Origin of the sequence: Marinobacter caseinilyticus (assembly GCF_011074955.1) — a bacterium.
Lineage (GTDB): Bacteria > Pseudomonadota > Gammaproteobacteria > Pseudomonadales > Oleiphilaceae > Marinobacter > Marinobacter caseinilyticus.
This window is the reverse complement of the sequence record NZ_WUQJ01000009.1, coordinates 1-48,855: the sequence shown is the minus strand read 5'-3', so window position 1 is coordinate 48,855 and position 48,855 is coordinate 1. Positions and strand designations below refer to the sequence as shown.

Here is a 48,855-nt window from a genome sequence, read left to right as displayed (position 1 = left end):
TAACACTTTTTTATCAACTGACTCGAAGAATGAAGAGATATCTACTTTCACTAAATGGAAAGGCGATTTTTCCTCCAGCAGGACCTTTATTTGATTTACTAGTAATCGCCTGTCGGAACTCGCAACGCCAAATATTCTTTTAACATTCCCATTGGCTTTTTTGATTGCAAAGTGATCGGTTTTATTCTTTGCTTTATAAACAGGCTTTCCATTTCTTTTAAAGCATTTGAATTCAGATAATTCAAAGTCGTCGTCATTGATTTTTCTAGCCATTTCCTCAAATTGATGTATTTGTTCATCAGTTTTTCCGCCCAAGCCAAATTCAACGACTTCGGAAACTGAACATAGTCTATGCAATGTTCTGGCAGAAAACGTTTGGTCAAGCATAAGATCAACTTCATCCTTTAAGTTTAGTCGGTCTGTAGTCTACATATGGATATTGGTTCCGTACAGTTATTGACAGAACTCCAAGGGTAGACAAATCTCAGCATTCCGCTTCTCCCAGGTATAGGCGGTGTCATCAGGCAGTGCGGCAATTTCCGCTTCTGTCGCTTCGCGGACATTTGTTAACCGCGCGAGATTATTCAACCACTCAACACCAGTCGTTACTGAGCTGTTCTCTTTTTTAGGCCGCTTCACTTCCCACCGAAATACCCGTGTTAGCCAGTAACGGCCCTGTGCGAATAATCCAAACAGCTTGCCTTTAGAGGGCTCGCCGTACTGGTTAACAGGGCAGTCAAGGTACTCTCCGGTTTCTTCGTCCACTTCCAGCCATTTAGCCGTCTTGATGGGCTGGTCTGTTCGTTTGGCACAGGGGCCGCTCATGATTTCGATGAATTCGGCCCAGTCGCCTTTGTCCGCGGCAATTCGGGCACTCTCTACAAGTTCATCATCCGCGTGTGCCAATCGGCGCAACTCCCGCCAGACGGTCACAGGCGGCCCGCCGATCTGCTGAAACTGACGGATATTGTGAATACTCGCCCAGGCCCGAACACGAGTCGCAACGTCTTTGGTCAGGTTGCCGTACCAGTCTTCAGCGTCCTGGCCATCTTCCTGAAACTCGCCATCGATGTTCTTGCAGATGTACTTGACTATATAGCCGGTGGCGGAGCCCCTTTGCTAGAAATATATTTGTGGGGGGCAGGAATATATCCCTGGGGACTGGGACTACTAAACCAATATTTGTGGTGATCCTGTTTCGGGCAAGCTGTATGAATTTGAGTTTTCACCTTTCAACTTATCCACTGTATGCTCGAAGGTCCCGCATCAGGGATTTGACTGAATCTAGCGAAAATGGAGGTGCAAATGGGACGGAATTCAAGTGAAGGTTATGAGGGCGGCAACTGGCCCAGCACAACTGGTAATCCTTCTGGCGGAGGCCGCGGTAATGCAGATTCGTCAGACGATTGGGATGATGACGATAACGTTAACCCGCTGTATACAGCGGGACTGATCGGTGGCCCAAGCATTGATGAAGTATTTGGCCAAGCTTTTGCTGAAACATCGAGGTCAATGCCACCACTTCCTTTTGGAGCAATCAAATACCGAGGTTCGATAACTTGTTTCGAGCCCCATAGAAATCAAGTTAGGTATTGGATTGATACAGAGCCCAAAGAGTTTCCATTTCAGTTAGCTGAACAACTGGTTGACTACTGGAATTCTAAGAGTTCTGAATGTTTTCGTACCCATAATCTGATTGGGGATCGAGTGGAATTTATCGGTTCAGATAAGCCGCGCTTCGATAACCCTTGGATAAGGGTAAACCGCTTTGAAAATCTCGACTGGTCCGAAGAAAGGTTCGACCATCATCCCGGCATTTTTGAGTTAGAAAACAAGTTGAGAACGGGCAATCTTGGTAACAAGTCGATCATTCAAGATCAAACGAAAAAAGGTAATAGAAAGCGCTGGTTTTTAATGTCCGGCAATTATATCTGCCACGGCTTTGGCTTCGTAACGAAGGAACAGGCCGAGAAGTGGATGGACTCGCTTGGAAGCTACATCAAATTGCGCGAAGGCCCGACATTTAAGCTCGATTTAAACTGGTTTGAATGCAAAATTGTTGATGCCAATGGAGATCTTCCAAAACGATGGCCCTACTAGCCAACTTTTTGAAGTTTGAATTCAGAGAAATGCCAGGCTAGAGCCAAATAGTTGCAGTTCAATAAACTGCAATAAAGCGGGACATATCTATTTTCGCCCATTGCCAAAGGAAACAAAATTGAAACAAACCACGGCAGTGCCGTTTTTTGTAGCGCTACTTTTAGGGTTGGAGTCCGCATGGGCTGGAACAAAATTGGCGGACGATCCTCCCGAGTTCTACCGCTTCAGCTACCAAACCGCGAATAACGGAAGAATCGTAGAAAATAGTGTTTGTAAAAAGTATAGCGGGCTCGACTGGAAAGGCTGCCGTCGATACGCCCAGTGGCACTTTGCAGTCCAATGCTGGGATTTAGGCTACGACATCAAGCATCAAACTGGCTCTGTTCGCCAAAAAATGAAGAAAGAAAAAGAGTTTTTCTGCGACGCGAAAAGGCGTGTTACTCCCTTGAGGTAAATAAATGATGAGTTTTGTCCTCATCCAATAAACCGGGACAGATTTATTTTATGCCTCTTTTGACTCAATGCCGGGTACGGCACAGCATGCACAGTCCGGGACTTCGGAAGAACCATTAACACCGGTGACCCTGATGGAAACAAGGTCGGAAATCAGGATAAATCCGGCTTTGTGCTGCAGATCACTGCTCAGACAGCGTGATCAGCCGACGGCGGTTGAAAAACAGAGTCCAGTCAATCGGTGATTAATATGAAGCGGGCGCAGAATCGTCTTTCACTCCCGGTTGAAGCCCCGTCGTTGTCGTCTGCTTTTAACTGAACGCTATGCTCGCTCAGCTAGTCTGGGCTGGCTCAAAGCACCTACCCGAAAAGAACGGGCCCAGGAGTAGCGAGACGGCTGTCCGGAGTATTGCCCGGTCTACATATTCGTCGTGCACGTTGGCGGTCCGCTGTTATCGAAAACGCACGTTTGGGCTATATAATGGAGTTGGCATAAAGGCTTTTGGGCATTGAGTAAGAGGTGCCTCTAAGGTGAGCATTCGACTGAACCATACAATCGTTTGGTGTAAGGACAAACAACAGTCGGCGGGGTTTCTAACGGACATCCTGGGTTTGCCTGAACCGACCACGTTTGGACCCTTCCTCGTTGTGCAGGTTGAAAACGACGTCTCGCTCGATTTTCTCGACACTGAGGGCGAAATATCGTCACAACACTACGCATTCCTGGTAACCGAAGCAGAATTCGATGAGGTATTTGCCCGTATCTCTACCAAAGGGCTGCAGTATTGGGCCGATCCCGGTCAACGCCGGCCCGGGAAAATTAATCGCAATGATGGTGGACGCGGAGTGTATTTCGAAGACCCTGATGGACACTTGCTTGAGATCATTACCCGGCCTTATGGCAGCGGCGGATAGTACCTGGCGACCGCAGGCCAGCTGTGCAGGATCGGTCACAGCGACGCCAGGTCGTGTAAACAAGGAGAGGTGACACGATGAAGCATGCGAAGAACACGATTTGTCTTTGGTATGATGGCGGCGCTGAGGAGGCGGCGCGTTTTTACGCCAGGACTTTCCCCGATTCATCGGTTGGCGCAATACATCATGCCCCGGGAGACTTTCCATCCGGGAAGCAGGGGGATGTTTTGACCGTCGAGTTTACTGTGTTGGGCATTCCCTGCCTCGGGCTGAATGGCGGGCCTGCCTTCAAGCACAGTGAAGCCTTCTCGTTTCAGGTTGCCACGTCTGATCAGGAAGAAACGGACCGTTACTGGGACGCGATTGTCGGCAATGGTGGCGAAGAGAGTGAGTGCGGCTGGTGCAAAGACAAATGGGGCCTCTCCTGGCAGATTACCCCGTTGGCTTTGAGCGCTGCGATAGCCGATCCCGATCGCGCTGCAGCCAAGCGCGCATTCGATGCCATGATGGAGATGAGAAAGATCGACATTGCTGCAATCGAAGCGGCCCACCGCGGTTAAAGCGTGTAGACGGGCCGCGGGGGTTTTGACCGTAGTTGGGACTATGGTGAATGGATTTATGGTCTTCCTAGAGAAGCGATGGGGCGGAGCTATATCGGAGCTAATTTGGAACTATAGAGGCCGGAAACCATAGGGATTGGATCGGGTTATTTTTGACCAAAATGATTTAGTTTAAATCAGCCTGGCCCCTGCGGATTTGTTACGGGGTGTTGAAAAGTCATCGGTTGAGGAGGCGCTGCGGTAGCGCGGGGGCTGTCCTGAGGCGAGATCAGGCCCGATTGCGCGCTCAGGCGCGGATGCTAGAATGCCCACCTGCATTGGCCATCACTGGAGAAAAAGTAATATGAACAAGGCTCCCGCACTCTATCCAATCGGCAGGCCGGGCGCTCCCTGGGGTGAAGCAGAACGCGCCGAGTGGTTGTCACGACAGACCCGTCAACGCAGCTACGAGTCCGAGGTGGTCACAGTGATCGAGCGCCTGCGCTCGCGCTTCGACGTGGAAGAGTATGGTCGTCTGGATTATGGCCCCGATAGTTATCCGCTGATGGCGATCCGTAGCCGCGACTGGCGTAACGATCTGCCGGTCGTGCTGGTAACGGGCGGAGTGCATGGCTATGAAACCAGCGGTGTACACGGCGCGCTGCAGTTCGTCGATCAGCATGCGGCGGCATACGCGGGCCGTGTCAACCTGCTGGTCGCGCCCTGTGTCAGTCCCTGGGCTTACGAGCGCATCCATCGCTGGAACGCCAACGCGGTCGACCCGAATCGCTCGTTCCGCGAGGGCAGTCTGGCTCAGGAGTCGGCGGCACTCATGCGACTGGTGGCGCCCGTCTGCGACCGTGCAGTGATGCACATCGACCTGCACGAGACCACCGATACCGACGAAACCGAGTTTCGCCCCGCGCTGGCTGCCCGTGATGGCAAGCCGTTCGAGCCGGGCGGGATTCCTGATGGTTTCTATCTGGTCGATGACAGCGAGAACCCGCAGCCTGAATTCCAGCAGGCGATGATTGAGGCGGTGGAGCGGGTCACTCATATCGCTCCGGCCGATGACAGCGGCGAGATTTTCGGCTCACCGGTGGTCGCTCGGGGTGTCATCCAGTACCCGCTCAAGCAGTTGGGGCTGTGCGCCAGTGTTACCAACGCCCCCTACAAAACCACCACCGAGGTCTATCCCGACAGCCCCCGTGCGACGCCCGAGCAATGCAATACCGCGCAGGCCACTGCGGTGTGTGGAGCAATCGACTACGCGCTGGCGCACCAGTAGGGAAGGGCAAATGGGTCAGGTCCTGGCTTTTGCCCCTTGGCCTTGATCTGACGCCTGGTTAACAAACCCCTGGACCTGACCTCTGGTACTGCGATTCATTTTCTGAACAACCTGGCGCAGTCAGTCTATCCAGTAATTGATCACCTCAAACTCCTGGTCACCCAGCCTTTTCAGATAGGAAAAGAGGCCAAACTGGTAACCCTCGTCAGCGTAATTGGACGAAGACAGACTGCCGACAGTGCCGGAAAACAACGACGCATCACCGTGTGAAACGGTCAGCTCCCGGCGCGCGGAGGCACCGACGGACATTGACCAGGCTCCGCCGAACAGTGATTCCGCTTCGAATTCAAATCCCAGTTCCAACGCGTTGGCCTCACCCAACGTCTCGGAGTACTCAAGCCCCAGCTCGGTTGCGCCGTTGCCCTCGCCAACAGAAACAGGGCCAATCGATAACCCACCGAGTGCTACAACCGGATCAAACCGGTCGTCGCCTACCGCATCGATTCGTCGTGCATCGTTGATAATGGATTGTTCGCGGGCAAGTATTTCGTCTTTTTCCTGCTCCGTCGGGTAAGTGCTCAAATCGCCCGCTACGTGCTGAAACACCTCCTCGTCGATACGCAGCGGTTCATTCTCGCCATTGTCCGTCAGGCTGGCGTTATAGAAGCGCCGGGTGACCATCCGCATATCAATGTCTCGGGGAAGATTGACGTAGAGTGTTTCGCCAAGAAATCCGTCGTCCGGGATTTTAGCGACGGTTTTTTGATACACGTAGCGGTCAAGCGGCACCGAGGTGAATATAACGCCATCCTCGAAAGGGCCCGTGCTGAATGTGCGTGACTTGGTCAGCTCGTAGGATTCGCTGATCTGTCTCGTCGCCTCAACATTCAGCTTGGCCAGAAACTTGAAGCTACCGCCGCCGCCCGCGGCTCCGACGCCATAGCCTATGGAGCCCGATACCGACACGGCGAAATTCCGCCCGGCTGCTCCGGTTTGCGCGCTGCCCCAGCTAGTGGAACAGGCACCGGTGTTCTGGCCAATATCTCGCTTGCAGGGAGCGGCTGCCAGGGCCGCCAGAATGACGGGTTCGGTGAAATCGAGAAAATGCTCGCCGGTGAACTGGTACACGGCGACATTGTCATTATCCACGTCCCCGGCAACCAGAATGGGATTTTTAAGACCACTGACCAGCGTGTCACCATCGAACAAGGGAACCCGTGACACGCGTTCCGCCCTCATAAGGTCAGGGTTCCATCCGTAAACCTGCAGGCCTGAACTGACGTCGTTATCTGCCAGCAGGTTCATATGAATGATGTCATCGATGCCGTCACCCGTCTGGTCACTAACGGTCATGACCGTGTTACTGCGATCAAACCGGGTTGCCTGACCGTCAACCGTCATGAAATTGCGATCGGCGACACCCGTCACGAGCAGGGGAAGCTGGTTGGCGTTGGGCTGTTCAAACGATTCGAATACGTATTGATTGGCGTGAATGTCGGTATCCCCATCCCCGTCAAAATCCAGCAGGTTGGTGTGGACGAACCGATAATTGATGCCTTGAGCGAAATCACAGCCGTCCGGTACGCTGAAATACCGGCTGGCGCCGATCTGCTCGAAGTCATTGAAACGATTGCCCAGACCCACCAGCAGATGCTTCAGGCCCGCTCCATTGGTTTGCTCACTTGAACAGTTCTGGATCACTTCCTCAAGGCCCGCGAAAACAAGCTCATCAACGCCGTCGCCATCAAGATCGCCCCCAGTAACGTCGGCGACAACGAGTGGGTGGGTGGTTACGCTGCCGTCGTCATTGATTATACGGGCGACAATCGGCCCACCGGCAATCTGCGAGAGCGACGTCGATATCACCTCGAATGCAAAGTATTGTGAGGCAAAGGTGTTGGAGGCGAGGTTTTCATTGGCCACAAGCACCAGTTCAGCAATGCCATCGTGATCCAGTTTCACGCTTTTGAATACCAGCGTTACGAATGGCCCGGTGAGCGCGTTGGTAAAGGGCAGGTGGTGTTCATGGGTGATTGCGTAGCCACCGGTCTGGTCTTCCAGTATGTAGATGCCCACCGGGGTTGCGACATCGCCCGGCAGGGGTTGTCGGCTGATTGCGAATGCCACTTCTTCGACACCATCGTTATCGAAATCAATACTGGCGGCTCGAAGATCATAGACCGGCAGATAGCGCGGATCGACGGGAATACTGACATCAACAGGAGACGCTCCCGGTGTTGTTGCGTCGAGAACTCGGAGCCTGACATTTCCCGGGGCGTTATTGCCCTCGACATACACGATTGCCATTTCCTGAAAACCGTTACCATTGCTGTCAAATGCCGTCGCGTCCCGTCTTGTCCCGCGCACAATGAAATCGTCTACGGCACCTGCCTGATCGTTGTAATCTTCCGCTGGCCACTGCGGCTCGGGCAGCACCTCTTCATACAGAAAGATTGGGACCGTGGCACCAGCGATGACATTGCCTTCGGCAATGTCGTCTATCCAGGTCAGGTAGGCGCCTGTATTGTTCTCAGTGCGGACGCCCCCCAGAAACAATTCCGGTGCCCGACCTACAACATAGTCTTTAACCGTTTCACCGGTATCTGACGATTCGACCGGCACGTCTATCTCACGCACCACGGCCACCGGTCCCAGAGGGCTATAGCTAACGGGATATGGGACTCCCTGGTCATCCAGCCGAGCCGTGTCACTGGTGTCAACGCCGAGCGATTTCAGCGAGCCTTCAAGGTCTGGCGGGGGTTCGGCAGGAAGTGGGGGGTCTGTTTGTGGATTAGCGGAGTCATCATGAATTACCTGCGTCACCCGGGTGACGTCGTCATTACACCCGGTGAAGAAAATGACGCCAACAAGAAAGAAACGGCAGTTGAATACCATAACGTATTCCTCCATCCCTCCCTTTAACACGAGGAATGTAAGCCGCGTCACTGCGCATTTCGGCCCGGCGATGACTTTGTGGGGTTTACACCCCGCGTGTAATCCGGTGTAGCCTCAGGCGACAGTATATTAATATTTAAACAATGTCGATTAGCAAATCATTGCTATAGTCAACTAAAATTCTAGCGCTCGTTTATAAACTTCTGCTCAAACTGAAAATCGGAGCGGATTTATTTTGCGCGTGTGGCTTGGCTAGCACTCAAACTCATGCCCGTAAACGCAGTAACCGTGGCGGCCGTTTTTCTGGTGCACGAGTCTCATTGGTATACGTGGTAAACTATCCGTCGCTGGGCGCTGTTGATGCTTAAACAGTTGCAGTTCGTCCCGGGCCTGACGGCCCTGCATCGGGCGCCCGTTTGGCTGCGCAGTAAGGGCACCGCCTGACAAAAGCGTAAATGACCGCGTTAGTTTCAAGAAGTATTTGCGTCATAGTGATGATGGTGAGAATTGTATTTCATTGATCACTGCCACACTCGTTTGCCTATTTAAGATATTAAATATTATCGACGTGGGCGAATAAGCCAATCGTTAACTGGGAGAACAGAATGAGCAAGACACCCGCAAAAGATGCAGTCACGACTGCCACAATTGAAGAACAAACCGCTGCTTTTTTAAAATCTGGCGGGGCCATTGAGTATGTAGGTAAAGGTAAAAGTGGACAAACCGTCCCTACAGGTTCGAAGCAGATTAACCTGAAAAGTCGCTGATGATTTTGATGTCTGGTATCGAAACACCTTACCAATGCATCAACATGACAGCGTGTGCTTCGCTGCGTTTTGGGGTGGTTTTGTCACGGTGCCCCAAAACTCCGCGACACAAACAATGCCTTTAACAGAGGCGTTGACAGTACGCGCCACGCCAAGAGGCGAACACCCGTCCAGTCAGTACCTTTTCAGAGAGACCCTGCGGGTGAACGCGAAAGATATGGCTTCGGGCTGAGCCTGATTCACGGGGTGGGATGGCCGCGTACCAAGCGACATGAGCGCTCGAGGCAACGACGCTGACGAGACCTGGTGCAACCGCCAACGATTGGCGACTACTTTCTATTCTTTGGCATGGCTATTTCGCCGGTCTGATTTTGGCCCTGGTTTCTGGCCTGCGTCCGTCAAAACGTAACTCATCTTTTGGGCGTCCTCGCCTGGTTCTACGACAACCCTTTCAACGGCGCATCCTTCGCAGTGATAGTGAGCTTTCTGCTCGGCGTTGCCGTTTACCTTGGTCGTATTCCGCACCCACCGGGCGCATCCCATGCTCGACACTCTCGATTGTGATCGGGTTTACCCTGTTACTCGGCGGATTACGATTACGGTCGAGGTGTTTGGTGCTGACCATGGCAGGACTCTTCACGGCGCTTTTGGCGTTGGGTGGCCTGGGATAAAGTTTGACGGTGTGAAAATTAACGGGGAGCTGAATCTCGGCGGATTAGCGACTGCGCAGGCGGCATTCTCGCCTCAACGGATGGAAAATAATCGTACAACAGACCGTTAACACACCCGCCAGGCAACATGGCCAACAGACTCAGTTGTCATCGCTCCTTTTTTGGTATAAAGCTGAGAGCATGCGCAGCTTTTCATGGCCTCTGCGCGAATTAAGTATTCAGACCATCCCAGTGCCAGAAGTGGGGTCTATTCATGCAGCCAAAAGACATCGTGGCGCAGTTCATCGCGGATATCCAGGCCCAGTGTCTGGATGAAGCAAAGACCTTGCTGGCGACTGAGGGGTTTGAATATGTGGGGCCGAATATGCGCTTCCTCAGTCGGGACGACATGCTGACCTACCAGTTCGGTATGGTTGCCATTCAGAAAGACCTGATTGTCCGTCAGCTCAGTGCCGACGGGGAGCACGTGTTTGCGATTCTGGATTACCGGACCAACTTCGAACCGATCGGGGATGTGCGGCTTGCGGTCTGGTTTCGTGTCCGAGACGACAAAATCCAGACGGTTGAAGCCTTCTACAACGCGGCCGTGGTTGAAAACATGCTGGGAGGCAACCTGCCGTCAGCCGGCTAAAAAATGGGGAATACCCAATCTTCGATCGGTCCTGGTCAGGTTCCGCCACGAACAGGACGGGTGCGAAACCCGTGACCGCTTCGAACGGATTTTTCTGCTCATCGTTTCTCTGATTAAACCTACAGGCCCACCCATTTAATAAAGCCGCGCCCTCAGCGAGGTAATGTCTCGCCTGTGCGCTCAGCATTGCATGACCTGATTCGAGGGTGAGCATCGCTGAGACCTGACGCAGGTCAATCAGGCGATCGATTGATCCCTAAAGGCTGTGTTGATGCCACTCAGGTGCGGTTAAATGGAGACTGGGTAAGACTGCAGACGTACAAGGAGATCAACGATGAATCGTTTTGGAAAGCTGGTGGTTTGTTCCGTTCTGGCGACGTCTCCGGCCTTGATGATGGCCGACCAAAAAAATACCGAACGTGGCGAATACCGGGATCGGGGAGGGCAGGAATACGGACCGGGTATGATGATGGATGAAGAGCAGGTAGAGCGCATGCATCAAAATATGTCGCAAATGCAGGGCATGATGCAGCAGATGCCCAATGCAGGCTCGAGGGCGGAGCGCCAGCGTTTACTGGATCAGCACATGGAGGCCATGGAAGAACACATGGAACTCATGCACCGCGGCATGATGGGACCGGGCTCTTATGGGTACGGCATGGGTGGCCCAGGCATGATGGACAATGACCGGGGCATGATGGGTGGTCCGCCGGGTGGCAAAGCAGACGATAAACAAAGCCGCAATCCGGGGAAGAGTCGGCCTCAGGGTCGCGATGAAGAGTGGGGTGAGGACCAACGGCTGCGGATGATGGAAAACCGATTGAATGCAATGCAGTTAATGATGGAGCAGATGCTGCAACATCAACGAGAGTGGCAACAACAACAGTAATCGGAAAAACCAGACACGGACCGGCGGAGTTGGCGTTGCCTTCTCCGGCGGTGGGTTTTGGGTGTTATTCTGGCGAGCACAGCGGTCAGCACAGTCTTAAGTGCGGTCTTAATCAAAACCGGTAACTCAAATAGTAAGTCGGGCGCAGGTTGCAATCCACACTTCAAATTCAGCGCGCAGTCTTTGGTTTGTCCTGACATCAGTCTATGATCGGGTTACTGCGGGAAAAACGTTCGCCTCACCTCTTGGTGTTTCACTCCGGATACCAGCCGAGCCTGAAAGGAATTAGCTGTTCCGGCCACCGGGTTATTCAGCGGCGAATTGTTTGACTGCCCCTTCATAGAGTCAACAGGAGCGCCTGATGCCCATCGATCTTCGAAGCGACACGGTAACACGTCCCACTCCGGCCATGCGCGAAGCCATGCATAAGGCGCCGGTGGGCGACGATGTGTTCGGCGATGATCCCAGCATCAACGCTTTTCAGGAGGCGGTTGCGGCCCGCGCCGGGTATCCGGCGGCGTTGTTTTTCCCGACCGGGACCCAGAGCAATCTGGCGGCGCTGATGTCGCACTGTCAGCGCGGTGATGAATTCATTGCCGGACAGAACGCTCATCTCTACAAATACGAAGCGGGTGGCGCAGCGGTGCTCGGAAGCATTCAGCCCCAGCCCATTCAGCATGAGGAAGATGGCACCCTGTCACTGGACAGGATCGCCGCCGCCATCAAACAGGACGACTTTCATTACGCTTGCACCCGCCTGGTTGCGCTGGAGAACACCTTCCACGGTCGGGTGATCCCCCAGAAGTATCTTAATGAGGTGACGGCGTTTGCGGCCGATCGGGGCCTGGCGACCCATCTGGATGGAGCTCGTCTGTTCAATGCGTCGGTTGCCACCGGTCTGCCACTGTCCTCGCTTTGCAACGGGTTTGAGTCGGTCTCACTGTGTTTCTCAAAAGGCCTTGGGGCGCCGGTGGGCTCGGTGTTGGTAGGGAGTGACGAATTCATTGCCACGGCCAAACGCATTCGCAAGATGCTTGGCGGTGGCATGCGTCAGGCGGGTATTCTGGCGGCAGGTTGCCACTATGCTCTGGACCATCACGTGCAGCGGCTTGCAGACGACCATTGTCACGCACGATTGCTGGCCGATGGCCTGAGGGACGGCCTGGCTGAGGTGAAGGGTGCCGAGGTACTGTCCTGCGATACCAACATGGTGTTTGTAAGGTTTCCGGAGCAATATTGTGCTGATTTACAGACACACATGGCTGCGCATGATGTGTTGATGGCGCCGTCTCAAAAAACCAGGCTGGTTACCCACTTGGACGTATCCCGCGAGGATGTCCAAAAAATACTCGACGTGATGGCGGCCTTCTTCAGGGCTTAGCCGTTGCCGGCGTTTTGCGCCGATCCCTTTTGCGCCCATCCCCCGGTTGTCAGGGCCGCTTTCCCACATGTCGGGAACGTTAAAAAGACGGTTGTTCAGGTGGGTGCCCATCGTCCCCTGACGTTTCTTGAGCCGACGCGTCACGAATGGGTGTGTCATCAATAGGCTCCAGCTCCATGATGCGCCAGCGTGCCGCCAGCTTCTGCGCTTCTATTCGCGCAATCAGCGGTGCGAGGGCATCGCCGTCCGCCGCCTCTTTCTGAAGGCTGGTCAATAAGGTCTGTTGCATGCAGTGGTCCTGAAACTCACCCATTAAGGTTTGTCGGTGCCTCAATGCCTTGAGAAACGAGGCAGGCAGGGTGGGGTCCAGGTCACACAGGTATCGAATCCGTTTCAGGCATTTCCTCAGGCGATGAACGTCGTCGTCCGGCGACGTCTCGGTCAATGCGCCTAGTCGGGCATTGTGGTCCGCGATGCGCTCCAACAATGCCTGGCCGCTTAGCGGTCCGCACAATGCTTTCAGTTTGGTGTTGAATTTGGACTTCTGAATCAGGGTTTGCCAGCGATCAAACTGGTCACGGTAGTTCTTGCTGTCGAGGAGGTCGACAAGCCGACGATGGGCTTCCCGATGACGCTGCCGGCACACGGTAATGATATTGGCTCGGACGAGGGCGTCATGATTTTCAGGGTTGTTTTGCCACTCGATCAGTTTGCCCAGGAAAACATCCAGATCCCGTAATTCACTGGTAGCCCGGGCGCAATCCCGCAAGCTCCGGGTGGGCTTTTTCAGGGTGCGATCGTTGGTGAGCCGGTAAAGGGTTTCCAGCACGCCTCGAATCTTGCGAATCGCGATGCGGTATTGATGCAGGAATTCGGGGTCGAAGCCCAGCCGGATGCCTGGCTCCAGTGCCTTCAGACGCTCCAGACTGTGGACCAATGCCCGAGTCATTGCCCGCCACTGGTCGAGGCCACTGTTTTTAACCGGATCGGCCGGCTGCTTCTTCTGAAACTCCCGGTAACTCACCCGGGTGGGGACCATAAGGTTGACGAGTGCCGCCGAATCCGGCACCAGTTCACGCCAGGACCGAATCGGCAACAGCACGTGGATGCAACTGCCGGTTGGCAAGGCATCAATGGGTTGGCGCAGCAGTGTGTTGGCCAGGTCAAGCAACGCCGGGTTGTGTCCGACCAGGGTAATAGACCCTCTGTCTCGTCGTTTACGCAGCCATTTGAATAAGACGTCGCCCTCAAAGGTGTAGAGTTTGGGCTTGAAGATCACCCGGGCCGGCACGCCGTTGTCTCCCTGCAGGTTGATCATGCCATTAATGGTCTGCCGTGCGCGTTCGGCGTCGCTTGAGTAAATTGCTCCGGAAAAAGCACCGGCTTTGGCCAGTGGTCCGGCCATGATGCCCAGCTGACGTTTGCCACGTTTTTTTAACGGGCGATCCCAATCGGAAAGGTGTGAGTCAGACCAACTGGATTTTCCGTGTCGAATCAGAAACAAATGTTTCATCGGTCTGGCATTGGTTGAGTGTTTGTGGCCAATAAAGGCCGCTGAATTGAGGGTACAGGTGCCTCGTATTTGGTGCCGAATCAGTATAACTTCGATTGCAAGGGCTTGAGTAAGTTCCAGCAGTTGTGGTGTCGGTGGCGCAGCTTTTCATCTGTTCTGTGCTCAGAGTTCCTGTCAGAGTCTTCGTCAGAAACGTAACCGCAACTGATCAATCACCAACGATATAGGAGGGCTGTTTATGACGGCCACAGACACTTTGGTTCTTCAGCACTCAGCTGACGGCATCACCACCGTCACTCTTAACCAGCCCGAGCGCCGGAACAGTCTGTCCATGGCGATGCTGGAAGCTTTGTCTCGTGTACTGACCGACATCGCGTCGGACGATCACTCTCGTGTTGTGGTGCTCGCGGCCAGTGGTCCGGTGTTTTGTGCCGGGCATGATTTGAAAGAGATTCGGGGCCAGTTCGATCAACGGGATGCGCAGCATCGTCTGTTTGCACTGTGCAGCAAAGTCATGCAGCAAATTGTCGGGCTGCCCAAGCCGGTGATCGCAAAGGTGAACGGCGTGGCGACGGCTGCAGGCTGTCAGTTGGTTGCCAGCTGTGACCTTGCGGTGGCGTCGGAGCCTTCCCGGTTTGCAACACCCGGGGTCAATATTGGCCTGTTCTGCTCCACGCCCATGGTGGCGGTCTCCCGTAACGTGTCTCCCAAACACGCAATGGAGATGTTGTTAACCGGCAATATGATCGGCGCCGGAAGGGCAGAGCAGATGGGGCTTGTGAATCAGGTCGTGCCCGCAGACGGCCTTGATGAGGCAGTCCATCAACTTGCGGCGACCATTGCCGGCAAATCCAGTCATACCCTCAAAATCGGCAAGGAAGCGTTTTATAAGCAGGCGGAGATGGGGCTGACCGAAGCCTATGACTACACCTCAAGGGTGATGACCGACAATCTTGAGGCATTGGACGGCCAGGAGGGCATCTGTGCTTTTCTGGATAAACGTCAGCCGGAATGGCAAGACCGTTAGGCCGGTTCAGGCACCCGGCGCTTACGCCGGTATGCGGGCGCTGGTGCCGGATTTATGGGCGGCCGGGCACGTTCGGTAGATTCTGGAGCGTTACCTCGGCTTCCGCCAGCCAGTTCAGGTTGGCTTCCGCAGACAGAATTCCCCGCCGCAGGGCCAGGTACTGCAACCGGTAGTGACGGCTCAAAGTCCCCGGGTTTGGGAAGTAAGTCTGCTCAATGACCCGGTAGTACTCCAACTGCGCCAACGACTCCTTTTTTAGCGCCTCCAGCTCATTGTGTAGCACGGCCAGATCCAGCAAATCACCCGCGAACAGTTTTACCAGCAATGGGTCACGGGTAGCAGGGCGGGGCTGAATTTGCCCGAGCCAGTGCTCTAACGCAGAGCGACCGGCGAGGGTGGTGTGATAGCGCTTCTTGTCAGGCTTGTTCGGTTGCTCTATGGCTTCAACCAGCAACAGTTTTTCCTGCTGCAGTTTGGCAAGCTCCCGGTATACCTGCTGGTGGCTCGCGTTCCAGACATTCGCCAACCGCGTCTTGAATCGTTGGGTAAGCTCATACCCGGTTGCCGGCTGTTCGTGCAATGCGCAGAGCAGTGCGTATCGGAGGGCCATAGGATCAGATCACGTAAATGGGAAAGGGAATGCACATTATGCACCTTGTTGCATAATAATGCGCAAGTCAATCGTTATGCAACTATATGCATAATCACCATGATCAGCTGGGAGTGTCTATTGGGTGATTGGCCAACTCGGGTGCCCGGTCGTCGGCGCCCAGACCTTCACCCATCGGCGTTGGCGGGCTTAAGTTGCGACTGGGTTGACTGGAATAACGCTCATTTCCCCGTATTGCGCACTCTTGTGTATAGTAAGTTCTATGAACACATGGACTGGTCTGTCTATGGCCCACTTTGCCATACAGAACTCATGGGACGACCCAATGAATTCCAGAAGCTTTCTGAATACGCTGCTTGTTGTCGGTCTTATTGGCGCCATTCCACAGACATACGCCAAAGGCAAAGTGTTTGCACTGGTGAGTAAGAGCGTGGCAGACCAGAATTTTATTGATGCCTTTGAAGGCTGCCAGAGTGAAGCGGTGCAATACGACGACCGTTGCGTTCATATTGGCCCCAACTTCGGTTCCCATTTTATGGAACAGAACCGGGCCCTTGAGAGCGCCCTCGAAGACCCGTTGGACGGTATCGCCATTTCGGTAACAAAAGGCGACTACCTCGCCCAGAACGCCGTCGCCAAGGCCCGCGCCCGTAACATTCCCATTGTGACCTTTGATTCAGACTTTCCTGCCGGATTAACCCAGATGCGAAGTGGCTATGTCGGACCCGACAACCGCGAGATTGGCCGTCGCATGGGGGCGATGGTGAAAAAGTTGGGGCGGGACCGAGGTGAGTTTTGCCTGATGACCGCAGATGAAAATGACAGCAATCTCAACGAGCGGATTCTGGGCATACGAGAGCAGTTGTCAGGGAGTTCAGAGGTCAGCCTGTCTGCTCGACTGAACGGCCAGAATGGCTGGGTGGAGTCCGATAAGAGCCCCTGGCTCAACGGGGACTCGACCTCGCAAGCACTGGGTCAGGTTGAGGCAACCCTGAACGACGCCAGCATTCAGGTGCTCATGTCCGTCGGCGCATGGCCCATTGCCGATGCCGGCGGATATCAGGACGTCTTACAGCGCACAGACCGGCAGGTTCAAAGCAATGACACGCCCATCATCGTGGCCGCCACCGGTAGCATGCGAGAAGTGGATTACCGGATGCTCAGAAACAAACTTGTTCACGGGCTTATCTCCATCGATTTTAAAGCGATGGGACGCGCGAGCTATCACCAATTGAAACGCTTGAATGAGGGCCGGTCGATTGCCGAATACAAATCCACTTCGATGAATGAGCTGGTGTGGTTCGAGAGCAGCGCGCCGTTTAATGACTGGTAATAGCCATTTGCTTGTCAGCCGATCAGATAACAGGTGAACAATGAAGCCGTTACCCTTGACCAACGTACGGGCAGTGGTCTTGCCCAGGCACAGTGAACCGGTCCCCAATACCAATGTCATGGGCCGCAAAAAAACCGTGATTCATTTCCAAAGCGAATTGAAAGGATGCACCTGCCGCATACGTGGGGCACTGCATCACACGGTTGGTGCATGGCTCCATCGAATTGATGGCCGTGATAACGCCCTCGGAATCGATATAGGCGATGTCCAGCGGAATTAACGTGTTGCGCATCCAAAACGTGTGCGAAGCGGGCCGGGTCTCTTTGTAGATAAACAGCATGCCCTGGTACTCAGGTAACGACTCTCGCCCCATCAGGCCTTGCTGCCGCTGCGCACGGGTGAGGGCACGCTCGATTGAAATCGCGATGGTTGCCTGATCCGTCACCAGGCAGGCCGGAATCAGTCCGGTACCCTCCTTGCCGCTGCCGTGTGCCAGCGTGGTAATCAACAGCCCCAGTAACCCCAGTAGTCTTAACAACCCCAGCAGCTTCAACAAACCCTGCACCAGCAACCCAGGTGCTCGCCATCCATGCGCAATTCGTTTTGTGGCTGGCAGGCTCACGCTTCTGGCACTACCCATCGTCGTGTCGTTTGGAACGTCCGCCAGCCGGCTCATCAGGAACGCAGCCGATAACCGGTTTTGAAAATCCACCAGATGGCCACCATGCAGGCCGCCAGGAAGAACAAGGTCATTCCCACGCTGATGCCTACGTGGACATCGGATACCCCGTAAAACGCCCAGCGGAAGCCGCTGATGAGATAAACGACGGGATTGAACAGGGTGATGGTCTGCCAAATGGCCGGCAGCATATCGATGGAGTAAAACGTACCGCCAAGAAACACCAACGGTGTCACGATCATCAATGGCACAATCTGCAGCTTTTCAAACCCGTCGGCCCAGATGCCAATGATGAACCCGAACAGGCTGAAGGTGACTGATGTGAGCACCAGGAAGGCAAACATCCAGAACGGGTGGAGTATGGTGTAGGGCACAAACAAGCGAGCGGTCACCAGTATGATCAGGCCAAGAATGACCGATTTGGTCGCGGCCGCCCCGACGTAACCGAGCACCACTTCCACGTAGGACACCGGCGCTGATAGCACCTCGTAAATGGTGCCTGAGAATTTTGGCATATAGATACCAAAAGAGGCATTGGAAATGCTCTGCATCAACAACGACAGCATGATCAGGCCGGGAATGATGAAGGCGCCGTAGCTGACCCCATTAATATCGCCCATCCGCGAGCCAATGGCAGAACCGAACACCACAAAGTAGAGGCAGGTTGAGATGACAGGCGACGCAATGCTTTGCATCAGGGTTCGCCACATACGGGCCATTTCGAATTTATAGATTGCCCGGACTCCATGAACGTTCATTGCATACTCCTGCATACTCCAACAAATATAGGTAGTGGCGACCGTCCGTTCGGCAGATTACTCATGAACCAGGCCAACAAATATGTCTTCCAAGGAGCTTTCACGGGTCTGCAAATCCCGGAACTCGATGCCATGATCACCCAACTGGCGAAGCAGACGGGCAACGCCTGCCTGCTCCTGCTGTGCATCAAAGGTATAGGTCAGCTCGTAACCGTCGCCGGAGAGCGACAGGGGCTCTAGCGCCAGGGCACCCGGAATTTGCTCCAGGGGCGCCTGAAGCTGGAGGCGCAGCTCTTTCTTGCCCAGTTTGGCCATCAGTTTGTCGGTGTCTTCGACCAGGATAATTTCACCGGCTCTGATGACACCGATGCGATCGGCCATTTCTTCCGCTTCTTCAATGTAGTGGGTGGTAAGAATAATAGTGACGCCGTTATCCCTGAGGCCTCGCACCATGTTCCACATGTCGCGTCGGAGTTCGACATCGACGCCTGCGGTGGGTTCATCCAAAAACAGAATCTGCGGTTCATGGGACAGAGCCTTGGCAATCATGACTCGTCGTTTCATGCCGCCGGACAACGCCATTATACGATTGTTACGCTTGTCCCAAAGCGACAGGTCACGCAACACCTTTTCGATATGAGCCGGATTGGCTGCCTTGCCAAACAAACCGCGGCTGAAAGTCACCGTGTCCCAGACAGTTTCGAAGGCATCGGTATTCAGTTCCTGGGGAACCAGCCCAATTTTCGAACGCGCCGCGCGGTAGTCTGTAACGATGTCGTGGCCGCCGGCCAGCACGCGCCCCGAACTCATATTGACGATGCCGCAAATGATACTGATTAACGTGGTCTTGCCGGCCCCATTGGGACCCAAAAGCGCAAAAATCTCACCACGCTGAATATCCAGGTTGACCTCTTTGAGGGCATGGAATCCGCCTGAGTATACTTTGCTCACATTCTGTACGGAGATATCTGGCTGCACGGTGTCAGGGCCTTGTAGGTAGTGAGTCATCCTCGAAAAGCGCTGTATTTTCGCAGACCTCCAATACTTTCGGAACCCTCAATTGCACCTATGCCGCGTCACAGTGCCAGCGCCTGCTTTGTGTCCGGGGACAAAGGCATCCATAATGCAGCCCCATTTGAGAGGTCCTGCCATGCTCAGAGCATTCATCGTAGTCGCCGTTATGGTAGCGTTGCTGGCGTTGGCGGTGCTTGGGCCAAAATGGCTCATGTCGTCATCCGGATCGGATCCTGGCACTGTCCCAACCTGTGAACTGCTGACCCAAGGCTGTGAGTGGTCGGGGCCGCAGGGTGAATGGCAGGCCGAGTTGGTCCGGTTGGCAGCCGATGCTGGCGGTGACCGGCTGCAACTGACCATTGAAACCTCCGCCCAACCCGGACGACTGGCGGCCGTGCTCAGGGGTGAGACGATGTATCTGGGAGAGTACCCGGTACCCTTGAGAGCGAGTCGGGGCAACCATCGATGGCAGGCTGTGTTTACCGCTCCGTTTTGCTCGGTGGATGCGAATATGACCTGGCGACTCGATCTGCTCAGCGACGGCGTCCCGGTCACCAGCGTTCCTTATACCCTGGCATTCAACGCCTCGGGCAAGAGATGACAGCGCAGAATTTCAGTGTAAACTCAGCTCAATAATCACACTTTCTTCAAGGAAGACAGCATGCAATACAGCGACAGCGTTCAACAGGTGCTCTTGAGGAAAATAAACAAAGCCGAGCAGGACCTGCTCCAGCTAAAACTGGATTACTGCCGCTTTATTTTTGGTTTGACTCATCGGTCAAAAGTTGAGGTGGAAGGTCAGGTTTATCACGTTCGGTCCGTTAACGTGGACAGCATGGTTCGCAAAGACGACGGTTCGTTTTCGGCGCCGGAGGTGACTGGAGTGCCCGTGGATTCGCCTGTTGGTGCTGAGGCGAGCACCATTGGCAAGCAGTGGATTTTGCTCAATGCGACTCAGCAGGCCAGTGACTGACAATCCGCCGAGTGAGTTAACGACACTAGATAAAAGCGTAGCGAGTGATCGCGCTGTACAGCGAGTATTCCCGAGGTACAAAACGGTTTTCGGACCAGTATTCCGCCCCTTCCAGTCCGTTCCTGAAACAGGCGAGCCGGACACTGCAATTTGCCCACCCGGCAAACATCTGTTGCGCCGCCATCTCACTGATACCCAATTTTCGGGCAACCAGATGAACGGTGGTGTCGGTTAATTCCTCCGAATGTCGGTTCGCCGGCTCAGTCAGCGCGCAGGCCGCGCCATAGAACCAGGCCAGAGCGTAGGCTTTAACCACTTTGGGTGCCGACGCCAGCGTTAAACCATTTTCCCGGGTGTCGCGCGCCTGCAAACTCAGAAGTATATGCAACTGAGTAATCAGGTCGGTGGTATTGCTGGAGGGGGATCGTGCCGCTTGAAGTGAAGTGGGTGAACCCTGGGGTTCGTCAGAAGACCGGAAAGCCATCGGCGAAAAGACATCCTCCCGGGAGAATGTCAGGGGCTGGGTGCGGGTGAGGGTGAGGGTTAATATCCGGATAGCGAGCAGGCAGAGCAAACCGGCCAAGACAATTTCTAGGGTAACGACGACGCTGGTAATCATATCGGTCCTGAGCAATCACGGATGCGGAAAATAAGTCGAATGTAACGGTATGTTACCAAGTCTCGGATCAATGGGCGTGCAAACTTGCTTAAACGGGCCCGCTTGTGTGCGGGATTGTGACGAGTTCGGCACTTCCGCAGGCGGACTCGCCTGAGAACGCCGGGACAGTGCAAAAATAGTTCTGGAGAGCGTTCGGAGGTAGTTCTGGAGAAAGTGCGCAGATAGCCTGGAGAAACCAGAAAGAGCCGGATTAACAGGTCGGCATGGTTTTCAGGGCGAGGCGACCCCGAATGAAGCGTGACAGGGCATCGATGCCAATATTCAACAACGCAGTGATCAGGATCAGCACCATCGCGCGGTCAAAGCGGATGTTCTGTATTGCGCTGTCGATATAGAAGCCCAGGGTTGCCACCCCCAGAATACCCAGTATGGCGGTCTCTCGCATGATGATTTCCCAGCGATAGAATAAGAACGCCAGGAATGACCGATATACCCGAGGTATCAGTTCGAAGGTATATCGATTCAAACCGACCGAGGCATCGGACCTGAGGCGGATCATGCTGGTCTGGCGCCCGATGAGGTGACCGATGATGCCACCGTTGTGCAATGCCAGTGCTACCACCGCCGGCAGCATCGAGGGCCCCCAGAGCTGGAGCAGGATATAGGCCAGAATATACTCAGGAGTGGAGCGCACGACCACCAGAAACACGTGACCGGATACCCGCCGGACTGGCCCGCCAAAGTGGCTGGAAATCAACGGAAATGCGAGCAAGGCCAGAAGACCCGTAAAGACCAGGGCGATCTGGGTCAGGACAACCGTGTTCCAGAGGCCTGGCAGTGCTTCATTGAACATTAGATCGCTGAACCACAGACCGAGCTCCGCCCAGCTTTCATCGTTGCGAATGGGTGCCGGCACAATGTCCTGGGTGAAAAACCGGGTCACATTACCCCAGACAATCGGTAAGCCTTCGCCGAGGAAAAACGGTGCCCCGATAATATAGACCGGTAGCAGTTTGGGTTTCACCCACCAGGGAATGGTGGCTATCAGCACATAGAACAGAATCAGCAGGGCACCGGCTTCCGAATACAGCCCTTGTGAAAAAGACGCCTCCAGGTAAAAGCCAATGGTCGGCAGCCCGACAAATCCGAGGATGGCACTGGACCGCATACCACATTCAAGCCGATAGGATGTGTAGGTCCGGATTCGGTCCCATACGTCCGGCACCCTCGCGTACAGGAAAGCGGAAATGACACCGGTACCGGGGGGTAAGAGGCGCAGCGGCTCCTGGTCGGCTTCGTCAAGAATCTCGGAGTAGACTTTGGCAAAAATGCCGGCGTAGGGGATGGCAATCGCCAGCACACCGGTTAATGGATGAAAGCCAAAGAATTGCAGGAAGATCAGTGCCCAGAACAATTCGTGTATGGCCCTAATGAAGGCTGAGAACATTCTCACTACCCGCCAACGGTAGACCAACGCCAGCAAGAACCCGGCAACACTGCCCAGCGTGACGCCGGTGAAAGCAAACGCAACCGTACGGAGAATGGCCGTTGCCAAACCTTCCGTGGAAAAGAAGTCTGGCGTTACAACACCCAGGAAAAAGCGGCCCAGATCCCGCCAGGGGTTCACGGTGGTAATCGCGATGTCGGCAAACACCAGCCCGACGCAAGCGATGGCTAAAAAGAGAAAGGACGCTCGAACCGTGGGATAGGAGAACATGGGAGGCTCAGTACAACGGCAGAATGTCGGCTTCACTGAGCCGGGCACTTGGCTCATCCAAAGCAATTCGACCGTCTTGTATGCCGATGATGCGATGGCTGTAACGCAACGCCAGCTCAATGTCGTGCAAGGCAACAATGCTGGTTTGGTAGGATTCTTGCAACAACGCCATCACGGTATGTGCCATGGGGCCATCCAACGCGGAGACGGGCTCATCGGCCAGTAACATCCCAGAGTTGCGATAAAGCGCCCGGGCTATTGCCACACGCTGTCGCTGCCCCCCGGACAGACTGGCCACCGGCGCCCATTGTTTCTCGTTGATACCGAGCTGTTCAAGCAATGGCATGATTTCCCTGCGCTCCCGCTGAAATGGCCGCACCAACGTACAAACGTTGTACCACGTAGGATGCCGGTTCAACTGCGCCATATAAACGTTGTGAAAAACGGGCAGGGCATGCACGAGGCCAAGGTCCTGAGGTATTAATGTGGCGCCACCGTTGGACTGCTGATAGATCAGGCGCATGAGTGTGGACTTTCCGGCGCCACTCTTGCCGACCAAGGCCACTTGCTCACCAGGGGTTACAGCAAAGGAGAGCGGGCCCAAGACCCGCTCTCCGCCAAACGATGCTGTGATCTCCGACAGCTCAATTCCGGTCATTAATCAAGAATTCCAATTTGCTCGGCAACCTTGCGAATCGGTTCATAGTCGTCGTTTGAGGCTGGAATAAACGATGTGCGAGGGAAACTCTCAAGCAAAGCCTTGTCGTCCAGGCTCAACAGCGCTTCGCGAACCTTGGCTTTAAAGCCATCGCCAAATTTCTCATCGACATCTCCGCGAATGGTCCATTGATAGTCTGGGTAGGTCGGTGTCTTCCAGATGACTTGCACGTCGTCGGCGTTAATGCTGCCGTCTTCCAGTTCCTTCTCCCAAACCTGAAAGTTCAGAGCGCCAACGCCATAGGTACCGGCCTCGACCAAACGCAACGTCCGTGTGTGATTACCACTGTAGCCAACGCGGGAGAAGACTTCGTCCGGTGCTGCACCGAAGGTTTCGCGAATGTAGAACTCGGGCATCAGGCGTCCTGATGTAGACCCTTTGGAGCCGAACGTAAACGTTTCACCCTTTACGTCGGGGTTTAGCTCATCCATTGGCTCCAGGCCGGTGCTCTTGTGCGCGATAAAGTAGGTCCGAAAGGCTGCATCCTCCTCGCCCTGCGCAATGGCTTCAGAGCCGGGCACCAGACGTCGGGCCTGAACACCGGATAAACCGCCAAACCAGGCCAGTTGCACCTGATTGTTGCGGAAGGCCGACACGGCGGCGGCGTAGGATTTAACGGGGATGTAGCGAACGTCCACATTGAGTTCTTCGGACAGATAATCGGCTACACCCTGGAAGCGTTCCACCAACTTGGTTTCATCTTCGTCCGGGATTGCAGTGAAGACAAAGGTTTCTGCCAGCACGGGTGTCGTAGAGATGACAATACCGGCCAGTGCCAGCACGGTGTTCTTGATCAAATGATTCATCATGGATGATTCCCTGCATCTGTTGAGATTAATTTGTAGCGACTGTTATCGACTTTTGGTGTGTACCATGCAGCGCAAGTCAGGATACTCTGAATCCGCTTCGGGATGAACATCAGTACGCCGGTTACGACCGTTTGGCTCTGGTTTTTGGCGATTCTTCCAAACTTTTTTATTGCCTGGTCGTAAACAGTTCACCATCCGACTGTTTGCGGATAGGGTAGGCTTAAAGCAAAGCAGCACGACTGTGGGGATCTTACTGCGCAATGCATATTCTGATTGTTACACCGGCCGCCAGGGGCTCGAAAGCGGGTAATCGCGCCACTGCAGAGCGCTGGTGCGCCTTGTTAGTGTCGGCGGGGCATCAGGTCGACATTCTGACGGACTATCAGGGTGAAGACGCCGACCTGATGATTGCACTTCATGCCTGGCGCAGCCACGCAGCTGTGACGCGTTTTCGAGAGGCGTATCCCGCCAAGCCGCTCATTGTCGTGATGACGGGCACCGACATTTACCAATTTCAGTATCGTGATCCGGAAACGACGTATCATTCCATGGCGCTGGCCGATGTTCTGATCGGGCTACACCGAAAAGTAGCGGATGACCTTCCGGAGTGTTTTCACGCTAAGCTTCGGCTGGTTCTGCAATCCGCAGACCCACAGCAGCGCCCGGTGTCAGAGTTGTCGTCTGAAGACTTTGGCGTGTGTGTGATCGGGCATCTGCGTGATGAAAAAGATTCTCTCAGAGCCGCCATGGCCTCGCGGCTGTTGCCGGCTGAGTCACGCATTCGTGTATGGCAGGCGGGCAAACCGCACACCGAGCAGTGGGAGCGGATGGCCACTGAAGAGTCCCGGCATAACCCCAGGTTTCAGTGGCTGCGGGAGATCGACAAAAAAGGGGTACAACAGTTGATGGCCCGTTCGCGCCTCATGGTGATCAGCTCTGTTATGGAAGGAGGGGCGAATGTTGTGTCGGAAGCGTGTCGGTCCGGCTTGCCAGTGATTGCCTCAGACATTCCGGGCAACCGTGGCCTGCTCGGTGATGAATACCCGGGCTATTACCCGGTCAGCGATGAGCAAGCCTTGGCTGCGCTGTTGTTAAAGGCTGAACGGGATTCAAGCTTCCTTACCCACCTTACCGAATTGGTCGAACAGCGGGCCGGTGACTTTACACCGGCCGCTGAACAAGCCGCACTGCTGCAGGCGCTCGACGCCGCCAGAGCTACGCCTTCAGCACGATAGGCTCGATAGCATCGCCCTGGGGCACCACCCGTCCAATGATGGCGGTATGAGGGTAGCCGATGGCCTTTAGCTCAGCCACGCAGGCGTCGGCTTTGTCTGCTGATACGCTGGCCAGCAAACCGCCAGCCGTTTGAGGATCAAAAATCAGCGGATAGCGTGGGTTTTTCAGCCACTCGCCCTGATTGCGAATCCCCCTACGGAGACGAATGTTGGCCGGTTGCAGTGAACTCAGAATGCCCGCAGCGGCAGTTTCTTCGGCGCCTGGCAGTATGGGGATAGACCCCAGATCGAGTTCTGCATCCACACCCGACGGTCGTGTCATCTCCACCAGGTGGCCCAGCAGCCCAAACCCGGTAACGTCGGTGCAGGCTTCGGCACCGTATCGCCTGAGGCAACGGGCGCCATCCATGTTAGACAGCATCATCGACGTCAGTGCGCTGTCGATCCAGCGGCCCCGTGCCGCCAACTTGGCATGGGCCGCAAACAGAGTGCCCGTACCAATGGGTTTGGTCAGGATCAACACATCGCCCGCTTTCAGGCCACCTTTGCTCATCACGTGCGCCGGATCGATCAGGCCATTAACGGCAAAGCCCAGGGCCAGTTCACGACCTTCGCCAGTGTGACCGCCAACCAAGGCGCAGCCGGCCTCATTGAGCACCTCAACCGCGCCCGACATCATCTGGAAGACAATGTCCTCCACTTTGGACTCGATACCGTATGGCACGGTTGCCACTGCCGTTGCACTTTGTGCCTCAGCCCCCATGGCAAACACATCACCCAGGCTGTGGTTGGCGGCAACCCGTCCGAAGACGTAAGGATCATCTATAAAGGCCCGGAAAAAATCGACCGTGTGAACCACCGCTTTGCCCGGCGGCACGGTTAACACCGCTGCGTCATCCGGGGCGTGTAAACCGACCAGAATGTCGTCGCGCTCAATCGGTCGCAATTCACTCAGCGCCCGCGACAGCACGGTGCTCCCGACCTTGGCGCCACAGCCACCGCAGCGCATGGCGACGGCTGAAATGGCCTGGGAGGCTTCTTCCTGGTTCTGTGCGGCGGAGGTATCGGGCAAATCGCTGGTGTCGGGCATCGCCGGCAGGTCGTTAAACTTCGCCATGAACCGATGATCGATCCAGTTTTTCCATTGCCACACCAGCTTGCCAGCCAGCACGCTGTCGCCCCGCGAAGCAATGGCGTATTTATCGCCCGTACTGATCAGCGCCAGCCACTTTTTCTGCGGTTTGAACGGACGGGGCTTGCGCCCAATGGCAGCCAGGCGCAGGTTATCGGCTAGTGGCCGGCCCTGACGAACAGCAAACACGCCTGCCTTTTCCCGCGGGTAATTGATCACATTGGCGATATCGCCTGCAACAAATATGTATTCGTCGGTCTCGGACTGCAGCGTGTCGAGGGTGCGGATAAAGCCACCTTCGTCCAGAGCCAGGCCGGTGTCGTTCAGCCACTCGGGGCCGCCGGCCCGGGTAACCCACAACACTTCGTCGACCGCGAGACTCTCACCCGATTCCGTCACCAGGCGATTGGCGTCCACCTGGGTTACCGGTGACCCTAAATGAACGTGGACGCTACGGTCTTTCAGGCACTTTTCGAAACGGGTCCGGACGCTCGCATTATGAGTTGGTAGCAAGGTCGGTGAAGCGTCAAAGAGGTGAAACGATAATTGATTGGGATCGCCGCCCCGGGCCTTTAACTCGCGCTGCAGCCGATATTGCATGGCGAGGGTCAGCTCAACACCCCCCGCACCCGCACCCACTACAGCGACGTTCATAGGACCCTGATGATTTTCCAGACGGGTAAGAAGGGTCAGCCAACGGGCATTGAACCCGTTAATCGGTTTGACTGGAACGGCATGCGCCTCCGCCCCGGGTACGTCGCCCACTCTCGGCGCTGAACCGATGTTAATCGATAACAGGTCGTAAGGCACAGGCGGTCGGTTCCGACACGTCACGCGGCGATTTGCCCGGTCAATCCCAATCGCTTCATCACGATAAAAGCGCGCGCCGGCAAACTCCGCGAGACGACTCAGATCAATGTGGACTTCATCGTAGCTGTAATGCCCTGCCACATAGCCGGGCAGCATGCCGGAGTAGGGCGTATGGGTGTCGCGGCAAATCAGGGTCAGCCGGACACCCGGGACAGGGTTCATTGCGAAGCGTTTTAGAACACCTACATGGCTGTGTCCACCCCCGATCAGAACAATATCACGTAGAACAGGTTGTTCGGTCGTTCGCATTACAGCAGTTTCTTGGCTTCGGCGGACCAGGTTTCAAAGCCTTTCATTTTTACAAAGGCCTGGAGCGTTTCTTGTTCTGCCGCGTTTGGATTCGCAATCTGCTCAATGGAGGTAATGCCCAACTCCTTCATCTTTTTGGCCGTGGCTGGACCAACCCCTTTAACCAGCGTTAAATCAGATTTATTAAGTGGCTTTGCCGCCACCTTAGGGGCTGCCGCCTTGGGTTTTGCAGGGGCTTTTTTCGTCGGGGCAGGTTTGTTCGCGACAGGCTTTTTCGCTGCAGGGGTGGCCTTGGCCGCCACTTTCGTCGCCGCGCTTTTGGCATTAGGCACTGTTTTCTTGGCAACAGCCGGCTTTTTGGACGCCGCCGGAGCCTTCTTCTGAGCCTTGCTGGCTGTCTTGGCCGCCTTGGACTGAGCCGCGTCCGCAGCCTTTTTCATTTCTTTTTTTGCCTCTTTGCTGCTTAGGCCTACGCGCTCCAATACTGAATTCTGAAGCTCGTGAAACTCCTTAAGCCGACGTTCCAGTTCTTCGTTGAAGCGTTTCATTTCACGCTCACGAAGCTGGTCAATCTCGCTGATCAGCTTTCGGATGGGTTCCTGAATCTGGCTTTGCAGCGAATCAAACTGCTTTAACGCATCCCCGATCAGACCTTCAATCTGTGAAGACGTCTTATCAAACTCTTTGTTTACTTTTTTTACAATTTTATCGACGCTTGGCTTCTCTTTCTTAGCCATAGTGCATTCTCCCTAATTCCAGCATTGATAGATGGACTGACTCGATTGGTTACCGCTTTTTTGTTTTAGGTGAGTTTGGGGCTCACGTAAACCTGCACCGTTGTGGTGATTGGTACATACTTTTTATGATTTTGGATGAGTTTGTCACCAAATCGATGAGGCAACCTGTAACAGTCTCAGGCCATTTGCCCGAGACTGTTGGGCGGGCCGGAGCGCCGAGAACGCAGGGATTGTTTTTTTCTCAGTACGTCCCGGATGCGTTTAAGCTTGTCCGCTATCGACGAATGAATCCGCGAATCATCACTCATAAAATCAATGGAGTAGAAGTAATTGCTGCAGTGTTTTCTACGTTCCGTAATCAATACGGTCAGCCCTTCCGCCTCAATATTCTCAAACGGCATGCGCATGACGAGATCAAGCAGAAGTGTGTCACCGGGATTGAATATTTTATCGGTCTTTAACACACAGCCGTATTCATCGAGATCATACAGACCCGCTTCTATCCGTTCTTTGCGGAACAGGCCCCGTTTGACATAAAAACGCGCTGTCAGGTCGGGCAGAGCTTCAATGTGTTCTGTGGGTCGCAGCATAGTCCATTCGCTTGGAACGGGCAGTCGGCATTGTAATCCGCTGCCCTTCCTTTCAGGGGTGTACGTTAATGGTTAAACAATAGCCAGAGCTTGAACATTTAGCAATATTCTCAAGTCAATGCACTAAAACGCTCCAGCAAAGTTTCAAGTGCCCTGTGCCGCACCCGAATTATTCATTCTGCATTTTAATTGCGAACAAATCGGTGCGACGATCTTTAAGGTTGGTCACAGATCCCTCGTTGCGAACCAGTTTCAGCTTTTCCAGGTCCATGTCCGAGAACATGATCATTTCGGTGTTCGGGGTCGTTTCTGCCATTACCGCATCGTGGGGAAAGGCAAAATCGGACGGTGAAAAGACCGAGGATTGCGCGTATTGAACGTCCAGATTCTCAACTTTGGGCAAGTTACCGACACTGCCCGTGATGACCACATAACATTCGTTTTCGATCGCCCGGGCCTGGGCGCAGTGACGCACACGCAAGTAGCCATTTTTGGTGTCAGTCCAGAACGGCACCATAATGATGTCCACGTTCTGATCGGCTGCGATTCGACCCAGCTCCGGAAATTCAATGTCGTAGCAGATCATGATCGCCACACGGCCGGCGTCGGTGTCAAACACCTGAAACTTATCACCCCCTTCGATTACCCAGTCGCGGCGCTCGTGCGGGGTGATGTGTATCTTGCGCTGCTCCTCGACCTGGCCGTCACGGTGACACAGGTAAGACACATTATAAACGCGGTCGTTCTCCAGCAATGGCATGGAACCGGTAATGATGTTGATGTTGTAACTGACCGCCATATCGGACATCTGGTCGCGAAACTGTTGGGTGAACCCAGCCAGGAATCGAATAGCCCGGGTTTGGTCCATTTGATCGGTCAGCCCCATCAGCGGTGCGTTGAAAAACTCGGGGAACAACGCGAAGTCGCTCTTATAATCCGATAGGGCATCAACGAAGTACTCGACTTGCTCAAGCACCTCCTCAACCGAGGTGAACTCCCGCATCTGCCACTGCACCGCACCAAGACGCACCTGCGTTTTTTTAACGTTCAGGACCGAGGAGGGCGGCGTGTAGAGGATGTTGTTCCACTCAAGCAGGGTGGCGTAACCCAGGGACTTCTCATCTTCTGGCAGGTACTTGTGCATCAGACGAGTGACCTGGAAGTCGTTCGACAACTGGAAGGTCAGTATCGGATCATAAATTTCTTTACGGTCTACCCGCTCAATGTACTCTGCCGGAGAATACTGTTCCGAGTATTTGTGGTAACTCGGAATACGGCCGCCGGCGAGAATAGCCCGCAGGTTCATGGATCGACACAGCTCCTTGCGTGCCTCATAGAGCCGACGGCCGAGACGGTAACCGCGGTATTCCGGATCAATGAATACATCCAGACCGTAAAGCGAGTCACCTTTGGCGTTGTGCCAGATCTTCTCATTTTTCAGAATCAGGTCGTCGTAGGTGTGCGGATTACTGAAGCGCTCATACTGGACCAGCACGGTCAATGCGACCGCGATCAGTTCGCCCGAATCCTCAATACAGATCTGACCGTCCGGAAATTGCTCAACCAGCGCCTCAATCGTTTCCTTGGGCCAGGCACCGCCGATGTCATCATAGATTCGATCCATCAGGGTTTTGAGCTGGTCGTAGTCGTCCAGTGTCAGGTTTCTGAGGTTCAGATGAAGTTCTTCATGGGCCATAGATTGGCAGCTCCCTACGGGTCGGAACATAATAAATAGTGCAACAGTTTACCAGAACGCCTTAAAGAGTTCGTCCAAGCAGCCGAAAACAGTCTATATCGAATTTCAATCCCAACTTATGTGAACCATAAGTGACTCGTTGTTAAAAGGATCCTCAATGTCGCGCCTATCTTTTGGCCAAAAGCTGTTATTTGCTGTTGGTATTCTGTTGATTTTGGTTATGGGCGTCTATGCCGTGATGGGCGACTCCCGTCTCACCAAAACCACCAATACCTATATTGACGCCTTGATAGAGGATGCGGTGGCTCAAAGTACATCCAGCATTGCTGAATGGCTCAACACGCGTCTGCGAATGACGGAGAGTGTTGCAAAAGCCCTTGAGGTCGCTGAAAACGACCAGCAGGCCAGGGCGATACTGCAGTCGGCGACCCAGGGCGGCGGGTTCAAGGATGTCTACGTGGGCCGGGACGATGGCTACATGCTCATGCCGACAGATGCGTCAGCCTCAACATTGCCGAATGACTATGATCCGCGGGTCAGACCCTGGTTCAAAAAAGCAAAAACCACCGGCAAGGCATCTTTCACTGACCCCTATCTGGATGCCGGTAGTGAAGAAACCATCATTTCCACACTGGCGCCGGTCAAGCGCGGTGTATACCAAGGCGTCGCAGGGGGCGATATATCCCTCAGCTCTATCGATAAAATTCTGGCAACGGTAACTCTGGCAGACACCGGGTTTGCGGCACTGATCAGCGATAAAGGCACCGTGCTCTATCACCCACAACGGGAACTTGTGGGCAAGCCAATTCGTGACTTTATCGGTCAGAAACCGGACCTGTCGGGCCAGGCCACAATCTTTGACATTGATAATGAACGTTGGCTGACCAGTTTTCACAAAATTAAAAGTGCCAAGGGGGTCGATTGGTACCTGGCGACCTTTGCAAACGAAAACCTGATCAATGCACCGGTCATGGAGGCCAGAGCCACCGGCATCATTGTTGCCTTGATCGCGCTGATCTTTTCGCTGGTCGTGCTGCACTTCATGATCCGTAGCCTGATGAAGCCGCTTCGTACGCTTCGGGATGCCATGGCTGACATCGCCAGTGGCGATGCTGACCTGACTCAGCGCCTGAACGATAACAGCGGCGATGAATTTGGTGCACTGGCCAAGAGCTTCAACAGTTTTGTCAGCAATATTCATACGGTTGTCCGGGATGTTCAGGCCGGCGCCTCCGAACTCGGCGGCAATGTGGTAGCGCTACGTAAAACCGCCAGTTCCAGTCGTCGCAGCGTTGAAGGCCAGCAATCTGAAATTGACATGATTGCAACCGCTATCAACGAGATGTCGGCGGCGGCGGGTGAAATTGCCCAGAATGCTCAGCAAACCGCCGACGCCGCCAACACGGCGGACAAGGAATCACGGGACTCACTGACGACCGTGGCCGCATCCCGGGACGCCGTACAAAGGCTATCAACCGAGATTACATCCGCGGCCGGGGTCATTGATAAACTTGGCACTGACGTCACCTCCATTACAACCGTGCTGGAAGTCATCAAGGGTATTGCGGAGCAGACCAACTTGTTGGCACTAAACGCTGCGATCGAGGCGGCCCGCGCTGGCGAAGCTGGCCGCGGTTTTGCGGTAGTGGCTGATGAAGTGCGCAACCTGGCTCGCAGAACTCAGGACAGTACAGAAGAAATCAACAACATGATTACACGCCTTCAAAAAGGCGCGAACGATGCTGTCGAGGTGATGCAGGCGTCCACTGCGGTATCCAATATCAGCATGGAAAAAGCGCAGGATGCCATGGAGGCGCTGAACCGGATCGCCAGTGCCATCACCTCCATCAGTGAGATGACCACCCAGATCGCAACCGCATCGGAAGAACAGACATCTGTAACCGAAGAGTTGAACGCTTCCATTACCCGTATCGCGGATCAGGGTCAGGAGGCGGCGGCGGCGGCCAGTGAGAATGATGTTTACAGCAGTCAGATTGAAACCGTTGGCCAGTCATTGAGCCAGAACGTGGAGCGCTTCAAGGTCTGAGGGCACTGGTCAGCGGTTTGGCACGTTCAATGCGGCGGCGTAGGGATTCCAGCGCTCGCCGCGCAATGGGTTCTGAATCCTCGGTTAAATAGGGATTCTTCAGCATCAGCACGGTACGTTCATTCAGGCGCAATCGCTCTATCGCCTCGAGGTAGTAAGTGGCCAGGTAGCCCGCAAAACTGTCGTCCTGAATGGCCCGCTCCAAACCCAGTTGCAGTCGATGCGCGACCACGATGTTGTTCGGCCCGGCAAACAGGTAAGACGGCATGGGGTACCCAAATAGCAGGTAAGGTTCCACGACCATTCCAGCGTCTTTCAGCCGCTCAAGGTCGAACAGCACTTCATTGACGCCGCGCGCAAAGCAATCAAAACGATCGTTATCAAGCATGCGGAACAGAATCTCAAATCGCGCACTGGTCACCACCGAGACGCCATTCGCCCGCAATATATCGGTGTCCGGCCAATGAAGTCCCTGACCAATGCGGAACCTTTGTTGCTGGAAATCGATCAGGCTATGGACACGGGAGAAACGTTTACGATTTTCCTTGTTGACCACACAGACCCGGAAACCCAGTAAGCCGCCGTCAATGGGAATGGGAACGGACAGCAGCGACTGCTCACGCTGAGGTGAGGTCGCAACATTGATGATATCGACAACCTTTGTATCGCCTTTGGCGAGCTCCCGTAATGCCCGACCTTGCCCCATCTCCGAGCTTCGGATCAGCCTGTAAGCGCCATACTCCGGAGTTTTATCAAGCGCCAGCTCAACCAGGGCTTTCACAGCCGGACTGTCGTAATTGCGATACCAGAGAATGTAGTCTGTGATTGTCGGGCTTGTGCCGGGCACCTGGGTCTCAGTGTTGGTTCCCTTCGCCCCGACAGGCAGTGCCAGGCAGGTGGCGAACAACGCCGCGAGTAATCGCCGTTTGGTGAGTCCTGAGGGCCTCAATAACGTAAACCGATCAAACGCCATGACCCACCACTCCATCTTTTGTCGCTCCTTAATGGCCCGATTAGTCTAGCTGCTTTTATAAAAAGCACCTGTGGAACAGGCATCCATGGAAATCCTTGTGCTCGGAAAGATCGCCTGCAATCATATTGGGATGAAATGACAGCCGAACAGGTTATACGAACCAAATTGGCTTCTGGGCACATGCAAAGGTCGCTCGGTCCCAGCCAGAGCCAAAGACCTAATATGAACCTGCAACTCGTCGCTCGCAACATGGAGTCTGTATGGCATTAATGGATCGTTTGATCGGTGCAACCGGCCATTGGTTGGAAAGCGTTGATGTGGACGCACCGATAACCCGGCCCCTGCAGTGGGTGCGAAAAACCAGTGGCTATGCCGCCGTGAATCGGCTCATAGGGCTGGCCATCCCGTTTGCGCCCCGAAACGGCTTTGCAGTGGAAGAGGTCAGACCGGGTTATGTCAGGGCCACCATCAAACTGAAAGGCAATAAGAACCATTTTGGCAGTTTGTACGCCGGGGCGTTTTTCCTGGTTGCCGAGATTCCCGGCGGCGTGCTGACGTTGTTTGATCTGGGCCCGGACTACACGCCCATCTTAAAAGAAATGACCCTGCAGTTTTTGCAGCCCGCCAATTCCGACGTCACGGTGGAATTTACGCTGGACGCCGAGACCATCGCCGCCATTAAAGCGGACGCCGATGCAACCGGGCGGGCGGCATTCAGTCTTGAGGGCACGTTGGTGGACAAGAATGGCGTACAGGTCGCCACGTCCGTTGCCCATTACCGAGTGCGTAAAAAAGGCTTTCAGTCGGCCTGAGGCGCCACCGACCCGAGTTCGGACAAGGTCTTGAGAAAGGCCTCTCCATAGCGTTCCAGCTTGGCCGCCCCAATGCCGCTGATGTCCCCCAGTTCAGCCAGGTTGGCCGGCCGGCGTTCCAGTATTTCAAACAGGGTGGTGTCGTGGAAGATCACATAGGGCGGCACGCCCTGCTCATCGGCCAGCGCCTTACGGCAAGCTCGCAGGGCGTCCCAGCCGACCTGATCGGTAATCTGTTCTTTGATCCGGCTGCCTTGGCTGGTGCCTTTTTTGGCTTTAACCACCGGATCTTTGCGCAACTGGACCGGGACTTCGCCTTTCAACAATGGCCGGCACGATTCCGTTAGCTGGAGCGCGCCGTAGCCCTCGGGGTCGGCTCGTAAATGGCCATTGGCCACCAACTGCCGAAAAACCGATTTCCAGTCGCTGGCGCTCATATCGGCGCCGATGCCAAACGTCGACACTACCTGGTGACCGGATTGCCGAATGCGTTCGTTTTCTGAGCCCCGAAGCACATCGATGAGATAGTTAACGCCAAACCGCTGGCCGGTCCGGTAAACGCAGGACAGCGCTTTTTGAACCGCGACGCTGCCGTCCCAGGTTTGCGGTGGGATCAAGCAGGTGTCGCAGTTGCCACAGGGTGTTTCCAGAGTGTCGCCGAAATAACGCAGCAGTGCCTGGCGACGGCAGGTGGTGATTTCACACAACCCCAGCATGGCATCCAGTTTCTGACGCTCGACCCGCTTAAAATGATCGTTACCCGCTGAACCCTCCAGCATCTGGCGCAGTTTGATCACATCCTGTAAGCCATACACCATCCAGGCCACCGAAGGGTTGCCATCGCGTCCCGCACGACCGGTCTCCTGATAGTAAGCTTCCAGACTCTTGGGCAAATCCAGGTGCGCAACAAAGCGGACATCCGGCTTGTCGATACCCATACCAAAGGCGATGGTTGCGACCACAATGACGCCTTCCTCCCGCAAGAACCGCTCCTGATTTTCGGCCCGCACTTCTGGGGGTAAACCCGCATGATAGGGGAGGGCTGTGTGCCCTTTGCTGCACAGCAGTTTTGCGGTGGCTTCTACTTTATTGCGTGACAGGCAGTAAACAATACCCGCCTCACCTTGATTCTCAGCCTTGATAAAATCCAGCAACTGTTTGTTTGCATTAGTCTTGGGGGCAATTCTGTACTGAATATTAGGGCGATCAAACCCGCTGATAAAGTGACGGGCTTCTGTCAGGGACAGGCGCTCAGCGATTTCTTTGCGGGTGCGCTCATCGGCGGTGGCGGTCAGCGCAATGCGTGGTACATGAGCAAATTCACGGGCAAGTATATCCAGGCCCAGGTAGTCCGCTCGGAAGTCGTGGCCCCATTGCGACACACAATGGGCTTCGTCGATGGCAAACAACGAGATCGACGCCTGATGCATCAACTCCAGTGTGCGGGGCTGCAATAACCGTTCAGGTGCACAGTACAGGAGATCCAATTCGCCCGTTAGCAGGGCATTTTCAGTATCGCGGGCCTGCTGGAAGTCCATGGTGGAGTTCAGGAATGCGGCACGCACGCCCAATTGCAACAAGGCCGCAACCTGGTCCTGCATCAGGGCTATCAATGGAGAAATGATCACCCCTGTGCCCGGTCTGACGAGCGCAGGAACCTGATAACACAGTGATTTGCCGCCGCCGGTCGGCATCAAAACCAGGGCGTTTCGACCTGCGACAATCTCATGAATTACATCGCCCTGAAGTGGACGAAACTCACCGTAACCAAAAACCTCATGTAATACAGTTTCTGGAGCGATATCGGATGTGTCAGGCTTGCGGCTGCTGAGTTGGTGAAAATCCATGATAAGGAATATCCAAACGCGCGAGGTAAGTGGCGGACGACATGTTAACAGAATCGAGTTCACAGTGCGGCCAATAACCGGATGGGCAGAGTGGGTGCTAAAGGTTTACAATGGCCAGATTTTTGATCCGATCTGCCCTGAAAATCACTAAAACGACAGGAAATTCATGCAGGAATTTGACGCCATCCGCCCTTATGGTGACGACGAAACCGAGGCCGCCATCGCGCGTTTGATCAACGATCAGGCGTTTTTAGATATGGTGAGCCGGTTCAAATCGCCAACCCTGAGCCGGTGGTTGCCTGGCTTGGTGCGCAGCGCGGTACAGCGTTGGCTGCATAAGCACTTTAACGGTGCAAAATCGATCGATGATGTACAAAGCAAGCTGTACCAGTATGTTGAGCAACTGATTGGTAAGACCACCACACGGGTCACGCTTTCCGGGCTGGAACACCTTGATAAGTCGAAGGCGTATCTCTTTATCTCCAACCATCGGGATATCGTGTTCGATCCGATGGTGGTCAACTATCTGCTGTATTCCAACGGCTTCCAGACCACCCGGATCGCCATTGGTGATAATCTGCTGCACAACCGCGTTTTTGCTGAGTTGATGCGTCTCAACAAGAGCTTCGTGGTGCGCCGGAATATACCCAGCCCACGGGAAATGCGGGATGCTTATCTGACGCTGTCGTCGTTTATCAACCACAGCATTGAAAGCAACCAGAGTATCTGGATCGCGCAAAGGGAAGGGCGGGCAAAAGACGGGCTTGACCAAACCGACCCGGCTATCACCAAAATGTTTTATATGTGCCGGAAAAAAAGTGGTGAAAATTTCTCCGAAGCCATGAACCGGCTGAATATTGTGCCGGTGTCCATCGCCTATGAATACGACCCCTGTGATCGCGACAAAGCCCGGGAACTGGAAATCCGGGGTCGGACAGGGGACTACGTTAAAGGCCCCAGCGAAGACACCAATCAGATCGTTAATGGCTTAATCGGTTTCAAAGGCCACGTTCACGTTCATTTTGGCAAATCCATTGATCAGGCGCCGGAAACACCGAAAGCACTGGCCTGCCACATTGACCGCGACATGCACGAAAATTACCACCTGCACGCATCGAATATTGCAGCCTACAACCTGAAAGGCATTCACCCGGCGGCGCATTCAACACCTGAGAGCGTCAGCGAAAGCGTGGTGACGGCGGAAACCTGGACACCCGCGGAGCTTGAAGCAGCCGAGGCAGAGCTGAACCGTCGGCTGGAAGCCTGCGACCCAGCCATTCGCCCCTATTTGATTGCCATGTACGCGAACCCGGTGGTCAGTGCACTGAAAGCACACACCGGTTCTCATCCGCAAGGCACTGTTGATACACTTTGATAGGTGTCACAGGCAGGTTCAGAGGCGCTCGACTTGCCTGCAGTGCTACGGAGAGTGAGAGTGAAAAGTGAAGAGTGGAACGCAACGAGTGTTTAGACCGTGAACCATTTAGCTCACCTGTTTCTGTCACAACCAACGGTGGAGTCCCGAGTCGGCAATCTGCTCGGCGACTTTGCCCAGGGGCTTGATGTCGATGCCTTATCCGACCAGGTCAGGGTAGGGTTGTACAATCACCGCGCCGTGGATGCTTTTACCGACCATCACCCTGATGTGCTGGCCTGCAAGCCGTTGTTTTCCGCCCAAAGACGGCGGTTTTCCGGTATTGCGCTGGATGTTCTGTTCGATCATTACCTGTTGCGCCACTGGGCTCGATTCACGCGCATTCCAAAACATCTGTTTATTGATTCGGTTTATCAGGATCTGGCAGCGGGGCGGGAGCTAATGCCATCACGCATGGCCGTTACCACCGCGCGCATGGTCGAACACGACTGGTTTAACGCGTATGCCCACCTGGACAACATTGGCTTCGCACTGGACAGGATCGCAGGGCGAATACGGTTTCCGAATCAATTTGAGGGGGTTATCGAGGAGATACGGGTATTGGATGCGGAACTGGAGGCGCGGTTCCTGAGGTTTTTTCCCGAACTTGTTGAAGACAACCGAAGGCGCGGGACGCCTTCGGCTGAGTAAGTCCATCGTTCACCCGGTCATTTGCACGGTGCCCCGCCTTCGAGGCAATCCCCCGCCTGTTGGGAACTGGCCTGAGATATCTGGCTTTCGGCCGGCACGCTGCGGGTCAACCAAACGTTGCCGCCAATGACCGATCCCTTGCCGATGGTAATACGGCCCAGAATGGTCGCGCCGGCGTAAACCACCACATCGTCTTCGACAATGGGGTGTCGCGGCTCACCTTTCTTGAGCGAGCCGGATTCGTCCTCTGAGAACCTTACGGCGCCGAGAGTGACGGCCTGGTACAACCTCACGCGCTCGCCAATAATGGCCGTTTCACCGATCACCACACCCGTGCCATGATCAACAAAAAACTGGTTACCAATCGTGGCACCGGGGTGGATATCAATGCCGGTCTCTGAGTGCGCTTTTTCGGCAATGATGCGGGCAATCAGCGGTAAACCCGCCAAATAGAATTCATGGGCAATGCGGTGATGAATAATGGCCCGTACGCCGGGGTAGCAGATCAGCACTTCGTCAACACAAGTAGCCGCCGGATCTCCGCGGTAGGCTGCGGTAACATCCAGATCGAGGGTACGACGAATCGCCGGCAGCTTCAGCGAAAACGTCTGAATAATTTTGCGGGTTGATTTTCGAAGCTCATACTCATCAAGCACTTGGCGCTTGTAGCTCAACTCAAGTCGAACTTGTTCCAGCAAGGCATTCAGGGTGTTATTCAGACGATAACCCACATAGAAGTCTTCGCCTTCCTTGGTGAGTTCCGATGGTCCCAGCCGCATTGGAAACAGAATGCCGCAGAGTGTTTCGATAATGGTATGAACCGCTTCCTGGGACGGCATCTCGCGGCTACCGAGCTCAAGGTCACGCCCTTCCTGTTCACGCCAGTCATGTCGGGCCGCTCGCAAACCTGTGATCACCTCACTCAGCGGCCATTCTGTGGCGGCCTGGTCATTGGCTACGGGTATTTGTGTGGGTGTTCTGGCTGTCATGGGATTCCCCGTGTCGTAATGATGCTGGCAGTGCTGCTCTGTTATTCAGATCCAAAGTGCAGATCTGTTGTTCAGATCTGTTGTTGAGATCTGTTGTTGAGATCTGTTGTTGAGATCTATAGTGCTAATCTGCAGTGCAGGCCGATAGTTTAATGACTTGCTTGGCATTTCGAAACCATTTCCCCCTGATCTATTTTCTCCCAAACCCTGCGGCTAAAACCATCCTGAATATTGCCGGTCGCAGACCATCAGATTCATGAATCTTATCTTTGTCACTCACATTGCAATTGGGGATGGTTGAAGTGGCCACCTGCGACTCAGTCGGCTGTCGGTTTCATTGCCGTTAATATTCGGTAGAATGCGGTCTACTTATTGTCCTGGCATCTATTAATTGAGGTTACCCGTGAGCTATCTGGAATGCATTGAAATCGAAACCAACCCATCACCCGATGCGGCGGTTATCTGGCTGCATGGCCTCGGCGCCAGCGGCCATGATTTTGAGCCGGTGGTTCCGGAGCTGGGGCTCCCAGGCAATGCAGCGGTCCGCTTTGTCTTTCCCCACGCGCCAAACCTCCCGGTCACCATCAATGGTGGCATGCGGATGCCTGCCTGGTACGACATCAAAGCCATGGACATCGACCGGACTGTGGACGTTGTGCAACTGGAAGCCTCCGCCAAAGCCATCGGTAAACTGGTAGAGCGTGAAATTGAACGAGGTGTTGATAGCCGACGCATCATCATTGCGGGGTTTTCTCAAGGCGGGGCGGTCGCCTATGAGTTCGGCCTGAGTTATCCAAAACCGCTGGCCGGTATTCTAGGAATGTCGACGTATCTCGCAACCGCCGATACGGTTCAGGTTTCAGAGGCCAACCGGAATATTCCGATCAAGATTTACCATGGCACCCGGGACCCTATGGTTCCGGAAACCCTGGGTCGGAAGAGCGTGGACACCTTGAAAGCCATGGGCTACGCGCCGGAATATCAGACTTATCCAATGGAACACAGCGTCTGCCTGGAAGAGATTATTGATGTCGGCAAATTTATAACGGCCCGCCTCCAGCCTAAGTGAAGAAAGCGGGCAGTATAGCCGTTCAGAACGACTGGCTGGGTAGAACTACTGGTCGTACTGGCCCAGCTTGTTGAACTGCATCATCTGTCTCAGTTCCTTAATGTATTCGTCGCCGCGTTCGGAATACTTCCCGAGCCCGGCGGCCAATGCACTCCCGGTCGCTGTATTACCACTGTCACGCAGTGTTTCACGGATCGACCGTAACGGGGCGTAGGCTTTGTGGCTGTTGAGGTTGTGAATATAGCGCTCAACGGACTCCTCCGGTGAATCAAACTCTGCCACTTCGTGCGCTTTTCCCGCATCACGACTGTTCGGCACCAAGCCGCAGCCCTCAGTGAAACACCATTGGCCATAATAGTTATTTCCCTTCGTGGCAAATCGCGATGTACCCCAGGCACTTTCATTGGCCGCCTGAGCCAGTGCGAGCGACGGCGGTACCACGTCTACCCGGCGCAACAGGGTCTTCCAGTCTGCCTTTGAACTGACGTCAAAGGCATCCATGCCATAATACTCGGCAAGATCTTCAACATCTCCGCGATCCCACCAGCCCAAATCGCCCGGTGCCTGAGCCCAGACTTCCAGTTCATCGCGAGTTGCCTGTATCTCCTGGTTGTGCTGCTGCACAATCGGCAGAAAATAGCTGAAAAAAGCACCTTTACGCTCCGCTCCGGCTTCGTAATCAGTAAAGTCCGGGGCACCGGATGTGCTGACCCAGATAACCAAACCCATTACGACAACCGCGATGCCGGCCGCTAGCCCCATTCGTTTTGTTTTGTTTGCTTCGATCATTCATTAATCCCGTTCTTGATCACGTTCAATACCGTTCATTACCGCTCTGTCCGCCCGCTGCGACACTCACAATGATGCGGCAACCGGTACCTGATGGGGTTTTACGCCACCTGATTTGCCATGGATCAGGTGGCGGCTGAGGCCAATTCAGCAGGCAATACAGGTGACCCGAGGCTAAGTAACCTCAGAATATAAACTTTTTATAACGCAGGAACGATTTAGCTCGCCAAGGTTCAGACCGGTTAACACCTGTTAATCGAGGATATGCCCGTGCATCGCTTACTGTTTTTGCTTTTATTGATTCCGGCCACAACGTTTGCCCTCGAGTGGAGCAGTGGACCGACCAAAACTGACATCGTAGAGCTCTATACCTCTGAGGGCTGCAGCAGCTGCCCGCCCGCAGACCGCTGGCTGAGCTCGCTGAAGGACCGGCCCGGTGTCTTTTCCGAGTTTATTCCGATGGCCTTTCATGTGGACTATTGGGATTATATTGGCTGGAAAGACCAGTTTGCTAAACCAGCTTACAGCGAACGCCAACGGCAATACGTGCGCAAGGGACATGTGAGCCAGCCCTATACGCCGGGCATTGTGATTAACGGCAAGGAATGGCGACAGTGGTTTCGAGGCCAGCGTCGATGGGATCCCTCAGGCGAGGCGGCAGGCAACCTTTCAACCACGATTGAAAACGGCACGTTGACGGCCCAATACAGCGGGCAGGGCGCCGGCCAACTGCACATTGCCTACCTCGGAATGGGGATCACCAGCAAAATAAAAGCAGGAGAAAACAGGGGTAAGTTCTTGTTCCACGATTTTGTGGTTCTCGACGTGTTGTCTGTGCCCGGCACCCAGGAGTGGAGCGTATTGCTGCCTCCCACACCGGAGGCGGGCCAGGAAAAGACCGCAATGGCTGTCTGGATTTCGCCCTCAGACTCGCCAATAATTCTTCAGTCTGTGGGCGGTTATCTTGAATAAAAAACCTTCTCGAGTACTGATTTTGATTTAAATGTTTGTAATATATAGACAATACATCGATTTTCACTGGATTGTTGCACCCAGATAGCGCAGCGTATACAGGTCCACTGGACGGACCGTTTCGATGGTTCGGCTACGAACACGTAAACAATGAGGTAACACAATGACTAAAAATATCTCCGCAATCATGGCTATCTCAGTACTCGGCGTTTGGGCTGCCCCAAGTTACGCTGACATGTACAAATCCAGCGATGTCGGACTTTACGCCGGTGGTAACTACACCTTTGTGAATGTGGATGGTAACGGCTTTGACGCTGACCTTGGCACCTTGTCTGGTAAGGTCGGGGCCAATGTCACACCGTTTTTGGGTTTGGAAGCTCGCGCCGGCTTTGGCGTTGATGATGACACTCAAAACGGTGTTGAGCTGTCTGCCGACAATTTCTTTGGCGGTTACGCCACCCTTAATCTTGCAAATGAATCGCCGGCAACGCCCTATGCGATTTTCGGTTTTACTCGCTATGAGCTGGAGGCACAGTCTTTTTTTGGCACGGTCTCGGATAGCGAAAGCGATTTCTCCTACGGTCTTGGTGTGAACCTGGCACTTTCGGAAGAACTGTCTGGCAACATTGAGTACATGCGTTATTTCGACAAAGACGATGTCACCATCGACGGCATAGGCCTGGGCCTGACCGTTAATTTTTAAAGAAAACTCACGAACGGAGATGGACGGTTGTTCCGTCCATAACCAGCAGTCCACTGGGGCTCCTCATTGAATGTTTGAGGAGCCCTGAGAGCTGACTCAAGATTCATTCAATATTGCTAATCGCCTGCGCCTGAACAATCAAACCCGTTTATCAATCATAAGACTACCTTCCAGCCCAAAAACATCCGGTGCCGGTTGCCTTGGATTGTTCCTTTTAAGCCAACCTTGTTCGCTCAGATTGCCCCGCTCCGCGTGGAAAGCCTCCACAACCAATCACTTGGTAGCAGTTGACGCCAGAACTCCGGATGCTAACCTTCGTTACGGGGCTTAGGTTGTGAACCCCGAAAACCAGTCAACGCCTCTTCTGTTCTACTTTTGAGGAACTCACTTGAAACTCCAGGCTAACTCTTCGCGGCATTTTTTGTAAGGACGTCGCTCTGAGACAAGAGGTTTGATGAGCAGCAACACAGCCGGGGGTTACTTTCTGCCTTTACTGAAATATTTTGTCGCACTGCTATTATGTGCCGGCCTGCTGTCGGCGCAGGCCTCTGTGCGTTCCGAATATGAGGTTAAAGCTGCCTTTCTTTATAATTTTACCCGGTTTATCAGTTGGACCGAGCAGCCGGACAACAAAGCGGCACTGAAAGTGTGTGTGATTGGCGACACGCCCTTCGGCAACTTGCTCCAACCTCTGGCCGGAAGAACCTCACAGGGTAGGGCGCTGGAGATCACGAATCCTGACAATATTGCGGCCAAACAAGGCTGCAATGTGGTGTTCGTAAGTGAATCTGAAAGCCGCAATTTACCGGCGATCATCGCTCAAGCTGAAGCACAGAAAATCATTACAATCAGTGATATACCAAATTTTGTTGATAGCGGTGGGATCATCGGATACGTCAAGCAAGGCAATGTTATCCGGTTTGAAATTAACCTCCTGGCCGCCAACGCGGTCGGCCTGAACATCAATTCACGTCTGCTAGAGCTGGCTTCAAGGGTGATTCGATGACCCGGCACTGGCAATGGCGTTACTGGCCCCTGAAGGCCAAACTCCTGTTCTTGACGCTCTCAACCAGCACCCTCGGTATCGTTCTGGTATGTGCGAGCCTGATTGTGGTTGAGAACAAAAGCTATCAGCGACAGCTTGAATCAGAGCTGCATGTAATCGCGGGCATATTGGCCGAACAGTCCGCCGCGGCCTTGGTGTTTGAGGACAACAACCAGCTAACGAGCATCCTTTCGAGTTTGCGAAGAATAGAGACCATTCGTCAGGTTTGTGTTTTTGATGCCTCAGGCGGTGTCATGAGCGCACTTAACAGCGAACGCGAAGAAAGCTGTCCCGATATCAATTACGCACAGCCAATGGGTTTTTCTGACAATTACTACCGACTCCTGCAGCCGGTAACTCTGGACGATGAAACCGTCGGTCATCTCTATCTCATCTCCGACCTCAAGGCCCTGAGAGCCCATATACAGACTTTTATATTCATAGCCCTGAGCATCGGCGCACTCATTCAGCTGGGGCTCGTGTTCGTCGCCCTCAAGCTTCAACGGGTCGTTTCCGAACCTATATTGGCCCTGTCAGGGACAGCCGAAAGAATTGCCCAGGAGCACGACTATTCGATTCGCGCGCCTGTATCCGGGCAAGACGAACTTGGCCGCCTGGGGTCGACCTTTAATGACATGATTGAAACCATTCAACAGCAGAACCGACGAATCCTTGAGAGCCGGGATAGCCTGGAACGGATTGTCGAAAACAGGACCTCACAACTGAGCCTGGCAAACAAAGAACTGGAGGCATTCAGCTACTCCGTATCACACGACCTCAGGCAACCATTGAGGGCAATCGAAGGGTTTGGCCAGGCTCTGGAAGAAGATTGTGAGGGTCAACTGAACGATACCGGAAAAGATTATCTGCGCCGGATTCGGGCGGCCAGCGTGAGAATGGGGAACCTGATTGACGGCTTGCTGGTTTTATCCCGCGTAAGCAGACAACCGCTGGAGAACCAACGGTTCAACCTCAGTGACATGCTGCAGGAAATTACCGAAGAGCTGAACGACATCCATTCGCCGCTTCCAACGGACGTCTGTATTCAATCAGACGTATGGCTCGTCGGCGACGATCGGATGCTGCGCATTGCTTTTCAGAACCTTCTGGAAAATGCTTGGAAATACAGTGCTAAAGAAGAGAAAAGGGTGATCGACGTGTCCGCGACTTCCGAGGCCAACTATATTACGATTGCGGTGAAAGACAATGGTGTCGGCTTTGACATGAGGTACGTCAGTAAACTCTTTGTCGCCTTTAATCGCTTGCACGCGCCGTCGGAGTTTAGCGGGACGGGCATTGGCCTTGCCACGGTATCACGGGTAATCCGACGGCACAGCGGTGACATCTTTGCCACATCGGACGTTGGCGCCGGCGCAACTTTTTACGTCAAGTTGCCAATTTTGCCTGATGGGCACTAGACTTATAACCTAATTGCACCACTGCGGGCGGCTCCGCACCATTCAGCTGTTAAACACGGAATTTCGGGCAACATGGATGAGTATTCAATATTGGTAGTAGAAGATAATCCAGATGATCAGGTTTTGACCGTTCGAGCGTTGAAAAAGGCCTCCAGAAAAAGTCAGGTTATAGTGTTGGAAGACGGCCAGGAAGCGTTGGATTTCCTATTTGGGAGCGACACTCAAGAGCCCTGTAAACAACTGGATCAACTTGGCGTCATATTACTCGACGTCAAATTGCCACGGGTCAACGGACTGGAAGTATTAAAGAAAATCCGTGCGTCGACACGGACGGACTGGTTGCCAGTGGTTATGATTACGTCTTCGGATGAACCGGCAGAATTGGTCGAAGCCTACCGTTTGGGCGCCAATAGCTATGTGACGAAGTCAATCGATTACCGAGAATTTGAAGAGCAGATGGCCGTGCTCGCTCGATATTGGTTGAAGGTCAATAAAGTCCCGAAAGCAGATTCCGTTCGCACGCTCTAAAAAGGTAGCCCTCGTGATTGAAACAGACAGCCGTTTGAGGATGTTAGTAGTAGAAGACTCTCAAGACGATGCGTTTCTTCTCCTGAGAGAGTTGAGAAAAGGTGGGGTTGATCCTTTTTATCAAGTCGTTGACAGCGAAGAGGACATGGAGAAGGCTCTCCGGGGCGGCATGTGGGATATTGCCATTACCGATCATAATATGCCGGGCTTTACATCCTTCAGGGTTCTGGAGCTGACACAAAAATACTGTTCGGACTTACCGGTAATTATCGTCTCTGGGCTCATTGGTGAAGATGTGGCCGTCAGTGCCATGAAGGCCGGCGCCCAAGACTATATTATGAAGAACAATCTCTCCCGACTCATCCCTGCCATCAGCAGGGAGGTTCGTGAAGGTTCTGTTCGTAAGGCGAAACGCAAGGCTGAATCCACGCTGCAGCATATGGCTTACCATGACAGCTTGACCAATCTCGCCAATCGCCGCGAATTTGAGCGTAACCTGTCCCAGGCCCTTCAGGATTCGCACGAAACAGGTCGCCGCCATGCGCTGCTCTATCTCGATCTGGATCAGTTCAAGATTATCAACGACACCTGTGGGCACATAGCCGGTGACGCGCTACTTAAACAAATAGCCAAACTCCTGGCTCGCCACATCCGAGCTGACGATACGTTGGCCAGGCTGGGGGGCGATGAGTTTGGCGTGCTGCTTCGGGGGTGCGACGCAACCCACGCGAGTAAGGTCGCGGAAACCTTGTGCGAGGAAGCCCGGGAATTCAAATTTGTCTGGCAAAACAAGCCGTTTTCGGTGTCTTTGAGTGTTGGCATGGTCGTCATCAGCAACGAATACAAATCGTCCAGCGAACTGCTTAGCCATGCTGATCTGGCCTGTTATGCCGCAAAAGACCGGGGCCGCAACAATGTGCAGCTCTACCAGGCCAATGACAAAGAAATGCAGCAGCGCCAAACAGATATGCAATGGACCAGCAGTCTCCAGCATGCGCTTCAGACTAACAGTTTTTTCCTGTACCACCAGGAAATGATTCCATTGCAAGCCCACAGTGCTGACGGTTTCCGCACGGAATTCCTGGTCAGGCTTCAGCAGGGCAGCAGCATTGTCCCTCCGGGTGCCTTTATCCCGGCGGCCGAACGTTTCGGCCTGATGCCTCGAATTGACCGCCAGGTCATAAACATGGCTTTCCAATATCTTGACCGCACGGGGCTCGGGCGCGAACCAACCGGAACGTTTTTCATCAACTTATCGGGTGGATCATTCAGTGATGGAGAACTTTTCAACTTCATAAAAAAACTGGTGGATAAGCACCGGATATTGCCTCAAAGAATCTGTTTTGAAATAACTGAGACGGCTGCAATTGCCAATCTGGACCAAACCATTTGCTTTATAAAACAGGCCAGACAGGATGGGTTCGAATTTGCGCTGGACGATTTTGGTTCAGGTATGAGTTCATTCTCCTACCTCAAGGCATTGCCGGTGGATTATCTTAAGGTGGACGGTGGTTTTGTCCGCAACCTCCTCGAAGACCCCATTGATTTGGGTATTGTCGATGCGTGCAACCGCATTGGTCATGCAGCGGGACTGAAAACGATTGCCGAGTTTGTTGAAAACGACGCCGTCAAACAAAGACTTACCGAACTAGGGCTAGACTATGCTCAAGGCTATGGCATAGCTATGCCCAAGCCGCTCCATTAAACAAGGTATCAGGCAGCAGTAGGGCAAACCCAATCTGCCCGTGTCTCGAGCCTGTAAAAGGATGTTTCATGTTTGAAAATGGTGACTTGATTTTACGCCATCTGGAAAAGCTTGGCGTTGAGTATGTGTTCGGAGTCCCCGGCGGCAGTATCGAGCCGTTCTTCAATGCCCTTGCACGCAGTGAACGCAGAGGCGGCATCCGCGCGATCATTGCAAGGCATGAAGCCGGGGCAGCTTTTATGGCTGAAGGTTATGCCCGGGAGACGGGTAAACTCGGAGTTTGCTGCTCTACAGCGGGACCAGGTGCGACCAACCTGATCACGGGGGTGGCGTCAGCGTATGCTGAAGACATCCCGATGCTGGTTATTTCCGCCCAAACCTCGCTGGAAAAATTTGGGCAAGGTTCTTTGCAAGAAACATCCTGCACCAGCATTAATACTGTGGAAATGTTTTCCAACTGTACTCGATACAGCACACTGGTATCTCATTCCGCTCAGTTAGAATCCAAGCTACTGCAATCAATAAGCTATGCACTCAGCAACCAGCCGGGACCAGTTCATTTGGGCATCCCACTGGACGTCATGAGGCAACGTATTCCCGATGTCTCAGATGGCCCCAATCTTCGACCATTCATCAATCATGACGTGGCTCCAAGTCCCGAATGTATTCACCAGCTTTTTAAAGAATTAGCTAGTGTTTCGAGAGCAACTCTTGTTTTAGGGGAGGGGGCAGCCAAATCCGTTGATATTTTGATAGCGCTCGCAGAGTCCCGAGGTTGGAATATTGTTACTACACCGAGAGGCAAAGGACTAATAGATAGCAATCATCCACTTTATTGCGGTGTTTTCGGGTTTGCCGGCCACGACAGTGCAGCGGAAGCTCTCAAGCCAAAAAATGCTGAAAAAGTGGTTGTCATTGGTGCTGCGCTTGATGAGGTTTCAACTTCTGGCTGGGATCCAAACGCCATATTGTCCGATCGGTTAATTCACCTGTCCCATAATCCCGGGCATTTAAGCCGTTCATCAATAGCTCGCATGATTGTCTTGGGATCACCGAAACAGGTACTAGAGCCTCTCGCAAAACTA

46 protein-coding genes are annotated in these 48,855 nt (G+C 54.0%); 26 read left to right on the top strand and 20 right to left on the bottom strand.

What is annotated here, in order from left to right:
- Nucleotides 1-387, bottom strand: a 387-nt coding sequence (locus GRX64_RS03845) for a hypothetical protein (protein WP_207308722.1), incomplete at its 3' end; no start/stop codon positions are given.
- Between the two features lie 66 nt (nucleotides 388-453).
- Nucleotides 454-906, bottom strand: a complete 453-nt coding sequence (locus GRX64_RS03840) for a hypothetical protein (RefSeq protein WP_166263869.1) — start codon at nucleotides 904-906, stop codon at nucleotides 454-456.
- 399 nt (nucleotides 907-1,305) lie between these two features.
- On the opposite strand from GRX64_RS03840, the gene GRX64_RS03835 reads away from it, so the two are divergent.
- From GRX64_RS03835 to GRX64_RS03815, 5 genes are all read left to right on the top strand, one after another.
- Nucleotides 1,306-2,100, top strand: a complete 795-nt coding sequence (locus GRX64_RS03835) for a hypothetical protein (RefSeq protein WP_166263832.1) — start codon at nucleotides 1,306-1,308, stop codon at nucleotides 2,098-2,100.
- Nucleotides 2,101-2,218: 118 nt separating this feature from the next.
- Complete coding sequence (locus GRX64_RS03830; RefSeq protein WP_166263868.1) at nucleotides 2,219-2,554, top strand: hypothetical protein; 336 nt, start codon at nucleotides 2,219-2,221, stop codon at nucleotides 2,552-2,554.
- A 530-nt stretch (nucleotides 2,555-3,084) separates the two neighbouring features.
- Entirely contained in the window at nucleotides 3,085-3,468 is a 384-nt protein-coding gene (locus GRX64_RS03825) for a VOC family protein (RefSeq protein WP_166263867.1), read from the top strand.
- 77 nt (nucleotides 3,469-3,545) lie between these two features.
- Nucleotides 3,546-4,028: a VOC family protein gene (locus tag GRX64_RS03820; protein WP_166263866.1), complete on the top strand. Its 483-nt coding sequence runs from the start codon at nucleotides 3,546-3,548 to the stop codon at nucleotides 4,026-4,028.
- 343 nt (nucleotides 4,029-4,371) lie between these two features.
- Nucleotides 4,372-5,295, top strand: a complete 924-nt coding sequence (locus tag GRX64_RS03815; protein WP_166263865.1) for a M14 family metallopeptidase — start codon at nucleotides 4,372-4,374, stop codon at nucleotides 5,293-5,295.
- A gap of 120 nt (nucleotides 5,296-5,415) precedes the next feature.
- Here GRX64_RS03815 and GRX64_RS03810 read toward each other — a convergent pair whose 3' ends face one another.
- Nucleotides 5,416-8,190 carry a hypothetical protein gene (locus tag GRX64_RS03810; RefSeq protein ID WP_166263864.1) on the bottom strand — a complete coding sequence of 925 codons (2,775 nt, stop codon included), beginning with the start codon at nucleotides 8,188-8,190 and terminating at the stop codon, nucleotides 5,416-5,418.
- Between the two features lie 605 nt (nucleotides 8,191-8,795).
- On the opposite strand from GRX64_RS03810, the gene GRX64_RS03805 reads away from it, so the two are divergent.
- From GRX64_RS03805 to ltaE, 4 genes are all read left to right on the top strand, one after another.
- A complete protein-coding gene (locus GRX64_RS03805) occupies nucleotides 8,796-8,957 on the top strand; it encodes a hypothetical protein (protein ID WP_166263863.1) in 162 nt (53 codons plus the stop codon).
- Between the two features lie 924 nt (nucleotides 8,958-9,881).
- Complete coding sequence (locus GRX64_RS03800; RefSeq protein ID WP_166263862.1) at nucleotides 9,882-10,259, top strand: nuclear transport factor 2 family protein; 378 nt, start codon at nucleotides 9,882-9,884, stop codon at nucleotides 10,257-10,259.
- 334 nt (nucleotides 10,260-10,593) lie between these two features.
- On the top strand, nucleotides 10,594-11,148 hold the full coding sequence (locus GRX64_RS03795) for a hypothetical protein (protein WP_235937511.1): 555 nt from the start codon (nucleotides 10,594-10,596) through the stop codon (nucleotides 11,146-11,148).
- A gap of 361 nt (nucleotides 11,149-11,509) precedes the next feature.
- The gene (gene ltaE, locus GRX64_RS03790; protein WP_166263861.1) at nucleotides 11,510-12,529 is read left to right on the top strand and encodes a low-specificity L-threonine aldolase; all 1,020 of its coding nucleotides are present in this window, start codon (nucleotides 11,510-11,512) and stop codon (nucleotides 12,527-12,529) included.
- Between the two features lie 79 nt (nucleotides 12,530-12,608).
- Here ltaE and GRX64_RS03785 read toward each other — a convergent pair whose 3' ends face one another.
- Complete coding sequence (locus tag GRX64_RS03785) at nucleotides 12,609-14,042, bottom strand: CHAD domain-containing protein (protein WP_166263860.1); 1,434 nt, start codon at nucleotides 14,040-14,042, stop codon at nucleotides 12,609-12,611.
- A gap of 238 nt (nucleotides 14,043-14,280) precedes the next feature.
- Between GRX64_RS03785 and GRX64_RS03780 the strand changes: the two genes are divergently transcribed.
- Nucleotides 14,281-15,069: an enoyl-CoA hydratase gene (locus tag GRX64_RS03780; protein WP_166263859.1), complete on the top strand. Its 789-nt coding sequence runs from the start codon at nucleotides 14,281-14,283 to the stop codon at nucleotides 15,067-15,069.
- 52 nt (nucleotides 15,070-15,121) lie between these two features.
- Here GRX64_RS03780 and GRX64_RS03775 read toward each other — a convergent pair whose 3' ends face one another.
- Nucleotides 15,122-15,679, bottom strand: a complete 558-nt coding sequence (locus GRX64_RS03775; protein ID WP_166263858.1) for a PadR family transcriptional regulator — start codon at nucleotides 15,677-15,679, stop codon at nucleotides 15,122-15,124.
- Nucleotides 15,680-16,004: 325 nt separating this feature from the next.
- Here GRX64_RS03775 and GRX64_RS03770 point away from each other — a divergent pair, with 325 nt between their 5' ends.
- Nucleotides 16,005-17,012 (top strand): substrate-binding domain-containing protein, encoded by a 1,008-nt coding sequence (locus tag GRX64_RS03770; RefSeq protein ID WP_166263857.1) that lies wholly within the window; start codon nucleotides 16,005-16,007, stop codon nucleotides 17,010-17,012.
- Between the two features lie 49 nt (nucleotides 17,013-17,061).
- On the opposite strand, the gene GRX64_RS03765 is transcribed toward GRX64_RS03770, so the two are convergent.
- Genes GRX64_RS03765 through GRX64_RS03755 form a run of 3 tightly spaced genes read right to left on the bottom strand, consistent with a single transcriptional unit; the run spans nucleotide 17,062 to nucleotide 19,427 of the window.
- Complete coding sequence (locus tag GRX64_RS03765) at nucleotides 17,062-17,724, bottom strand: DUF192 domain-containing protein (RefSeq protein WP_166263856.1); 663 nt, start codon at nucleotides 17,722-17,724, stop codon at nucleotides 17,062-17,064.
- Entirely contained in the window at nucleotides 17,688-18,449 is a 762-nt protein-coding gene (locus GRX64_RS03760; RefSeq protein WP_166263855.1) for an ABC transporter permease, read from the bottom strand. Before GRX64_RS03760 ends, GRX64_RS03765 begins: the two co-directional genes overlap by 37 nt.
- A 57-nt stretch (nucleotides 18,450-18,506) precedes the next feature.
- On the bottom strand, nucleotides 18,507-19,427 hold the full coding sequence (locus tag GRX64_RS03755) for an ABC transporter ATP-binding protein (protein WP_166263875.1): 921 nt from the start codon (nucleotides 19,425-19,427) through the stop codon (nucleotides 18,507-18,509).
- Between the two features lie 172 nt (nucleotides 19,428-19,599).
- Between GRX64_RS03755 and GRX64_RS03750 the strand changes: the two genes are divergently transcribed.
- Together GRX64_RS03750 and GRX64_RS03745 are read left to right on the top strand one after the other, a co-directional pair.
- A complete protein-coding gene (locus GRX64_RS03750; protein WP_166263854.1) occupies nucleotides 19,600-20,064 on the top strand; it encodes a hypothetical protein in 465 nt (154 codons plus the stop codon).
- A 60-nt stretch (nucleotides 20,065-20,124) separates the two neighbouring features.
- The gene (locus tag GRX64_RS03745) at nucleotides 20,125-20,436 is read left to right on the top strand and encodes a hypothetical protein (RefSeq protein WP_166263853.1); all 312 of its coding nucleotides are present in this window, start codon (nucleotides 20,125-20,127) and stop codon (nucleotides 20,434-20,436) included.
- Nucleotides 20,437-20,461: 25 nt separating this feature from the next.
- On the opposite strand, the gene GRX64_RS03740 is transcribed toward GRX64_RS03745, so the two are convergent.
- The 4 genes from GRX64_RS03740 to GRX64_RS03725 form a co-directional block, all read right to left on the bottom strand.
- Nucleotides 20,462-21,055: a hypothetical protein gene (locus GRX64_RS03740; protein WP_166263852.1), complete on the bottom strand. Its 594-nt coding sequence runs from the start codon at nucleotides 21,053-21,055 to the stop codon at nucleotides 20,462-20,464.
- Nucleotides 21,056-21,305: 250 nt separating this feature from the next.
- Nucleotides 21,306-22,772 carry a PhnE/PtxC family ABC transporter permease gene (locus tag GRX64_RS03735; RefSeq protein WP_166263851.1) on the bottom strand — a complete coding sequence of 489 codons (1,467 nt, stop codon included), beginning with the start codon at nucleotides 22,770-22,772 and terminating at the stop codon, nucleotides 21,306-21,308.
- A gap of 7 nt (nucleotides 22,773-22,779) precedes the next feature.
- Nucleotides 22,780-23,430 carry an ATP-binding cassette domain-containing protein gene (locus GRX64_RS03730; protein ID WP_166263850.1) on the bottom strand — a complete coding sequence of 217 codons (651 nt, stop codon included), beginning with the start codon at nucleotides 23,428-23,430 and terminating at the stop codon, nucleotides 22,780-22,782.
- Nucleotides 23,430-24,299 (bottom strand): putative selenate ABC transporter substrate-binding protein, encoded by an 870-nt coding sequence (locus tag GRX64_RS03725; protein WP_235937510.1) that lies wholly within the window; start codon nucleotides 24,297-24,299, stop codon nucleotides 23,430-23,432. Before GRX64_RS03725 ends, GRX64_RS03730 begins: the two co-directional genes overlap by 1 nt.
- 260 nt (nucleotides 24,300-24,559) lie before the next feature.
- Here GRX64_RS03725 and senB point away from each other — a divergent pair, with 260 nt between their 5' ends.
- A complete protein-coding gene (senB, locus tag GRX64_RS03720) occupies nucleotides 24,560-25,534 on the top strand; it encodes a selenoneine biosynthesis selenosugar synthase SenB (protein ID WP_166263849.1) in 975 nt (324 codons plus the stop codon).
- On the opposite strand, the gene selD is transcribed toward senB, so the two are convergent.
- The 4 genes from selD to GRX64_RS03700 form a co-directional block, all read right to left on the bottom strand.
- Complete coding sequence (gene selD / locus GRX64_RS03715) at nucleotides 25,515-27,785, bottom strand: selenide, water dikinase SelD (protein ID WP_166263848.1); 2,271 nt, start codon at nucleotides 27,783-27,785, stop codon at nucleotides 25,515-25,517. The genes senB and selD overlap by 20 nt on opposite strands.
- The gene (locus GRX64_RS03710; protein ID WP_166263847.1) at nucleotides 27,785-28,522 is read right to left on the bottom strand and encodes a helix-hairpin-helix domain-containing protein; all 738 of its coding nucleotides are present in this window, start codon (nucleotides 28,520-28,522) and stop codon (nucleotides 27,785-27,787) included. The genes selD and GRX64_RS03710 overlap by 1 nt, the downstream gene beginning before the upstream one ends.
- Before the next feature lie 176 nt (nucleotides 28,523-28,698).
- Nucleotides 28,699-29,112: a hypothetical protein gene (locus GRX64_RS03705; RefSeq protein WP_166263846.1), complete on the bottom strand. Its 414-nt coding sequence runs from the start codon at nucleotides 29,110-29,112 to the stop codon at nucleotides 28,699-28,701.
- Between the two features lie 169 nt (nucleotides 29,113-29,281).
- Nucleotides 29,282-30,808 carry a bifunctional GNAT family N-acetyltransferase/carbon-nitrogen hydrolase family protein gene (locus tag GRX64_RS03700; RefSeq protein ID WP_166263845.1) on the bottom strand — a complete coding sequence of 509 codons (1,527 nt, stop codon included), beginning with the start codon at nucleotides 30,806-30,808 and terminating at the stop codon, nucleotides 29,282-29,284.
- A 157-nt stretch (nucleotides 30,809-30,965) separates the two neighbouring features.
- Between GRX64_RS03700 and GRX64_RS03695 the strand changes: the two genes are divergently transcribed.
- Nucleotides 30,966-32,855: a methyl-accepting chemotaxis protein gene (locus GRX64_RS03695; protein WP_166263844.1), complete on the top strand. Its 1,890-nt coding sequence runs from the start codon at nucleotides 30,966-30,968 to the stop codon at nucleotides 32,853-32,855.
- Here the strand turns inward: GRX64_RS03695 and GRX64_RS03690 are convergent.
- Complete coding sequence (locus GRX64_RS03690) at nucleotides 32,845-33,843, bottom strand: hypothetical protein (protein ID WP_235937509.1); 999 nt, start codon at nucleotides 33,841-33,843, stop codon at nucleotides 32,845-32,847. The two genes, GRX64_RS03695 and GRX64_RS03690, sit on opposite strands and share 11 nt — an antisense overlap.
- A 245-nt stretch (nucleotides 33,844-34,088) precedes the next feature.
- Here GRX64_RS03690 and GRX64_RS03685 point away from each other — a divergent pair, with 245 nt between their 5' ends.
- Nucleotides 34,089-34,640 (top strand): DUF4442 domain-containing protein, encoded by a 552-nt coding sequence (locus GRX64_RS03685; protein ID WP_166263843.1) that lies wholly within the window; start codon nucleotides 34,089-34,091, stop codon nucleotides 34,638-34,640.
- Here the strand turns inward: GRX64_RS03685 and recQ are convergent.
- On the bottom strand, nucleotides 34,628-36,487 hold the full coding sequence (gene recQ / locus GRX64_RS03680) for a DNA helicase RecQ (protein WP_235937508.1): 1,860 nt from the start codon (nucleotides 36,485-36,487) through the stop codon (nucleotides 34,628-34,630). The genes GRX64_RS03685 and recQ overlap by 13 nt on opposite strands.
- A 166-nt stretch (nucleotides 36,488-36,653) precedes the next feature.
- Here recQ and GRX64_RS03675 point away from each other — a divergent pair, with 166 nt between their 5' ends.
- The gene (locus GRX64_RS03675) at nucleotides 36,654-37,862 is read left to right on the top strand and encodes a lysophospholipid acyltransferase family protein (protein WP_166263842.1); all 1,209 of its coding nucleotides are present in this window, start codon (nucleotides 36,654-36,656) and stop codon (nucleotides 37,860-37,862) included.
- 99 nt (nucleotides 37,863-37,961) lie between these two features.
- Entirely contained in the window at nucleotides 37,962-38,552 is a 591-nt protein-coding gene (locus GRX64_RS03670; RefSeq protein WP_166263841.1) for an acyl carrier protein phosphodiesterase, read from the top strand.
- Nucleotides 38,553-38,569: 17 nt separating this feature from the next.
- On the opposite strand, the gene epsC is transcribed toward GRX64_RS03670, so the two are convergent.
- Entirely contained in the window at nucleotides 38,570-39,541 is a 972-nt protein-coding gene (gene epsC, locus GRX64_RS03665) for a serine O-acetyltransferase EpsC (protein WP_166263840.1), read from the bottom strand.
- A 403-nt stretch (nucleotides 39,542-39,944) separates the two neighbouring features.
- On the opposite strand from epsC, the gene GRX64_RS03660 reads away from it, so the two are divergent.
- Nucleotides 39,945-40,610: an alpha/beta hydrolase gene (locus tag GRX64_RS03660; protein WP_166263839.1), complete on the top strand. Its 666-nt coding sequence runs from the start codon at nucleotides 39,945-39,947 to the stop codon at nucleotides 40,608-40,610.
- Between the two features lie 45 nt (nucleotides 40,611-40,655).
- Here GRX64_RS03660 and GRX64_RS03655 read toward each other — a convergent pair whose 3' ends face one another.
- Nucleotides 40,656-41,399, bottom strand: a complete 744-nt coding sequence (locus GRX64_RS03655) for a glucosaminidase domain-containing protein (protein WP_207308721.1) — start codon at nucleotides 41,397-41,399, stop codon at nucleotides 40,656-40,658.
- Nucleotides 41,400-41,669: 270 nt separating this feature from the next.
- Between GRX64_RS03655 and GRX64_RS03650 the strand changes: the two genes are divergently transcribed.
- From GRX64_RS03650 to GRX64_RS03620, 7 genes are all read left to right on the top strand, one after another.
- Nucleotides 41,670-42,371 carry a DUF1223 domain-containing protein gene (locus GRX64_RS03650; RefSeq protein WP_235937507.1) on the top strand — a complete coding sequence of 234 codons (702 nt, stop codon included), beginning with the start codon at nucleotides 41,670-41,672 and terminating at the stop codon, nucleotides 42,369-42,371.
- A 163-nt stretch (nucleotides 42,372-42,534) separates the two neighbouring features.
- Nucleotides 42,535-43,074, top strand: coding sequence for a porin family protein (locus tag GRX64_RS03645; protein WP_166263837.1), 540 nt, complete (start codon nucleotides 42,535-42,537; stop codon nucleotides 43,072-43,074).
- 454 nt (nucleotides 43,075-43,528) lie between these two features.
- Nucleotides 43,529-44,080, top strand: a complete 552-nt coding sequence (locus tag GRX64_RS03640) for a YfiR family protein (RefSeq protein WP_166263836.1) — start codon at nucleotides 43,529-43,531, stop codon at nucleotides 44,078-44,080.
- Nucleotides 44,077-45,537, top strand: a complete 1,461-nt coding sequence (locus GRX64_RS03635; RefSeq protein ID WP_166263835.1) for an ATP-binding protein — start codon at nucleotides 44,077-44,079, stop codon at nucleotides 45,535-45,537. The genes GRX64_RS03640 and GRX64_RS03635 overlap by 4 nt, the downstream gene beginning before the upstream one ends.
- Before the next feature lie 72 nt (nucleotides 45,538-45,609).
- Nucleotides 45,610-46,065, top strand: a complete 456-nt coding sequence (locus GRX64_RS03630) for a response regulator (RefSeq protein ID WP_166263834.1) — start codon at nucleotides 45,610-45,612, stop codon at nucleotides 46,063-46,065.
- 13 nt (nucleotides 46,066-46,078) lie between these two features.
- A complete protein-coding gene (locus GRX64_RS03625; RefSeq protein ID WP_235937506.1) occupies nucleotides 46,079-47,770 on the top strand; it encodes a GGDEF domain-containing response regulator in 1,692 nt (563 codons plus the stop codon).
- Nucleotides 47,771-47,838: 68 nt separating this feature from the next.
- The coding region (locus tag GRX64_RS03620) for a thiamine pyrophosphate-binding protein (RefSeq protein WP_166263833.1) at nucleotides 47,839-48,855 on the top strand (1,017 nt) is incomplete at its 3' end.

Coding starts and splice junctions, on each gene's coding strand:
- GRX64_RS03835 (WP_166263832.1), top strand. CDS start 1,306: ATGGGACGGAATTCAAGTGAAGGTTATGAGGGCGGCAACTGGCCCAGC.
- GRX64_RS03820 (WP_166263866.1), top strand. CDS start 3,546: ATGAAGCATGCGAAGAACACGATTTGTCTTTGGTATGATGGCGGCGCT.
- GRX64_RS03815 (WP_166263865.1), top strand. CDS start 4,372: ATGAACAAGGCTCCCGCACTCTATCCAATCGGCAGGCCGGGCGCTCCC.
- GRX64_RS03810 (WP_166263864.1), bottom strand. CDS start 8,190: ATGGTATTCAACTGCCGTTTCTTTCTTGTTGGCGTCATTTTCTTCACC.
- GRX64_RS03805 (WP_166263863.1), top strand. CDS start 8,796: ATGAGCAAGACACCCGCAAAAGATGCAGTCACGACTGCCACAATTGAA.
- GRX64_RS03800 (WP_166263862.1), top strand. CDS start 9,882: ATGCAGCCAAAAGACATCGTGGCGCAGTTCATCGCGGATATCCAGGCC.
- GRX64_RS03795 (WP_235937511.1), top strand. CDS start 10,594: ATGAATCGTTTTGGAAAGCTGGTGGTTTGTTCCGTTCTGGCGACGTCT.
- ltaE (WP_166263861.1), top strand. CDS start 11,510: ATGCCCATCGATCTTCGAAGCGACACGGTAACACGTCCCACTCCGGCC.
- GRX64_RS03785 (WP_166263860.1), bottom strand. CDS start 14,042: ATGAAACATTTGTTTCTGATTCGACACGGAAAATCCAGTTGGTCTGAC.
- GRX64_RS03780 (WP_166263859.1), top strand. CDS start 14,281: ATGACGGCCACAGACACTTTGGTTCTTCAGCACTCAGCTGACGGCATC.
- GRX64_RS03775 (WP_166263858.1), bottom strand. CDS start 15,679: ATGGCCCTCCGATACGCACTGCTCTGCGCATTGCACGAACAGCCGGCA.
- GRX64_RS03770 (WP_166263857.1), top strand. CDS start 16,005: ATGAATTCCAGAAGCTTTCTGAATACGCTGCTTGTTGTCGGTCTTATT.
- GRX64_RS03760 (WP_166263855.1), bottom strand. CDS start 18,449: ATGAACGTTCATGGAGTCCGGGCAATCTATAAATTCGAAATGGCCCGT.
- GRX64_RS03750 (WP_166263854.1), top strand. CDS start 19,600: ATGCTCAGAGCATTCATCGTAGTCGCCGTTATGGTAGCGTTGCTGGCG.
- GRX64_RS03745 (WP_166263853.1), top strand. CDS start 20,125: ATGCAATACAGCGACAGCGTTCAACAGGTGCTCTTGAGGAAAATAAAC.
- GRX64_RS03740 (WP_166263852.1), bottom strand. CDS start 21,055: ATGATTACCAGCGTCGTCGTTACCCTAGAAATTGTCTTGGCCGGTTTG.
- GRX64_RS03735 (WP_166263851.1), bottom strand. CDS start 22,772: ATGTTCTCCTATCCCACGGTTCGAGCGTCCTTTCTCTTTTTAGCCATC.
- GRX64_RS03730 (WP_166263850.1), bottom strand. CDS start 23,430: ATGACCGGAATTGAGCTGTCGGAGATCACAGCATCGTTTGGCGGAGAG.
- GRX64_RS03725 (WP_235937510.1), bottom strand. CDS start 24,299: ATGATGAATCATTTGATCAAGAACACCGTGCTGGCACTGGCCGGTATT.
- senB (WP_166263849.1), top strand. CDS start 24,560: ATGCATATTCTGATTGTTACACCGGCCGCCAGGGGCTCGAAAGCGGGT.
- selD (WP_166263848.1), bottom strand. CDS start 27,785: ATGCGAACGACCGAACAACCTGTTCTACGTGATATTGTTCTGATCGGG.
- GRX64_RS03710 (WP_166263847.1), bottom strand. CDS start 28,522: ATGGCTAAGAAAGAGAAGCCAAGCGTCGATAAAATTGTAAAAAAAGTA.
- GRX64_RS03705 (WP_166263846.1), bottom strand. CDS start 29,112: ATGCTGCGACCCACAGAACACATTGAAGCTCTGCCCGACCTGACAGCG.
- GRX64_RS03700 (WP_166263845.1), bottom strand. CDS start 30,808: ATGGCCCATGAAGAACTTCATCTGAACCTCAGAAACCTGACACTGGAC.
- GRX64_RS03695 (WP_166263844.1), top strand. CDS start 30,966: ATGTCGCGCCTATCTTTTGGCCAAAAGCTGTTATTTGCTGTTGGTATT.
- GRX64_RS03690 (WP_235937509.1), bottom strand. CDS start 33,843: ATGGAGTGGTGGGTCATGGCGTTTGATCGGTTTACGTTATTGAGGCCC.
- GRX64_RS03685 (WP_166263843.1), top strand. CDS start 34,089: ATGGCATTAATGGATCGTTTGATCGGTGCAACCGGCCATTGGTTGGAA.
- recQ (WP_235937508.1), bottom strand. CDS start 36,487: ATGGATTTTCACCAACTCAGCAGCCGCAAGCCTGACACATCCGATATC.
- GRX64_RS03675 (WP_166263842.1), top strand. CDS start 36,654: ATGCAGGAATTTGACGCCATCCGCCCTTATGGTGACGACGAAACCGAG.
- epsC (WP_166263840.1), bottom strand. CDS start 39,541: ATGACAGCCAGAACACCCACACAAATACCCGTAGCCAATGACCAGGCC.
- GRX64_RS03655 (WP_207308721.1), bottom strand. CDS start 41,399: ATGATCGAAGCAAACAAAACAAAACGAATGGGGCTAGCGGCCGGCATC.
- GRX64_RS03645 (WP_166263837.1), top strand. CDS start 42,535: ATGACTAAAAATATCTCCGCAATCATGGCTATCTCAGTACTCGGCGTT.
- GRX64_RS03640 (WP_166263836.1), top strand. CDS start 43,529: ATGAGCAGCAACACAGCCGGGGGTTACTTTCTGCCTTTACTGAAATAT.
- GRX64_RS03635 (WP_166263835.1), top strand. CDS start 44,077: ATGACCCGGCACTGGCAATGGCGTTACTGGCCCCTGAAGGCCAAACTC.
- GRX64_RS03630 (WP_166263834.1), top strand. CDS start 45,610: ATGGATGAGTATTCAATATTGGTAGTAGAAGATAATCCAGATGATCAG.